The organism is Streptomyces sp. ICBB 8177 (genome assembly GCF_003144095.1).
Classification (GTDB): Bacteria; Actinomycetota; Actinomycetes; order Streptomycetales; family Streptomycetaceae; genus Streptantibioticus_D.
Genome location: NZ_NSKH01000018.1, coordinates 2,594,124 through 2,650,698 on the forward strand (window position 1 = coordinate 2,594,124; position 56,575 = coordinate 2,650,698).

Here is a 56,575-nt window from a genome sequence, read left to right on the forward strand (position 1 = left end):
CACCGTCGACCTGGTGCCGAAGATCCGGATAGAGGTGCTGGTGGAGGACGCGGACGCCGACGAGCTGATGGACGTGGTGGTCAAGGCCGCCAGGACCGGCAAGATCGGCGACGGGAAGGTGTGGAGCGTGCCCGTCGAGACGGCGGTACGGGTCCGCACCGGCGAACGAGGGCCGGACGCGCTGTGAGGCCGGGGTCTCCCGCGAGCCCGGACGCGCTGTGAGACGGGACGAATTCGAAGCGGCGCGGCGCGAGCGTGGCGGCATGGACCGCTACGCGGTCGCGCTCGCTCCGGGCCGCGCGCGACCCGCTCGCTCCGGACCGCGCGCGACCCGCGATCGCTCTGCGGCGCGCGTGGCCGCAAAGACCTGAAGTCCGCCGTAGGGGGCCGCGTTGGGAGACCGGATGACCGAGCACACCGAGACATCGGCCCCCTCCTGCCCGCCCCGCGGCGCGGCGGGCTCCGGCTACGCGGCGGACCGGCTGGCCCTCCTCGCCGAGGACGTGCGGCCCGGGCCGTCGCGCCGCCGCGAGCTGGCCGCCCTCACCGACGCATGGCTCGCCCGGCTCTTCACGCCCGCCGTCCCGGGCACCGCGCTGGTCGCGGTCGGCGGCTACGGGCGCGGGGAGCTGTCCCCGCGCAGCGACCTCGACCTGCTCCTGCTGCACGACGGCTCGGCCCTCGCGGCCGAGGTCTCCGCCCTCGCGGACCGCGTCTGGTACCCGGTGTGGGACCTCGGTCTCGACCTCGACCACTCGGTGCGCACCCCCGCCGAGGCCCGGGCGACCGCCCGCGACGACCTCAAGGCGCAGCTCGGCCTGCTCGACGCCCGGCACCTCGCGGGCGACGAGGAGCTGACCGCCTCGCTGCGCACCGCCGTGCTCGCCGACTGGCGCGACCAGGCGCCGCACAGGCTGCCCGAGCTGCACGAGATGGGTGCCGAACGGGCCGCGCGGCAGGGGGAGCTGGCGCACCTGCTGGAGCCCGACCTGAAGGAGGCGCACGGCGGCCTGCGGGACGCCACCGTGCTGCGCGCGGTCGCCGCCTCCTGGATCGCCGACGCGCCCCGCCAGGGACTGGACGCCGCCCGCACCCGGCTGCTCGACGCCCGCGACGCCCTCCACCTGGTCACCGGCCGTGGCACCGACCGCCTCGCGCTCCAGGAACACGACCAGGTCGCCGCCCGCCTCGGCCTGCTGGACGCGGACACCCTGCTGCGCGAGCTGTACGAGGCCGCCCGCACCATCGCCTACGCCAGCGACGTCACCTGGCGCACCGTGGAGCGGGTGCTGCGCTCGCGCACCCGCCGCCCGCGCCGCCTCGGGCTGCTGGGCCGGGGACGCGGTGAGGCGGCCGCCGTGGAGCGCGTGCCGCTGGCCGAAGGCGTCGTGGAGCACGACGGCGAGGCGGTGCTGGCCCGGGCCGCCCGTCCGGAACGCGACCCGGTCCTGCCGCTGCGAGCCGCTGCCGCCGCCGCGCAGGCCGGACTGCCGCTGTCGCCGCACGCGGTGCGCGCGCTGGCCGCGGCCCCGCCGCTGCCCGAACCCTGGCCCGCCGAGGCGCGCGAGGCACTGGTGACGCTGCTGGGCGCCGGACAGGCCACGGTGCCGGTGTGGGAGGCGCTGGAGGCGGAGGACCTGGTGACCCGGCTGCTGCCGGACTGGGAACGGGTGCGGTGCCGCCCGCAGCGCAACGCGGTGCACCGCTTCACCGTCGACCGCCACCTGGTCGAGACCGCGGTGCGGGCCAGCGAGCTGACCCGCCGCGTCGAGCGCCCCGACCTCCTTCTCATCGGCGCCCTGCTGCACGACATCGGCAAGGGATGGCCCGGCGACCACTCGGTGGCCGGCGAGGTGATCGCCCGCGACGTCGCCTCCCGCCTCGGCTTCGGGCGCGCGGACGCCGACACGCTCGCTGTGCTGGTCCGCCACCACCTGCTGCTCGTCGAGACCGCCACCCGCCGCGACCTGGACGACCCCGCCACCGTCGCCTCCGTCGCCGAGGCGGTCGGCTCGCGCGGGACGCTCGACCTGCTGCACGCCCTCACGGAGGCCGACGCGCTCGCCACCGGCCCCGCCGCCTGGAGCACCTGGCGGGCCCGGCTCGTCGCCGACCTGGCCGCGCGGGCCACGGACGCGCTGGACGGCCGCCCCGCGCCCGGCCCGGACCCGTCGGCGTCCGCACCGGACGCGCTCACCGCCGACCAGGAACGCCTCGCCGTGGAGGCCGCGCGCACCGGCGGCCCTGTGCTGACCCTGCGCTCCGAGACCGCCTCCAGGGCCCGGGAGGCCGACGGCGCCCCTGGCGGGCCCGACGACCCCGGCACCGAGCCGGTCGGCGCCGAACTGCTGCTCGCGGTGCCGGACCGCCCCGGCCTGCTGCCCGCCGCGGCCGGACTGCTGGCGATGCACCGGCTGACCGTGCGCGGCGCCGACCTGCGCACCTGCGACCCGATCGACGCGGGACCGGTGACGCTGCTGAGCTGGCGGGTGGCGGCGGAGTACGGGCCGCTGCCGCAGGCCGCCCGGCTGCGCGCCGACTTCGTCCGCGCCCTGGACGGCTCGCTGGACATCGCCTCCCGGCTGGCCGAACGAGAGGCGGCCTACCCCCGGCGGCGCGGGGTGCCGGCGCCCCCGCCCCGGGTCACGGTGGCGCCGGACACCTCGCGGCTGGCCACCGTGATCGAGGTCCGCGCCCACGACGCCCCCGGGCTGCTGTACCGCATCGGCCACGCCCTGGAGGCGGCGCGCGACGTCACCGTGCGCGCCGCCCGGGTCAGCACGCTCGGGGCGGACGCCGTGGACGTCTTCTACCTCGTCGGCCCGGACGGCGCCCCGCTGGACCGGGACCGCGCGGCCCAGGTGGCGCGCGCGGTCGAGAAGGCGCTGGCCTGAGCCCGTACGAATCCCCTCGCGTCCTCCGCGTCTCGCGCCGCCGCACTACGTACCGGAATTCACGACGCGGCACGGCGGCGAAAACGGGAACGCGAATTCACCGCCCGGCTGACAGGAATGCCGGACGGTGAATTCGTACAAGAGGCAGATCATGCGGTGCCGTGCGGCGGTCCCTGCGCCGTCACGGCCCCACGTCCCGCCGTCGCCCCGGACGGGCGGCGGTCAGCGCACCCGCAGCACGGCGGTGGTCGAGCGCACCACCTTGGTGCCCTTGACCACGAACAGCCCGGCGCCGCGCGCACCGGTGTGACGCACGTGCTTCCAGTGCCGGTTGCCGCAGTGCCGGTGGTGCCTGCCGTGGTCCCCGCGGTGGCTGACCGGCGCCGGGTGGTGGCCGGCCTCGGCGGCACTGGCCGTGGCGGCGGTGCCCGAGACCACCGCGAGCGAGGCGACCGCGGTGACCAGTCCGCGCTTGAGGGCGAGCTTCATCGTCGTCATTCCTTTCCGGGCCGGACTTTCCGGCACGAAGCGGATGTCTGTCCCGGAAAAGCCGTCCGATAACCACCCAGAGGACTCCCTGAAGTGAAATGCGGAGAAGTCGCGAAATGCGCTGTCCGGGTGGCCGCGGGGAGTCGTTAAGTGAATTCTCATCCCGTTCATCGGGAATCCTCATTCACGGTCATACGGAAGGCGGTCGGCGGCCGTCCCGGGCGGAGTACGCCCTTACGCCGCCCCTACCGGGCCGCCCGCCGCGGCCGATCGCCCGAGATCACCCGGTCGGCCCCCGCGCGGGCGCCCGTACCGCCGTGCAGACCGCACCCGGACCGGCCGGATACCCTGGGGGACGACCGATGCCCGCCCCCCGACACGAGGATCCGCGACCGCCGTGTTCGACACTCTTTCCGACCGCCTCGCAGCGACGTTCAAGAACCTGAGGGGCAAGGGCCGCCTGTCCGAGGCGGACATCGACGCCACGGCGCGTGAGATCCGCATCGCGCTGCTGGAGGCGGACGTCGCGCTGCCCGCGGTGCGGGCGTTCATCAAGCAGGTCAAGGAGCGGGCGCTCGGCGCCGAGGTCTCCCAGGCGCTCAACCCCGCCCAGCAGGTCATCAAGATCGTCAACGAGGAGCTGATCGGCATCCTCGGCGGCGAGACCCGCCGCCTGCGGTTCGCCAAGAACCCGCCGACCGTGATCATGCTCGCCGGTCTCCAGGGCGCGGGCAAGACCACGCTGGCCGGAAAGCTCGGCCGCTGGCTGAAAGGCCAGGGCCACGCGCCGCTGCTGGTCGCCTGCGACCTCCAGCGCCCGAACGCGGTCAACCAGCTGTCCGTCGTCGCCGAGCGCGCGGGCGTCGCGGTCTACGCCCCCGAGCCGGGCAACGGCGTGGGCGACCCGGTCAAGGTCGCCGAGGACTCCGTCGAGTACGCCCGCTCCAAGCAGTACGACGTGGTCATCGTCGACACCGCGGGCCGCCTGGGCATCGACCAGGAGCTGATGCGGCAGGCCGCCGACATCCGCGACGCGGTCCGCCCCGACGAGATCCTCTTCGTCGTCGACGCCATGATCGGCCAGGACGCGGTCAACACCGCGCAGGCCTTCCTCGACGGCGTCGGCTTCGACGGCGTGGTGCTGTCCAAGCTCGACGGCGACGCGCGCGGCGGCGCCGCGCTGTCGGTGGCGCACGTCACCGGCAAGCAGATCATGTTCGCCTCCAACGGCGAGAAGCTGGACGACTTCGACGCGTTCCACCCGGACCGCATGGCGTCCCGCATCCTCGGCATGGGCGACATGCTCACGCTGATCGAGAAGGCCGAACAGACCTTCTCGCAGGCCGAGGCCGAGAAGATGGCCTCCAAGCTGGCGTCGAGCAAGGGCAAGGACTTCACCCTCGACGACTTCCTGTCGCAGATGGAGCAGGTCCGCAAGATGGGCTCCATCTCCAAGCTGCTCGGCATGCTGCCCGGCATGGGCCAGATCAAGGACCAGATCAACAACCTCGACGAGCGGGACGTGGACCGCACCGCCGCGATCATCAAGTCGATGACCCCCGGTGAGCGCCAGGACCCGACGATCATCAACGGCTCGCGCCGGGCCCGTATCGCACGCGGCTCCGGTGTCGAGGTCAGCGCCGTCAAGAACCTCGTCGAGCGGTTCTTCGAGGCCCGCAAGATGATGTCGCGGATGGCGCAGGGCGGCGGGATGCCCGGCATGCCCGGCATCCCGGGCATGGCAGGCGGTGGCGCCCGCAAGAAGAAGCAGGTCAAGCAGGCCAAGGGCAAGCAGCGCAGCGGCAACCCGCAAAAGCGCCGCGCCGAGGAGGCCGCCGCGGCGGCCCGCCGCGAGCAGCAGTCCGGCGGCGCCTTCGACCTTCCCGCGGGCAGCGACGGCCAGAATTTCGAACTGCCCGACGAGTTCAAGAAGTTCATGGGCTGAGCCGGCCCGTGACCGACGGCAGCCCGAGAAGAAGCCCCGCCCGCGACGCGACCCCGACGGGACCTCGATGAGAGTCCACATCCGCCCGCCGCGGCCCTCCGACGTGCCCGCCTACGCCGAGGCCGTGCTGCGCTCCGCCGACCACATCGGCACGTGGAACCCCGTCGAGCCGGACGGCCTGCCGGACCTGCTGCGCCGGCAGGGCCCGGCGATGCGCAGCTTCCTGGTGATCGACGACGAGAGCGGCGGCATCGTCGGCAAGTGCAACGTCACCAACATCGTGCGCGCCCGGTTCGGCAACGGTGTCCTCGGCTACGACTCCTACCTGCCGTTCGCGGGCACCGGGCGGATGACCGAGGGGATGCGGCTGGTCGTGGACCGCTGCTTCCAGGACATGCCCGACGGGCTCGGGCTGCACCGGCTGGAGATCAACGTCCAGCCGGGCAACGACCGGTCCATCGCGCTGGCGAAACGCCTGGGCTTCCGCCACGAGGGCTTCTCCCCGCGCATGCTCTACCTGAAGGGCGCCTGGCGCGACCACGAGCGCTTCGCCCTGACCGCCGAGGAGTGGCCCGGCGCCTGAGGCGCGAGGCGGTCGGGGGGAGGCCGTACGGCCCCTGACGCCCCGCGCGGCCCGGGGCCTGCGGGCGTCCCGCGCGACTGTCGGTGTCATTACGTATGGTCGAGCCATGACCAACGCCGTACCGCCCCGCCAGGACCCGGAGCAGCCGTGGCGCTCCGAGGGCGCCCCGCCGCCCCGGCCGCCCCGGGGTCCGCGGCGCGGCATCGGCGTCTGGGGCGGCATGATCGTCGCCGCGATCGCCGTGTTCCTGATCACGGACCTGCTCCTGTCCGTCTTCGGCGGCAGCAGTACGCGATCGGTGCCGTACACGGAGTTCAGCAAGGAGCTGTCGGCGGGCAACGTCACCAAGATCTACGCCAAGGGCGACGCGATCCAGGGCGAGCTGCGCAAGCCCGCCCGGGTCCCCGGCGGCAGCGGCACCTACCGCGAGTTCAGCACGCTGCGGCCGTCGTTCGCGAACGACCCCGTCTGGTCCGAGCTGACCAAGCACGACGTCACCGTCACCGCGGAGCCGGTGGTCCAGCAGCGCAGCTTCCTCGCCAACCTGCTGATCTCGCTCGCCCCGATGCTGGTGCTGGTCGTCCTGTGGGTGCTGATCGCCCGCAGGATGGGCGGCGCGCTGTCCGGTGGGCTCGGCGGCCTCGGCCGCAAGGCGCCGCCCAAGCCGGTGGTGCCCGGTGAGGACAGCAGGCGCACCACGTTCGAGGACGTGGCCGGCATCGACGAGGTCGAGGCGGAGCTGAGCGAGGTCGTCGACTTCCTCAAGCGCCCCGACGCCTACCGCAGGCTCGGCGCCCGCATGCCGCGCGGCGTGCTGCTGTCGGGCCCGCCGGGCACCGGCAAGACGCTGCTGGCCAGGGCGGTGGCCGGCGAGGCGGACGTGCCGTTCTTCTCCGCCTCGGCGTCGGAGTTCATCGAGATGATCGTCGGCGTCGGCGCGGGCCGGGTGCGCGAGCTGTTCGCCGAGGCCCGCAAGGACGCGCCGTCGATCATCTTCATCGACGAGATCGACACCATCGGGCGGGCCCGCGGCAGCGGGGGCGGGCTCGGCGGCCACGACGAGCGCGAGCAGACCCTCAACCAGATCCTCACCGAGATGGACGGGTTCTCCGGCTCCGAGGGCGTCGTCGTGATCGCCGCCACCAACCGCGCCGACGTCCTGGACCCGGCGCTCACCCGCCCCGGCCGCTTCGACCGCACCGTCTCCGTCAGCCCGCCGGACCGCGGCGGCCGCGAGGCGATCCTGCGCATCCACACCCGCGAGGTGCCGCTCGCCCCCGACGTCGACCTCGCCCAGGTCGCCCGCACCACCCCCGGCATGACCGGCGCCGAGCTGGCCAACCTCACCAACGAGGCCGCCCTGCTCGCCGTCAAGCGGGACCGCGACGACGTGGGGCCCGGCGAGCTGTCCGACGCGCTGGAGAAGGTCCAGCTCGGCGCGGAACGCCCGCTGGTGATGCCGGAGGAGGAGCGCCGCCGCACCGCCTACCACGAGAGCGGCCACGCGCTGCTGGGCATGCTCCAGCCCGGTGCCGACCCGGTCCGCAAGGTCACCATCGTGCCGCGCGGCCGCGCCCTGGGCGTCACGCTCTCCACACCCGACGCCGACCGCTACGCGTACACCGAGCCGTACCTGCGCGGCCGGGTCATCGGCGCGCTGGGTGGAATGGCCGCGGAGCAGACCGTCTTCGGCGTCGTCACCACCGGCGCGGAGAGCGACCTGGAGCAGGTCACGAACATCGTGCGCGGCATGGTCGGCCGGTGGGGGATGAGCGAGCGCATAGGCCGGCTGACCGCGCTGCCGCAGGACGCGCAGCAGGCGTACGGCCTGTCGGCGGCGCCCGCGACGCTCGACGCGGTCGACGCCGAGATGCGCCGGATCGTCGACGAGTGCTACGAGGAGGCGCGCCGCCTGCTCACCGCCCACCGGCCCCAACTCGACGCCCTGGCCGCCGCGTTGCTGGAACGCGAGACGCTGGAGGAGGGCGAGGCGTACAGCACGGCGGGCATCCCCAGGCTGACGAAGCCGGAGGACTGACGGCCCGCCGGACCGGGCCGCGCCGCCGCGCCCGCCGGACCGGGCCGCGCCGCTCCGTACGTCAACGCCCTGCGCACGCCGTCACGTTCGGGCGATGACGTACCGAAGGACGTTCTCCATCCGTACCGTGCCGTCCCCGGCGCGGTACGGGTGAAGGGCCTCCGTCAGCTCCTTCTCCGTCTGCACGCGGTCCGCCGCAGCGATCGCGGCGTCGAACACGCCGGTGGCGATCAGGCCGCGCACCGCGCTGTCGAGATCGGCGTAGCCGAACGGGCAGCGCACCCGGCCCCCGCCGTCCGGCCGCAGACCCGCCGCCCGGCACAGCCCCTCCAGGTCGTCGCGCCCGGCGACCTCGGCCGCCGGACCCAGCACCCCGGCCGTGGCGCAGCGCTCCGGCGGACCCCACCCGGCGACCACCACCGCCGCGCCCCGCCGGGCCAGCCGCGCCGCCGCCGTCAGCTCCGCGCCCCTTCCGGCGGCCGGGGCGAACGGGTCGAAGGCGGTCACCACGGTGAACGCGGGCGCGGCCGGATCCGCCGCGGCGCCCGCCCCGCCCTGCGCCAGCCGCACCGCCGGGTGCGCCGGCAGCCGGTCACGCGCCAGCGCGAGCCGCCGCTCGTCGTGGTCCACCCCGGTCACCGCAGCGCCCCTGGCCGCCGCCAGCAGCAGCGCGAGCCCCGTGCCGCACCCCAGCGCCAGCAGCCGGGTATGCGTGCCCACGGCCAGCCGCTCGTACACCGCCTCGTACAGCGGCACCAGCATCCTCTCCTGGATCTCCGCCCAGTCCCTCGCGCGTCCGGCGTCCGCGTCGGCCTGCGCCGCGGGTCCGCCGACCCAACCGGGCCTGCCGGGTACCAGCGTGGGTGTCATCGAACCGCCTCACTCCGCTCCGTGCGGGTTGTGTGACCCCCCGCAACCAGACAACCCGGCAACCGACCGGTAGTCCAGAGTCCGTACGGGTGGGGTTCGGCGAGCCGCCGGTGACCTGGCGGGACCGGACGGATTCACACCCGGTGCCCGGTGCCCCGTACGATCGGCGCCATGGCAAAGGCTCCCGTGCTCACCCCCCAGGCGGACGACTTCCCGCGCTGGTACCAGGACCTGATCAACAAGGCCGAACTGGCCGACAACGGCCCGGTACGCGGCACGATGGTGATCCGCCCGTACGGCTACGGCCTGTGGGAGCGCATGCAGCAGGAGATGGACGCGCGCATCAAGGACGCGGGGGCCGCCAACGCCTACTTCCCGCTGTTCATCCCGCAGTCGTACCTGACCCGCGAGGCCGAGCACGTCGAGGGCTTCGCCCCGGAGCTTGCGGTCGTCACGCACGGCGGCGGCAAGGACCTCGAAGAGCCCGTGGTGGTCCGGCCCACCTCCGAGACCATCATCAACGAGTACTTCTCCAAGTGGGTGCAGAGCTACCGCGACCTGCCCCTGCTGATCAACCAGTGGGCCAACGTGGTCCGTTGGGAGATGCGCCCGCGCGTCTTCCTGCGCACCACCGAGTTCCTCTGGCAGGAGGGCCACACCGCGCACGCCACGTACGAGGACGCCCGCGACTACGCGGCCCGCATCCACCGCCACGTCTACGGCGACTTCATGACCAACGTGCTGGCCATCGACGCGGTACTCGGCCGCAAGACCGCCAAGGAGCGGTTCGCGGGCGCCATCAACACCCTCACCCTCGAATCGATGATGGGTGACGGCAAGGCCCTCCAGATGGGCACCAGCCACGAGTTGGGCCAGAACTTCGCCAAGGCCTTCCACACCCAGTACCTGTCCAAGGACGGCGAGCAGGAACTGGTCTGGCAGACCTCCTGGGGCACCTCGACCCGCATGGTGGGCGGTCTGATCATGTCGCACGGCGACGACAACGGCCTGCGGGTGCCGCCGCGGCTCGCGCCCGTCCAGGTCGTCGTGCTCGCCATCAAGGGCGACGACGCGGTGCTCGCCGCGGTCCGCGAGACCGGCAACCGGCTCAAGGCCGCCGGGCTGCGGGTCCAGGTCGACGACCGCACCGACACCCCGTTCGGCCGCCGCGCCGTCGACTGGGAGCTCAAGGGGGTCCCGGTCCGCGTGGAGATCGGCCCGCGCGACCTGGAGAACGGCACCGCGATGCTCGCCCGCCGCATCCCCGGCGGCAAGGAGCCGGTGGCGGTCGGCGAGTTGGCCGAGCTGCTGCCGAAGGTGCTGGAGGAGGACCAGGCGCTGCTGCTCGCCCAGTCCCGCGAGCGCCGCGAGTCGCGTACGGCGGACGTGCGCACCATCGCGGAGGCGGCCGAGGCGGCGGCGGCCGGCTGGGCCCGTATCCCGTGGTCCGACCTCGGCCCCGAGGGCGAGGCCGAGCTGGCGGAACAGGGCGTCACCGTGCGCTGCCTGGTCGCCGAGGACGGGTCGGTGCCGGAGGCGGACGACGCACCCGGTAACGTCGCGATCGTCGCGCGGGCGTACTGAGGCGCCAGGGTCGCGCCGGGCGGCCGGGCGGCGCGTCCTCGCGCCCGGGGCGCCGGTGCGTGAGGGAGCGCGGAGGGGGCGTGCGCGTCCGGCGGTACGCCCCGACTTGTTGACGCTTGCACAGCTTGTCCACAGACATCCGCACCCGCCCTCAGTCGGATGCATGAGCCCGAACTGACGAGTACGTGCAAATTATTTGGGATGCCCTGGAATCGGAACACCAGGGCACCTCCCCTCGTTGTCACGACGTGAGCACGACACCACCTGTCCTCGCCGCCGAGCTGGCAGCCGCGTGGGCCGACATTCAGCGGCACCACCCCGAACTGCCGGATCTGGCCGCCCCCGAGTCCCTGATCGGAGAGTCCTCGTCCGCCTGCGGCACCGAACTCTCCTTCGAACGGCTGCTGCACGAGGCCGTGCACGGCATCGCCGCCGCCCGCGGCGTCCGTGACACCTCGCGTGCCGGCCGCTATCACAACCGCCGCTTCCTGGCGATCGCCGACGAGCTGGGCCTCGACCACTCCGAGGAACCGCATCCGAGCAGTGGCTTCTCGCTCGTCGTCCTGCGCCCGGACACCAGAAGGAGGTACCGGCCGACCATCGAACGACTTCAGCGCGCGCTCAAGGCGCACGTCGTCGCCACCACCGCCGACACCGCCCGCACCTTCCGCGGACCAGCCGCCCGGCACGGCTCGTCCGGTGGAGGGGTGAGGGTCAAGGCGGTCTGCGACTGCGGGCGCAACGTCCGGGTCGTCCCCTCGGTGCTGGAACAGGCGCCGATCATGTGCGGCAAGTGCGGTCAGCCCTTCCGCATCCCGGAGGTGGTCGGCGCGGCGTGAACGCGTGAACGCGAGGCGGTCGGCTCGGCTTGACAGTCGTATCGGGGGCATGACAGTCGGGTGCGGGGCCGGCCGTCCCGTATGGCAGAATGGTCAGCTGAGCACTCGGCAGCCGTGCAGGACCCCTCTCTCCTTCGGCTGACGCGTCCGTCGGGCATCCGGCTCCCACAACCCCACGTGGCGGCCAGGCATGCCCAACCACGTCAACACCAGGAGAACCCACTCCCGTGGCAGTCAAGATCAAGCTGAAGCGTCTGGGCAAGATCCGTTCGCCTCACTACCGCATCGTCATCGCCGACTCCCGCACCCGCCGTGACGGCCGGGCCATCGAGGAGATCGGTCTGTACCACCCGGTGCAGAACCCGTCGCGCATCGAGGTCGACGCCGAGCGCGTCGCCTACTGGTTGGGCGTCGGCGCGCAGCCGACCGAGCCGGTGCTCGCCATCCTGAAGAAGACCGGCGACTGGCAGAAGTTCAAGGGCGAGCCCGCCCCGGCGCCGCTGCTGCAGCCGGAGCCGAAGGCCGACAAGCGCGCCCTGTTCGAGGCCGCCGCCAAGGAGTCCGCCGACGAGCCCAAGGGCGAGGCGATCACCCCCAAGGCGAAGAAGGCCGACAAGAAGGCTGACGACGCTGCCGAGGCCGCGGCCCCGGCCGAGTCCACCGAGGCCTGAGCATGCTCGACGAGGCTCTTGAGCACCTCGTGAAGGGCATTGTCGACAACCCCGACGACGTGCACGTCGCCGAGCGCACCTTGCGTCGCGGCCGCGTGCTGGAGGTCCGGGTCCACCCGGACGACCTCGGCAAGGTGATCGGCCGCAACGGCCGTACCGCCCGCGCCCTGCGCACCGTCGTCGGCGCCCTCGGCGGGCGCGGCATCCGCGTCGACCTCGTCGACGTGGACCAGGTCCGCTGAGCAGTACGACCGACCGGCGCGGGCCGGGAGCGGCTCCGGCCGCCCCCGGCCCGCGTTGGTTTGACCACCGCCGCCGTCCGCTCCGGCGGCCCGGCGGACGGGGGACCGCAGTCCGAAGCGGAAGCCAGACCGAAAGGCAGCGAGAAACGTGCAGCTGGTAGTCGGCCGGATCGGCCGCGCCCACGGGATCAAGGGCGAAGTCACGGTCGAGGTGCGCACCGACGAGCCCGAGCTGCGGCTCGGCCCGGGCGCCGTGCTGGCCACCGACCCGCCCGCGGCCGGACCGTTGACCGTCGAGACCGGCCGGGTGCACAGCGGACGCCTGCTGCTGCGCTTCGCGGGCGTACCCGACCGCACCGCGGCCGAGGCGCTGCGCAACACCCTGCTGATCGCCGAGGTGGACCCCGAGGAGACCCCCGAGGACCCCGAGGAGTTCTACGACCATCAGCTGATCGACCTGGACGTGGTGACGACCGACGGCACCGAGATCGGGCGGATCAGCGAGATCTCCCACCTGCCGTACCAGGACCTGCTGATCGTCCGGCGGCCGGACGGCGCCGAGATCATGGTCCCGTTCGTCTCCGACATCGTTCCGGAGATCGACCTGGAGGCCCAGCGCGCGGTCATCGACCCGCCCCCCGGCCTGATCGACGACTCCGCCGCCGAGATCGCCGCCCCGGGCGAGGCGAAAGGCGACACCGCGAAGAGCGACACCGCGAAGGACGACGGCGACGCCGACGACGCGGACGCGACCGCGCCCGGCGACGGCGCCTGACCGCAGCGGAACGGACCGCCTGACCCATGCGCATCGACGTCGTCACCATCTTCCCCGAGTACCTCGAACCGCTGAACGTCTCCCTCGTCGGCAAGGCCAGGGCCCGCGGCACGCTGGACGTACGCGTGCACGACCTGCGCGAGTGGACCCACGACCGGCACAACACCGTCGACGACACCCCGTACGGCGGCGGGCCCGGCATGGTCATGAAGCCCGACGTGTGGGGCGAGGCGCTGGACGCGGTCGCCGCCTCGGGCGAGGGCGCCCCGGCACTCGTGGTGCCCACCCCGAGCGGCCGCCCGTTCACCCAGGAACTCGCCGTGGAACTGGCGGCCAAGCCCTGGCTGGTCTTCGCGCCCGCACGCTACGAGGGCATCGACCGCCGCGTCATCGACGACTACGCCACGCGCTGGGAGGTCCACGAGGTCTCCATCGGCGACTACGTGCTGGCCGGCGGCGAGGCCGCGGTGCTGGTGATCACCGAGGCGGTCGCCCGGCTGCTGCCCGGCGTCCTGGGCAACGCCGAGTCCCACCGCGACGACTCCTTCGCCCCAGGCGCGATGGCCGACCTGCTGGAGGGCCCCGTCTACACCAAGCCGCCGGTCTGGCGGGAGCGCGGCATCCCCGAGGTGCTGCTCAGCGGCCACCACGGCAGGATCGCCCGCTGGCGGCGCGACGAGGCGTTCCGCCGCACCGCGGCCCACCGGCCCGACCTGATCGAGCGCTGCGACCCGGCCGCGCTCGACAAGCACGACCGCGCGCTGCTCGCGGAACTCGGCTGGGAGCCCGGCCCGGACGGGCGATTTGGGCGAGCGCCCGGGGCCGTGGAAGAATAGGCCGCTGCCGTACGCCCGCCGAGCGCCCCTGCCACAGGGGGAACGACGCCAGGCCGGCCGGACCGGCATCACCGAACCCGTACCAACGTACCGTCGATGACCTGTGGCATCGGCGAGGAAAGCAGACGAACATGTCTCACGTGCTCGACGTAGTCGACGCCGCCTCCAAGCGCGACGACGTCCCGGCCTTCCGCCCGGGCGACACCATCAACGTCCACGTCCGCGTCATCGAGGGCAACCGCTCCCGCGTCCAGCAGTTCAAGGGCGTCGTCATCCGCCGCCAGGGCTCCGGCGTCCGTGAGACCTTCACGGTCCGCAAGGTCAGCTTCAGCGTCGGCGTGGAGCGCACCTTCCCGGTCCACACCCCGATCGTCGAGAAGATCGAGGTCGTGACCCGCGGTGACGTCCGTCGCGCCAAGCTCTACTACCTGCGTGAGCTGCGCGGCAAGGCCGCCAAGATCAAGGAGAAGCGCGAGAACTGAGTCTCGCCCTTCCGGTCCGCGCCCGGCCCTCGCCGGCCTGATACGCGGACTCGTGCCAGGTGGCACAGGGTGTACGGATAGGCTCTGCGCCCGATGGACACCGAAGCACGCGACACAGCGGAGCGCGATCGCCCGCCGGCCGACGAAGGCCGGGCCGGGCGGTCGCGCTCCGCTGTTCGCGCCGTCGGCCGCGGACCCGGCGCCCGGTTCCGGCGGCGGGCCGGCCAGTGGTGGCGGGGCCTGAGCCTGTGGCAGGAGGTGGCCCTCCTGGCCGTGATCTGCTGCACGGTGCTCGCCCTGGTGAGCGCCTTCCTGGTGCAGCCCTTCCTGATCCCCAGCGGCTCCATGGAGAACACCCTGAAGGTCGGCGACCGCGTCCTGGTCGACAAACTGGCGTACCGCTTCGGCCACCAGCCGCAGCGCGGTGACGTGATCGTCTTCGACGGCGCCGGATCGTTCACCCAGGACGACGCGCCGGGCAACCCCGTCAGCCGGGCCGTGGGCGAGGCCGGCAGCCTGCTGGGGCTGGCCCAGCCGGACGGCTCGGTCTTCGTCAAGCGGGTCATCGGCGTCGGCGGCGACCGCGTGACCTGCTGCGACAAGCGGGGCCGCCTCATGGTCAACGGCCACCCGGTCGACGAGGACTACCTCTACCCCGGGGACGCGCCGTCCAAGGAGCGCTTCGACATCGTCGTGCCGCCCGGAAGGCTCTGGGTGATGGGCGACCACCGCGCCGACTCCAGCGACTCCCGCGACCACCTCGGCGACCCCGGGGGCGGCACCGTCCCGGTGGACGAGGTGATCGGCCGCGCCGAGTGGATCGCCTGGCCCCCCAGCAGGGCCCGGTCGCTCGGACGCCCCGCGGCGTTCGATTCCGTACCGCCCGCGCGGCCGGCCACGACCGCGGGGTCCGCCACGTCGCCCGCGAAGCCGCCCGCCGGACCGCCTGCCGCGGGGGGCGCGCATGGGTAGCCGCGGCAGACCCCGCTACGGCCAGCACCGCGGCCCCGAGCACGACCCGGGCCCCGGCGGCGGCGGACGTGCCCGCACGCGCCACGATTCCGTGGACGGGCACGGCACGGAGCACGCGGAGGCGGGCGGATCCGGGCGGCCGGGCGGGTATGCGGGATCGAGCGGGTATGGGGGATCGAGCGGGTACTCGGAATCGGGTGGGTACGCGGAGGCGGGCGGATCCGGCGGCCCCGAGGGCGCGCGCCCCAGGCCCGGACGCGCCGAGCGGCGCCGCACCGTGCGCCGGATCAAGCGGCGGCGGCGCAGGTCCGCCGCGCGCGAGGTGCCCATCCTGATCGGCGTGGCGCTGCTGATCGCGCTGGTGCTCAAGACCTTCCTGGTGCAGGCCTTCGTGATCCCGTCCGGCTCGATGGAGGACACCATCCGGGTCGGCGACCGCGTGCTGGTCGACAAGCTGACCCCGTGGTTCGGCGCCAAGCCGCAACGCGGTGACGTCGTGGTCTTCCAGGACCCGGGCCACTGGCTGGACGGCGAGCCCAAGCCCAAGCCCGCTCCGGAGGGCGTCCGGCAGATCAAGGACTTCTTCAGCTTCATCGGCCTGCTGCCGTCCTCCGACGAGCAGGACCTGATCAAGCGGGTCATCGCGGTCGGCGGCGACACCGTCAAGTGCTGCGACGTACAGGGCCGCATCACGGTCAACGGGCAGCCGCTCACCGAGCCGTACGTGGCCCCCGGCAACCCGCCGTCGATGATCAAGTTCGACGTGAAGGTCCCCGCCGGGCGACTGTGGGTGATGGGCGACCATCGCAGCAACTCCGCCGACTCGCGCTATCACATGAACGAGGACGGAGGGGGTACGGTCCCCGAGAGCCTCGTGGTGGGCCGTGCGGTGGTGATCGCCTGGCCGGTCTCGCACTGGCGCAGACTCGAGGTTCCGAGCACGTTCTCGTCGGTGCCGCCTCCCGGTGCGGACGGGGCCGCGGCTCTCGGCAAGGCCAATAATCGGCAAGATTTGATCCAACTCCCGACTCCTGCGGAACTCCCGCTCGTTATGGGATTGGTTGGCCTGTCACGTATGCGGGACAGGCTGTGGCGCGGAGTGAGGAGTGGAAGTGGGGGACCTGGTGGTCGGCGCACGGTCCGGACCCGGCGAGCCCGAAGGGCAGGGCCCATCGGTCGGCGCGGTCGAGGAAGAGGCGGCGGTGGATCTCGGCAAGTCCCCTGACGAGGGCGGCGTGCCCGGGCCCGGCGGCCCGGCGGACGACTCCGGATCCGACGGGCCCCGGCACGGTGGCGGCGGCTCCGGCGATGGCTCCGGCAAAGGCGCGCAGGCCAAGCCGCGCTCCTTCTGGAAGGAGCTGCCGATCCTGATCGTCATCGCCCTCGTGCTGGCGTTGATCATCAAGACGTTCCTGGTCCAGGCGTTCTCCATCCCGTCGGACTCCATGCAGAACACCCTCCAGCAGGGTGACCGCGTGCTGGTCGACAAGCTGACCCCGTGGTTCGGCGACAAGCCGTCGCGCGGCGAGGTCGTCGTCTTCCGCGACCCGGGCGGCTGGCTGGAGGGCACCCCCTCCACCGCCAGCAGCAACCCGGTGATCCGCGGCTTCCAGGACGCGCTGAGCTTCATCGGCCTGATGCCGTCCGCCAATGAGAAGGACCTGATCAAGCGGGTCATCGCGGTCGGCGGCGACACGGTCGAGTGCAAGGGCACCGGCCCGGTCTACGTCAACGGCAAGCCGCTCGACGAGCCGTACATCTACCCGGGCAACACCCCGTGCAGTGACAAGCCGTTCGGCCCGATCAAGATCCAGCCCAACCACATCTGGGTGATGGGCGACCACCGCCAGGACTCGCTGGACTCGCGCTACCACCAGGATCTGAAGGGCGGTGGCCAGGTGGACGACAAGCAGGTCGTCGGCCGCGCCATCGTGATCGCCTGGCCGATCAACCGCTGGACCACCCTGCCGATCCCGTCCACCTTCAACCAGCCCGGCATCAACTCCGCGATGAGCCTCGCGCCCAGCGCCGCCGGGCTCGCGGGCGCGGTGCCGCTGGTGCTGTGGCGGCGCAAGCGGCTGGTGGTGAAGGCGCGGAAGGCGTCGGAGACGTCGTCGGGGGCGTGAGCTGTGAGCTGCGAGCCGCAAGGCTTGAACGAGGAGCCTGAGCCGTCGCGTGGTGCACGAGGGCAGGTCTGAAGCGGCGTCCGGCGTCCGGCGTCTGAGGCGTCCGGCCCTGCGGGTGATCGTGGCGGTCCGCGGCCGGATCGTGGCGGTCCGCGGCTGAACGGAATCGTCCGCTTCTGCCGGGTCCGTCGCGATCGCCGCTGATCAAGGCCGCTCAAAAAGGCGGCAACGACTGCTGACGGTGTCGGTACCGCCGGGTAGGGTGCCGCCCATGAGCAGCAGCGCGACTCGCGGTAACAGCGGCCAGGGCCGTCTGGGCAACGTCCTGTCAGGCGTGGCGGTCGCCCTCGGGTGCGTGCTCTTCCTCGGGGGTTTCGCCTGGGCCGCGGTCGTCTACCGCCCGTACACCGTGCCGACCGACTCCATGCAGCCCACCGTGAACCCCGGCGACCGGGTGCTGGCCCAGCGGATCGACGGCGACCAGGCCCGCCGCGGCGACGTGGTCGTCTTCGAGGACCCCGCCTGGGGCGACGTGCCGATGGTCAAGCGGGTCGTGGGCGTCGGCGGCGACAAGGTGGCCTGCTGCGACAAGCAGGGCCGCCTGACGGTGGACGGCAAGCCGATCGCCGAGCCCTACCTGGAGAGCCCTGGCAAGCCCGCCTCGCCGGTCGGCTTCAGCGTGACGGTGCCGCGTGGGCAGCTGTTCATGCTCGGGGACAACCGCGCCGTCTCCGACGACTCCCGCGCCCACCTGGGCACCGACAGCGGATCGGTGCCGACCGGGTCGGTCATGGGCCGGGTCGACGGCACGATATGGCCGCTGGGCCGCCTGCGCGCCCTGGACCGCCCGTCGGGCTTCGCGGCGCTGCCCGGAGGCATCTCGCAGCGCGGGCCGATCACGCTCATCCTGTACGCGGTGATCGCCGGTGTGGTCCTGATCTTCGGCGGCGCGGCGTACGGACCGATAGCCCGCCTGCGCGGCAGGCGCCGTGCGGGCGCGCCGGTGGTGGCGGGGGCGTGAGCCAGGCTCCTTCCGGCGCGCGGGCCTCCGGGGGCCCGTCCGGCGGGGCATCGGTCTCCGGGGCGCGGGACTCCGGGGGCGTGCGGCGCCGGGCGGCCCGCGTCGTTCTGCTCGACCGCGAGGACCGCATCCTCCTGCTGCACGGCTTCGAGCCCGCCGACCCCGCGGTGACCTGGTGGTTCACCCCGGGCGGCGGGGTGGAGGCGGATGAGAGCCTGGAATCCGCCGCGCTGCGCGAGGTGGCGGAGGAGACTGGAATCACCGCGGTACGGCTCGGTCCCGTACTGTGGCAGCGGTCCTGCGCCTTCGACTTCGACGGCCGCCGGTGGGAGCAGGACGAGTGGTACTTCCTGGCCCGGACCGACGCCGTCGAGGTGGACACCGCGGGCCAGACCGACCTGGAACGGCGCAGCGTACGGGGACTGCGCTGGTGGACCTGCGGGGAACTGCTCGCCACGCGTGAGACGGTGTATCCGACCAGGCTCGCCGGGCTGCTGCGTAGGCTGCTCGACGAGGGCCCTCCGAGGTCGCCGCTGGTGCTGGGGACCGAGGTCGACCGACCCGCGACGACCGGCGGCGACGACCGCGGGGGAACGTACGGCTGAAGGGGATGCCATGAGCGCCGAGGACCTCGAGAAGTACGAGACCGAGATGGAGCTGAAGCTCTACCGGGAGTACCGCGATGTCGTCGGCTTGTTCAAATACGTGATCGAGACCGAGCGGCGCTTCTACCTCACCAACGACTACGAGATGCAGGTGCACTCGGTCCAGGGCGAGGTGTTCTTCGAGGTCTCGATGGCGGACGCCTGGGTGTGGGACATGTACCGGCCGGCCCGTTTCGTGAAGCAGGTCCGGGTCCTCACCTTCAAGGACGTGAACATCGAGGAGCTCAACAAGAGCGACCTCGACCTGCCGTCCGACGACTCCGGCTTCAACGGCTAGCAGCCGCCCGGCGGCGTCGGTGGTGAACGGCGAGATTCACCCGCCCGGGTGAGCGAGTTGTCCACAGCCGTACCGTCGTCCACGGATTCCGACCAAGATCATCCGTGCGCCTCCGCGACCGGCACAGTCGGTCGCGGAGGTGTTCCGCATGAACGCAAAGACCGCCCTGGGCCGCTACGGCGAAGACCTGGCCGCCCGGGAACTGACCGCCACCGGGCTGACCGTCCTGGCCCGCAACTGGCGCTGCCGCGACGGAGAGATCGACATCGTCGCGGCCGACGGCGACGCGCTGGTCGTCTGCGAGGTCAAGGCGCGCAGATCCGGCTACCAGCACCCCATGGCCGCCGTCACCCCGCGCAAGGCCGCCCGCCTGCGCCATCTCGCCGAGTGCTGGCTGGCCCGGCACGACAGCATGCCGCCGGGCGGAGTCCGCATCGACCTGGTCGGCGTCCTGCTGCCGGACCGCGGCGCCGCCCGCGTCGAGCACGTGCGGGGGGTGGCCTGAGATGGGATTCGCCCGCACCTGCTCGGTCGCCCTGATCGGCACCGAGGGCGTGGTCGTCGAGATCCAGGCCGACCTGGAGCCCGGAGTCGCCGCCTTCACCCTCGTCGGCCTGCCCGACAAGAGCCTGTCCGAGAGCCGCGACCGCGTCCGCGCCGCCGTCGTCAACAGCGGGGAGACCTGGCCGCAGAGGAAACTCACCGTGGGCCTGAGCCCGGCGGCCGTCCCGAAGTCCGGAAGCGGTTTCGATCTCGGCATCGCCCTGGCCACCCTCGGCGCCGCCGAACGCGTGGCACCCGACGCCATCGCCGACCTGATGGTCATCGGCGAACTCGGGCTGGACGGCCGGGTCCGCCCGGTCCGCGGCATCCTGCCCGCCGTCCTGGCCGCAGCCGATGCCGGGTACCGCCACGTCGTGGTCCCCGAGCGCACCGCGGCGGAGGCCGCCCTGGTCCCGGGGGTCGCCGTCCTCGGCATCCGCAGCCTGCGCCAGCTGATCGCCGTGCTCAACGACGAGCCGGTCCCCGACGAGGAACCGCTCGACGACGACCGGCCCGACCCGATGGTCGCGGGACTGGCCCCGCCCGGCACCCTCGGCCCGGCTCGCGGTGCCGTCCCCGACCTGGCCGACGTCGCGGGCCAGCGCCTCGCCCGCAAGGCCCTGGAGGTCGCCGCGGCGGGCGGCCACCACCTCCACCTGACCGGTCCGCCCGGCGCGGGCAAGACCATGCTCGCCGAACGCCTCACCGGCCTGCTCCCGCCGCTCACCCCGCAGGAGGCGCTGGAGGTCACGGCGGTCCACTCCGTCGCGGGCATCCTCCCGGCGGGCAAGCCGCTGATCAGCACGGCGCCCTACTGCGCCCCGCACCACTCCGCGACCATGCCCGCCATCATCGGCGGCGGCACCGGACTGCCCCGCCCCGGAGCGATCTCCCTCGCCCATCGCGGCGTGCTCTTCCTGGACGAGGCGCCGGAGTTCAGCACCCAGGTGCTCGAAGCCCTGCGCCAGCCCCTGGAGTCGGGCCACGTGGTCGTCGCCAGGGCGGCAGGCGTCATGCGGCTGCCCGCCCGGTTCCTGCTCGTCCTCGCCTCCAACCCGTGCCCGTGCGGTCGGCACGGCATGATCGGCGGCGTCTGCGAGTGCCCGGCCAGCGCGGTCCGCCGCTACCAGTCACGGCTGTCGGGACCGCTGCTGGACCGCGTGGACCTGCGCGTCACCGTGGATCCGGTCAGCCGCTGCGAACTGCTCGACGACGTCGGCGACCACGAGACCACGGCCGACGTCGGCGCCCGGGTGCGCGCCGCCCGTGTCCGGGCCGCCGCCCGCTACGAGGGCCTGCCATGGACCACCAACAGCGAGGTCCCCGGTCACGAGCTGCGCACCCGCTGGCAGACCGCCCGCGGAGCGATACGGGACGTGGAACGCGAGATGGAACGCGGCCGCCTCACCGCCCGGGGGCTCGACCGGGTGCTGCGGGTCGCCTGGACCGTCGCCGACCTCGCCGGCCACGAACGCCCCGAACTCGACGACGTCGGACAGGCGTTGGAACTGCGCACCGGTGTCTACCGAGGCGTCCCGGCGAGCGTGGGGAGCACGACATGACCTCCCCGACCGCGCCCGCGCACACCGCCACGTCTCCGGAAACCCCTCTGGACGTCGGCGACGACGAACGCCGGGCCCGCGCCGCGCTCACCAGGATCGCCGAACCCGGCGACGAGGCGGTCGGCCGCTGGCTGCGCCGGTACGGGCCGGTGGCGACCCTGGCCATGCTGACCGGGCAGGACGAACTGCCCGGCGTCTCCGACCGCAGGGCCGCCGGATACCGTGTGCGCCGCGCCCGGGTCCGGCCCGAGGCGGACCTCGGCGTCATCCGCGAACTCGGTGGCCGGTTCGTCTGCCCCGGTGACGAGGAGTGGCCCACGCAGCTCGACGACCTCGGCGACCAGCGGCCGATCGGCCTGTGGGTGCGCGGCCGGCCGAGCCTGCGGATGTGGGCGCTGCGCTCCGTCGCGCTCGTCGGGGCCAGGGCCTGCGGTGCCTACGGCAGCCATGTCGCCGCCACCCTCGCCGCCGACCTCGCCGAGGCGGGCTGGACGGTCGTGTCGGGCGCGGCCTACGGCATCGACGCCGCCGCGCACCGGGGCGCCCTGGCGGCGGGCGGGGCGACCGCGGCCGTGCTCGCCTGCGGCGTCGACGTGCCCTATCCGGCCGGCCACGCGGAACTGCTGCGGCGCGTCACCCAGCAGGGGCTGGTCATCGCCGAGTTGGCCCCGGGCGACCACCCCACCCGGAGCCGCTTCGTGCTGCGCAACCGGGTCATCGCAGCACTCACCCGCGGCACGCTCGTGGTGCAGGCCCAACTGCGCAGCGGCTCCCTGGTCACCGCCCGCTGGGCGCGCCAACTCGGCAGGGTGGTCATGGGTGTTCCCGGTCCGGTCACCTCGGCTCTCTCCGCAGGCGTGCACGAACTGTTGCGCGGGGAGGCCCAGTTGGTGACCGACGCGCCCGAGGTGATCGAGCTGGTCGGCGCCATCGGGGAGGACCTCGCACCGCCACGCCACGGACCCGTGCTGCCGAGGGACCTGCTCGGCCCGGCCGCCGCCGCGGTGCTCGAAGCGCTGCCCGGCCGCCGCCGCACCGCGACGGCCGAACAGATCGCCCGCGACGCCGGCATCGGACTCGACGAGACGACCGGCCGCCTGCACGAGCTGCACGCCCTCGGATTCGTCGAACGAGACGGCCCGAACTGGAGACTGACGCCGCCGCAGCCACGCCGACCGTCGGGTGACGGGGGTGACAACACGCGGATCCGGTGACCCGGTCAACACACCATCAGGTGACAGGACGGTTCTTGACCTGGAGCGATCCGGTCGCGAGGTTAGGAGGGTGCCCCCACAACGCTTTAATACGCAACAGCCGAGGGCGGGGACGGACGGAGCGGCCGTCCGTCCTGCCTGCCACACGGCGGAACGTATCTGCGGCGGACTCACCCGAACGTCGTAGCGCTGCGCGACCGAGGCGTCACGCTACGCTCGCGCATACCCCAGCCTCACCCCCCACCTACGTCACGGCAGAACGGCTCAAAGGCGACGCATGCCCCAGCACACCTCCGGGCCTGACCGCGCGACAGCGGCGACCGACGACCACGGAAGTCGCCTGCGCGTACGGACCGCCGCCCCCACGGCCCCCAGCGCCCTGGACGAACTGTGGCGCTCCTACAAGGACACCGGCGAAGCGCGGTTGCGCGAGCAGCTCATCCTCCACTACTCACCGCTGGTCAAGTACGTCGCGGGGCGCGTCAGCGTCGGGCTGCCGTCCAGCGTCGAGCAGGCCGACTTCGTCTCCTCCGGGGTCTTCGGCCTCATCGACGCCATCGAGAAGTTCGAACCGGAACGCTCCATCAAGTTCGAGACCTACGCCATCACGCGCATCCGCGGCGCCATGATCGACGAACTGCGGGCGCTGGACTGGATCCCCCGCTCGGTCCGTCAGAAGGCCCGCGCCGTCGAACGCGCCTACGCCACCCTCGAAGCCCGGTACCACCGCACCCCCACCGAGCCCGAGGTCGCCGCCGAGATGGACATCGGTGTCGAGGACCTGCACACCATCTTCGGGCAGCTCTCCCTGGCCAACGTCGTCGCGCTCGAAGAACTCCTGCACGTCAGCACCGAGGGCGGCGACCGGCTCAGCCTCATCGACACCCTGGAAGACCGGGCGGCAGACAACCCCGTCGAGATCGCCGAGGACCGCGAACTGCGCCGCCTGCTCGCCCGCGCCGTCAACACCCTGCCCGAACGCGAGAAGACGGTGGTCACCCTCTACTACTACGAAGGCCTCACCCTCGCCGAGATCGGCCAGGTCCTCGGTGTGACCGAGAGCCGGGTCAGCCAGATCCACACCAAGTCGGTACTGCAGCTGCGGGCGAAACTCGCGGACGTCGGACGCTGCTGACCCCCTGCACAGGCCAGGTCCGTACAGTGGAGGGGTGCCAAGGATTCGAGCGGCCTCCGTGGCCGAGCACCGGACCATGCAGCGCGCCGCCCTGCTGGACGCCGCGCGCACCCTGCTGACCGAGGGCGGCACGGACGCGCTGACCTTCCCGGCGCTCGCCGAACGCACCGGGCTCGCGCGGTCCTCCGTCTACGAGTACTTCCGCTCCCGCGCCGCGGTCGTCGAAGAGCTGTGCGCGGTCGACTTCCCCGTCTGGGCCGCCGAGGTGGAGGCCGCGATGGCCGCGGCGAGTACCGCCGCCGCCAAGATCGAGGCGTACGTGCGCACCCAGCTCGCGCTGGTCGGCGACCGCAGGCACCGCGCCGTTGTCGCCATCTCGGCCGGCGAGCTCGACTCCGGCGCCCGCGAGAAGATCCGCGCCGCCCACGGCGGGCTGGTCGCCATGGTCGTCGAAGCCCTCGCCGCCCTCGGCCACGCCGAGCCCCGGCTCACCGCGATGCTGCTGCAAGGCGTGGTCGACGCCGCCGTCCGCCGCATCGAACTCGGCGCCGCCGAGGACCCCGAGCGCATCACCGAGGCCGCCGTCTCCATGGCCCTGCACGGGGTGGACCCGAGGCGCTCCTGAACCGCGCGCCCGCCCACGCCAGCACGGCGAGAACCGCCGCGGCCGTCCCCACGGTCCAGCCGCCCGCACCTCCCGCCCACGCCGCCGGCTCACGTGAGGCCTGCGCGGCGACCGGCGCAGCGGCCGGCGGCGGGACGCCGTGGACGGGCAGCAGGCGGGACGGTCCCAGGCGGCGCAGGGCGGGCGGGATCAAGGAGAGCGGGTCGAGGTACTGATCGCCCCGCAGCAGTCCCCAGTGCAGACACCCGGACGGGCAGTGGAACGGCCCGGGGCCCAGCGTGCCGATGCTCTGACCCGCGCTGACGCGATCACCGGGTCGGACGGCCGGGCGCACCGGTTCGTAGGTGGCGCGCAGCGGGGGCTCGCCCGAGCCGGACAGCTGGACGGTGACCACGCCCTGGCCCGCGACCACCCCGGCGAACGTCACCGCACCGGAGGTGGCGGACCGTACGGTGGCGCCGGGCGGGGCGCCCAGGTCGACGCCGCGGTGGCCCGGGGCCCACGGCGCGGGCGGAGGGTCGAACCCGCGCAGCACGGGAGGCGGCTCGCGCTCCCCGTGCGGCCCGGTGACCGGCCAGGCGCGCGCCCCGTCGTCCCCGTGCGCCGTGTCCGCCACCGCGCGCCCCGGCGCGTAGACGTGGACGTACAGGAGGAGCACGCCCAGCATCAGCAGGACGCCCCGTGAGGGTGCCCGTCGTCGCGGGGGAGTCCGCCCCGGGGGAGTGTTCCTCGGGGGCCGTGCCCCGCCGTCCACTGCTCGTCGCTGCCACATGCGCCCACCGTCCCGCAGCGCCGGCACCCCAGATGATCATGGTCCCTTTCTGTGGACCCCCGGTCATTTGTGGACAACTCGCTCACCCGCACGCGCACCCTCCCTGTCCGGGAGGCCGCTCCCGCCAGGGGGCGAAACCCGTGTCGCCCGGCGCCTTCGAGGTCCCGTACACTTTCCCTGGCGACCCGGGCCACCGGGTCGACTTCGCACGCCCCGCCTCCGCCGTACCGCCGCCCTTCCCGGGAGGCGAGTTCGGAGGCCGCGTCCCTCGGTCCTCGGAAGACCCGCGTGAGCAGCGCCCGGCGCAGCCCGCGCGCGCTGAGCCCAAGCGCAGCGCCTTCCGCGGCACGGCGCGCCGGGGCGTCAGGCGCGGCCGCCGCCCGGCGTCCGCGGAACCGAGTATCCAAGGAGTACGGCCATGGCCGTCGTCACGATGCGGGAGCTGCTGGAGAGCGGCGTCCACTTCGGCCACCAGACCCGCCGCTGGAACCCGAAGATGAAGCGCTTCATCTTCACCGAGCGCAACGGCATCTACATCATCGACCTGCTCCAGTCGCTGTCGTACATCGACCGCGCCTACGAGTTCGTCAAGGAGACCGTCGCCCACGGCGGTTCCGTCCTCTTCGTCGGCACCAAGAAGCAGGCCCAGGAGGCCATCGCCGAGCAGGCGACCCGGGTCGGCATGCCGTACGTCAACCAGCGTTGGCTGGGCGGCATGCTCACCAACTTCTCGACCGTCTACAAGCGCCTGCAGCGCCTGAAGGAGCTCGAGGAGATCGACTTCACGGACGTGGCCGCCTCCGGCCTCACCAAGAAGGAACTCCTGGTCCTCGAGCGCGAGAAGAACAAGCTCGAGAAGACCCTCGGCGGTATCCGCGACATGCAGAAGGTGCCCAGCGCCGTCTGGATCGTGGACACCAAGAAGGAGCACATCGCCGTCGGCGAGGCGCGCAAGCTGCGCATCCCGGTCGTCGCGATCCTCGACACCAACTGCGACCCCGACGAGGTCGACTACAAGATCCCGGGCAACGACGACGCGATCCGCTCCGTCACCCTGCTCACCCGGGTCATCGCCGACGCCGCCGCCGAGGGCCTGATCGCCCGCTCCGGTGCCGCCACCGGTGACGCCAAGGCCGCCCCGGCCGAGCCGCTGGCCGAGTGGGAGCGCGACCTGCTCGAGGGCGAGAAGGCCAAGTCCGAGGAGGCCGCCACCGAGGCTCCGGCCGCCGCCGAGACCCCGGCCGCCACAGAGGCCCCGGCCGCGGAGGCCCCCGAGGCCACCGAGGCGGGCGAGAACGCCTGAGTCGCCGCGCCGTGCGGCCCCCTAGGGCCGCCGCGCGAGCGCGCCCGTCAGGGCCGCGGCCGGCCGCCAGGGCCGCACCCGGCTCACCAGGGCTGAACACGACGGGGGGCGGGCTCCACAAGAGCCCGGCCCCCGCCGTACACCGGTAGACCCCGACTTTTCGAGAAGAGATTCCAGGGACCATGGCGAACTTCACCGCCGCCGACGTCAAGAAGCTCCGCGAGCTGACCGGCGCCGGCATGATGGACTGCAAGAAGGCGCTGGACGAGGCCGAGGGCAACGTCGACAAGGCCGTCGAGATCCTCCGCGTCAAGGGCCAGAAGGGCGTCGCCAAGCGCGAGGGCCGCAACGCCTCCAACGGTGCCGTCGTCTCCCTCATCGCGGACGGCAACACCTCCGGCGTCCTGGTCGAGCTGAACTGCGAGACCGACTTCGTCGCCAAGGGCGAGAAGTTCGTCGCCGTCGCCGAGGCCATCGCCAAGCACGTCGCCGCCGTCAAGCCGGCCGACCTCGACGCCCTGCTCGCCTCCGAGATCGAGGCCGGCAAGACCGTCCAGGCGTACGTCGACGAGGCCAACGCCACCCTCGGCGAGAAGATCGTGCTGAGCCGCTTCGCGCAGTTCGCCGACGGCTACGTCTCCTCCTACCTGCACCGCACCAGCCCGGACCTGCCCCCGCAGGTCGGCGTGCTGGTCGCGCTCGACAAGGAGGACGCCCAGGTCGCCAAGGACGTGGCGCAGCACATCGCCGCGTTCGCGCCGAAGTTCCTCACCCGCGACGAGATCCCGGCCGAGACGGTGGAGAACGAGCGCCGCGTCGCCGAGGCCACCGCTCGCGAGGAGGGCAAGCCCGAGGCCGCCCTGCCGAAGATCGTCGAGGGCCGCGTCACCGGCTTCTTCAAGGAGAACGTCCTGCTGGACCAGGCGTTCGCCAAGGACAACAAGAAGACCGTCGCCAAGGTGCTGGAAGAGGCGGGCGTCACGCTGAAGAGCTTCGCGCGCTTCCGCGTCGGCGTCTGAGCCCGGCAGCGAATGACCGACGACCCGGCTAGGGTCGTACGCGGTCGGCCGCTCGCCGACCGGCCGCAGTTGTGACGAGGAGGCCATTGCCGTAGAGGGAACCGTCGAGTACCCCCGGCAATGGCCTCCTTCGTACGTGCACGAGGAGAGACCCATGGATCAGGACGCCCGCCCCGACGAGACGACCGCGGATGCGCACCGCAAGGGCGGCGACGGCGGCGCACCGCGCCGGTTCCTGCTCAAGCTGTCCGGCGAGGCGTTCGGCGGCGGCAGCCTCGGCGTCGACCCCGACGTCGTGCACAAGATCGCTCGGGAGATCGCGGCGGTGGTGCGCGGCGGCACCCAGATCGCCATCGTGATCGGCGGCGGCAACTTCTTCCGTGGGGCCGAACTCCAGCAGCGCGGCATGGACCGCGCCCGCTCCGACTACATGGGCATGCTCGGCATCGTCATGAACTGCCTCGCGCTCCAGGACTTCCTGGAGAAGGAGGGCATCGACACCCGGGTGCAGACCGCCATCACCATGGGCCAGGTCGCCGAGCCCTACATCCCGCTGCGCGCCGTGCGGCACCTGGAGAAGGGCCGCGTCGTGATCTTCGGCGCGGGCATGGGCATGCCGTACTTCTCCACCGACACCACCGCCGCGCAGCGGGCCCTGGAGATCCACGCCGAGATGATCCTCATGGGCAAGAACGGCGTGGACGGGGTCTACGACTCCGACCCCAAGCTCAACCCCGACGCGGTCAAGTTCGACGCCCTGGAGTACGACGAGGTGCTCGCCCGGGACCTGAAGGTCGCGGACGCCACCGCGATCACCCTGTGCCGTGACAACAGCCTGCCGATCCTCGTCTTCGAACTGCTCGCCGAGGGCAACATCGCCCGCGCCGTGAAGGGTGAGAAGATCGGCACGCTGGTGAGCGACCACGGCACCCGGGACTGAGCACGACCGCCCCTCGCGGACACGGCCGCCCCCCGCGGGCGTGACCGCCCCGGCACGGCGAACAGCCCGTTCCGGGGATGGACAACCCGCCGTCGGTCCGACACCGTGCGGTGAACAGGCAGCGACGGCGAGATTCCCGAAGCGCACGACGAAGACCCAGAAGACCAGGAGCAGATGGTGATCGAAGAGACCCTCCTCGAAGCCGAGGAGAAGATGGAGAAGGCCGTCGTGGTCGCCAAGGAGGACTTCGCCGCGATCCGCACCGGCCGTGCGCACCCGGCGATGTTCAACAAGATCGTGGCCGAGTACTACGGCACCATGACGCCGATCAACCAGATGGCGTCGTTCTCGGTGCCGGAGCCGCGGATGGCCGTGGTGACCCCGTTCGACAAGACCGCGCTGCGGGCCATCGAGACCGCGATCCGCGACTCCGACCTGGGCGTCAACCCGTCCAACGACGGCAGCATCATCCGGGTGGTGTTCCCCGAGCTGACCGAGGAGCGCCGCAAGCAGTTCATCAAGGTCGCCAAGGGCAAGGCGGAGGACGCCAGGGTCTCCATCCGCAGCGTGCGCCGCAAGGCCAAGGAGACGCTGGACAAGCTCGTCAAGGACGGCGAGGCCGGCGAGGACGAGGTGCGCCGCGCGGAGAAGGACCTGCAGGACACCACCGACAAGTACGTGGCTCAGGTCGACGAGCTGCTCAAGCACAAGGAAGCCGAGCTGCTCGAGGTCTGATGAACGACTCTTCACGGGGGGCGCCGCCGGGCGCCGGCTGGCAGGGAGCCCCCGAGCGGACGGCTGCCGCTTTCGAGGGCGCGCCGGTCCCGGCGGGTCCCTCGTACGACGGCGGTCCCGCGGCGCAGACTCGACCCATGCCACCAGTACCGGACGAGAGCCCAGGCCAGGACGCCGGCCGCGGTGAGACCGGCGAGGGGTCCGGACGGGGCCACCGCTCCGCCCGCAAGGACGGCGCCCGCAAGAGCGCGGGGCGCGACCTCGGCGCGGCCATAGGGGTCGGCGTCGGCCTGGGCGCGGTCATCGTCGCGGCGCTGTTCGTCGTCAAGGCGGTCTTCGTCGGCGTCGTGGTGGTCGCCGTCGTGGTCGGCCTGTGGGAGCTGACCAGCCGCCTGACCGAGCGCAAGGGCATCCACGCGCCGCTGGTCCCGCTGGCGGCGGGTGGCGCGGCCATGGTGATCGCGGGCTACCTGAGGGCTGCCGAGGGCGCCTGGATCGCGATGGCGCTCACGGTGCTGGCGGTGCTGGTCTGGCGGATGGCAAGGCCGCCGGAGGACTACCTCAAGGACGTCACCGCGGCCGTCTTCGCCGCGTTCTACGTGCCGTTCCTCGCGACGTTCGTGGTGATGATGCTCGCCGCGCACGACGGGCCGTGGCGGGTCTTCGTCTTCCTGCTGCTGACGGTGGTCAGCGACACCGGCGCGTACGCGGTCGGCTGGCGCTTCGGCAGGCAGAAGCTGGCGCCGCGCATCAGTCCCGGCAAGACCCGCGCGGGACTGGTCGGCGCGGCCGCCTTCGCGATGGTGGCGGGTGCGCTGTCGATGCGGTACCTGATCGACGGCGGGCAGTGGTGGCAGGGCCTGCTGCTGGGCCTCGCGGTGGCCGCCAGTGCCACGCTGGGCGACCTGGGCGAGTCGATGATCAAGCGGGACCTCGGCATCAAGGACATGGGCACGCTGCTGCCCGGCCACGGCGGCATCATGGACCGCCTGGACTCCCTGCTGCCCACGGCCCCGGTGGTCTGGCTGCTGCTGGTGATCTTCGTCGGGGGAAGCTGACCCGGACCGTTACCCTGGAAGGGCTGGCCGCCGACAGGTGCCCCGCCCTTGCGGGGGTGGTCCGGTGAGGTCTCCGGGCGCCGGCATGACCCGTCCCTGGTCCCCGCGCCCGCGGGGCTCGCAGTCACCGTGCCCTTGAGGAGTCCGCGTTTCATGGCGCCCGCCCCCGGAGAACTGACCTTCGCCGTACCCCGCGGTGCCAAGAAGCCCCCGCGGCACCTCGCCGACCTCACGCCCGCCGAGCGTCGCGAGGCCGTCGCCGCGCTCGGCGAGAAGCCGTTCCGCGCCAAGCAGCTGTCGCAGCACTACTTCGCGCGCTACGCGGACGACCCGGCGGCCTGGACCGACATCCCGGCCGCCGCCCGCGAGAAGCTCGCCTCAGACCTGCTGCCCGAGCTGATGAGCGTCGTGCGCAACGTCTCCTGCGACCACGACACCACCCGCAAGACGCTGTGGCGGCTGTTCGACGGGACGCTGGTCGAGTCGGTGCTGATGCGCTACCCGGACCGGGTCACGATGTGCATCAGCTCGCAGGCCGGCTGCGGCATGAACTGCCCGTTCTGCGCGACCGGCCAGGCCGGCCTCACCCGCAACCTGTCCACCGCGGAGATCGTCCACCAGATCGTCGCCGGGATGCGCTCGCTGCGCGACGGTGAGATCCCCGGCGGCCCGGCCCGGCTGAGCAACATCGTCTTCATGGGCATGGGCGAGCCGCTGGCCAACTACAACCGGGTGCTCGGCGCGATCCGCCGCCTCACCGACCCCGAGCCGGACGGCCTCGGCCTGTCGCAGCGCGGCATCACGGTCTCCACGGTCGGGCTGGTTCCGGCGATGCTGCGGTTCGCCGACGAGGGGCTCAAGTGCCGGCTGGCGGTCTCGCTGCACGCGCCGGACGATGAGCTGCGCGACACCCTGGTGCCGGTCAACACCCGCTGGAAGGTCCGCGAGGTGCTGGACGCCGCCTGGCACTACGCCGAGGTCTCCGGCCGCCGGATCTCCGTCGAGTACGCGCTGATCAAGGACATCAACGACCAGGCGTGGCGGGCCGACCTGCTGGGACGGCTGCTCAAGGGCCACCGCGTGCACGTCAACCTGATCCCGCTCAACCCCACGCCCGGCTCCAAGTGGACCGCGTCGCGGCCGGAGGACGAGAAGGCGTTCGTGCGCGCGCTGGAGGCGCATGGCGTCCCGGTGACGGTGCGCGACACCCGCGGCCAGGAGATCGACGGCGCCTGCGGCCAGCTCGCGGCGGCGGAGCGCTGACGGAACGGGTTCCGGCAGGCACGCCGGTCATCACGGCTGCTATATCGTAGGACTGTACGAACACATTGCTCGTACGACCATTCCGACAGGGGAGCGCGTACGCGCTGAGAGTGCGGTGCCGCCGGAGGACGGCGGCGGGCCGCAGACCCTCGAACCTGATCCGGGTCATGCCGGCGTAGGGAGTCATCGCACATGAGCACTGCCAACGCGCCCACGAACGCGGCCGGCAACCGCTGGCGGACGGTGGACATCGTCGTGGCCGCCGTCATCGGCGCCGCCTTCGGCGTCATCTTCTGGGCCTGGAACTCGCTGTGGGACGGCGTCGCGAGCGCCATCCCGCTGCCCGGCCGCGCCGTCATCTACGGTGTCTGGCTGATCCCCGCCGTCCTCGGACCGCTGGTGATCCGCAAGCCCGGCGCGGGCATCTTCTGCGAGGTCGTCGCCGCCTCCGTCGCCACCCTCTTCGGCTCGCCGTGGGGCCTGGTCACCCTGCTGTACGGGGTCGCCCAGGGCATGGCGGGCGAGTTCGGCTTCGCCTTCACCGCCTACCGGGTCTGGCGCTGGCCGACCGCGCTGGTCGGCGGCGCGCTCGCCGGGGTCGCCGCCTCGCTGCTGGACAACGCGCTGTACTACGCGTCCAACTCCACCGGCTGGCAGATCGCGTACGCGGCCATCGTCGTAGCCAGCTCCGCCGTCATCGCCGGGCTCGGTAGCCTCGCGCTGACCAGGTCGCTGGCGCAGACCGGCGCGCTCGACCCCTTCCCGTCCGGCCGCGAACGCGCCGCGGTCTGACCGGCCCGGGCGCCGCATGAGCACCGTCCGCCTGCGCGGCTTCGGCCACCGGCACGCCGGACGCCGCCGCTGGGCGGTGCGTGGCGTCGACCTCGACATCGGCCACGGCGAACGCGTCGCGCTGCTCGGCCCGTCCGGCGCGGGCAAGTCCACGCTGCTGGCCGCGCTCGCCGGGTTGCTGCCACCGGAGTCGGGCGAGCGCGAGGGCGTCATCGAGGTCGACGGCCGCGACCCGCGCGAGGCCCGCGACCACGTCGGCGTCGTCTTCCAGGACCCCCAGTCGCAGCTGGTGATGGAACGCGCCGGTGACGACGTCGCGTTCGGCCTGGAGAACCGCGGCACGCCGCCCGGGCGCATCCCCGGGCTGGTCGACGCCGCACTGCGCCGCGTCGGCTTCCCGTACGGGCCCGGCCGGGCCACCAGCGCGCTGTCCGGCGGCGAACAGCAGCGGCTCGCCATCGCGGGCGCCCTGGTCACCGGCCCCGGGCTGCTGTTGCTCGACGAGCCGACCGCCAACCTCGACCCGGTGGGCGCCGCGCTGGTACGCCAGGTGCTCGCGGGCATCGAGGAGACCACGCAGATCGTCGTGGAGCACCGCGTCGCCGAGCTGACCGGCATGCTGGACCGCGTCGTGGTCCTCGAACCCGGCGGCGGCATCCGCGCGGACGGCCCGCCGGAGCGGATCTTCGCACGGTACGGACGGGAGCTCGCGGAAGACGGCGTGTGGGTGCCGGGACTGCCGCCGGCCGCCCACCCCGCGCGCACGAACCCCGGTGAGGAACTGCTGCGCGCCGAGGCGCTGACGTACGCCCCGGTCCTCGACGGCCTTCAGGTGAGCGTGCGCGCCGCCGAGGCGCTGGCCGTGGTCGGGCCCAACGGCGCGGGCAAGTCCACCCTGGCCCTGCTGCTCGGCGGGCTGCTGGCCCCCGGCGGCGGACGCGTCGCCGCCACGCCCGCGCTGGCCGGCGCGGACGCGGGCAGGCCGCCGCACAAGTGGCGGGCGCGGACGCTTGCGCGCCGGATCGGCTCGGTCTTCCAGAACCCCGAGCACCAGTTCGTCACCCCGAAGGTGCGCGACGAACTCACCCTCGGCGCGGCCGACCCCGCCCGGGCCGACGAACTCCTGACGCGGCTGCGGCTGGACGCGCTCGCCGAGGCCAACCCGCACACCCTGTCCGGAGGCGAGCGGCGCAGGCTGTCGGTGGCCACCGCGCTCGCGGCGGCACCCCGGCTGCTGGTGCTGGACGAGCCGACCTTCGGCCAGGACCGCCGCACCTGGAGTGAACTCGTGGGCCTGCTGGCGTCGTTGCGCGACGACGGGCACGGGATCGTCGCCGTCACCCACGACACCGACTTCCGGGCCGCGCTGGGCGCCCGCGAACTGCGGCTCGCCGCTCGGGAGTCGGCGGTGCCCGCATGAGCTTCAGCCGTACCGCGCCGATCGCCGACCCGGCCGCGCCGCTGGCCCGCCGCAACCCGGTCGCCAAACTGGTGGCCGCGGCCGTCCTCGCGCTCGCCCTGGTCGTGAGCCTGGACCCGGTAGGACCGGCCGTGGCGCTCACCGCCGAACTGGCCGCCGTCCCGCTCTTCGGCATCCGCTACCGCGCGCTCGCGCGGCGCACCTGGCCGATGGCGGTGAGCGTGCTGGGCGCGGTCGTCACCCTGCTGCTGTTCGCCGCCGACCGCCAGCACATCGTCACCTCGGCGCTCGCCCTGGTGCTGCGGCTGTACGCGGTGGCGCTGCCCGGTGTCATCGTCTTCGCCACCACCGACCCCACCGACCTCGCGGACGCCCTCGTGCAGAACGCCCGTGTCTCGCCGCGCTTCGCCATCGGCACGCTGGCCGCCTGGCGCCTGGTGCCGCTGCTGGGCCAGGAGTGGCGGCTGATCGGCCTCGCGCGAAGGGCCCGGGGGATCGACGCGGGCCGCGATCCGCTGGCCCGGCTGCGGCTGCTGGCGTCGGCGTCGTTCACGCTGCTGGTCGGCGCGATCCGGCGCGGTACGCGGCTGGCGACGGCGATGGACGCGCGCGGCTTCGACTCCGGCATCCCGCGCACCTCGGCGCGCACGCAGCGGTTCGCGGGCGCGGACGCGGCGCTGATCGCGGCGGCGGCCGGGATCGCGGCGGCGGCGCTGACGGTGAGCGTGCTGACGGGGGCGTTCAGCCCGCTGTTCTCCTGAGGCGCCCCGCTCGAAGGCGTCGCGCCGCCTCAGCGCAGCCGCAGCAGCCCGTCCAGCAGCCACCCCACGGGCGCCGCCGTCAGCGCGGCCACCCCGACCACCACGAGCGCGCGCACGGCGGCCACCTTGACCAGCAGCGACCGCGAGGCGCCGAGCCCGGACAGGGTCCGCCGCGTCCCGGAGCCGCTCGTGCGGGCCTGCGCCGCCGACGCCACCGCCGCGCACCCGGCCGACCCCAGCACGACGGCCGCCCCCAGCAGCGTGAACGCTCCGGGACGGTGGCCCGCGTGCAGCCGGAACGCGGCCAGGGACAGCGCGAGGGCGGACGCGGGCCAGGCCACCGCGGCGGCCACCCGGCGCGCGTCGGTGCGCAGCGCGCGGCCCGCCAGCAGGCGCACCGGTCCCGGCCGCCAGGACGCGAGCACGCGTCCGGCCAGCGCCACCAGCCAGGGCGCGCACGCCACGACACCGGCGCAGGCCAGCGCCCAGCCGGCCAGGACCGCGGGCGCCGTGTCGCGCAAGCCTCCCGGCAGCGGCACCGACGCCTTCGCGTGGCGGCCCCACCAGGCGCACGCCAGGCCCGCGGCGGCCGGTACCAGACCCCACGGCAGCGGACGTGTCCGCGCCGGCGGCCGCGGCACCGTCAAGCAGGCCGCCGCCGCCACCAGCGGCACGACCAGCAGCAGCGTCACCACGCCGGCGACCGGCAGCGCCGCCGCACCGGCCAGCGTGTGACGCAGCCGCAGGAACGTGCCCAACGCCACCACGCTGCCCAGCAGACAGCTCCACATCACCTGCGCGGCGAGCACCCGCGGCAGCCGGGAGGGGCCCACGCCGATCGCGGCGAGGGCGTCGGCGGCCGGGGATCCGGCGCGGCCCCGCGCCGAGACGACCGCGAGCCAAGCCGTGGCGACCAGCGGCGGCGCACACCACGCCAGCCGATCGGCCCCGGCGGCCAGATGGTGCGGATGCCGCAGCGCCTGACCCAGCGAGGCCAGCAGAAGGAACGTCACGCCTGCCGCGGCCGTGGCCAGGACGCAGCGCATCAGCGCCCCGGCGACCCCGCCGCGCAGCGCCAGCCGCAACGCCACGCCGCTGGGCAGCAGCCCGCCGGGCACCGCGGTGGCGGGATCCGTTCCGGGACCGGTTCTCTCGCCGCTCTCCCCGGGCTCGGACGCGCCGGGCTCCTCCGGCTCCGCCTCGGGCGCGTGAGCCCGCGACTCCTTCAGCACAGCGCACCCTCCGGCGCCGTGCGCTGCCCGTCGACCAGCGCGACCGTGCGGTCGGCGAACTCCGCGACGCCGGTGTCGTGCGTCGCCAGCACCATCGTGATGCCGTGCGAACGGGCCGCCGTGGTGAGCGTCCGCAACACCTGCGCGCGCTCGGCGCGGTGCAGCGCCGCGGTCGGCTCGTCGGCGAAGACCACCTCGGGGACGGTGACCAGCGCCCGCGCGATCGCGATCCGCTGGCGCTGGGCCTGGGTCAGCCCGGCCGGGCGCCTGCGCGCGCACTCGCCGACGTCCAGCCGCTCCAGCCACTCCTGGGCGGCCCGCCGGGCGTCCCGGTGCGAGGCGCCGGTCAACAGCAGCGGCAGCGCGGCGTTCTCACGGGCCGTCAGTTCGGGAAGGAGCCGGGGGCTCGGGTCGATCCAGCCGAAGCGCTCCCGGCGCAGCCGCTCGCGGGCGGCCCGGCCCAGGGTGTGGACGGGCGCGCTGTTGAACCACACCTCGCCCTCGTCCGGCACCAACTGCCCGGACAGGCAGCGCAGCAGCGTGGTCTTGCCCGAGCCGCGCGGCCCGGTCACGGCGAGGATCTCCCCGCCGCGGACGCCGAGCGAGACGCCGAGCAGCGCGGGCGAGCCCTCGTGCGCGTGGCGCAGCGAGCGCCCCCACAACACGTCGTTGTCCGGCGGCGCCTGCATGCCGACCACCTCCGCTGCGTCGAATCGCACAAAACGAAATCCCCCTCGCCTCGTTGAACGAGGCGAGGGGGATTCTGTCACGCGACGGGACACCGGTGGATCACGACCGGTCACTCCGCGCCGGGAGTGTCCGGATCACCACCCGGATCACCGACGCGGGACCGGATCACAGCTTGGTCCAGGCCTCCGTGAGCACCCCGCGGACGATCTGCTCGATCTCGTCGAAGGTCGACTGGTCGGAGATCAGCGGCGGGGAGAGCTGGATGACCGGGTCGCCGCGGTCGTCCGCCCGGCAGTACAGGCCGTTCTCGAAGAGCTTCTTGGAGACGAAGCCGTACAGCAGGCGCTCGCACTCCTCGTCGGAGAAGGTCTCCTTGGTGGCCTTGTCCTTCACCAGCTCGATGCCGTAGAAGAAGCCGTTGCCGCGCACGTCGCCGACGATCGGCAGGTCGTGCAGCTTGCTCAGCGTGCCGAGGAACGCCGACTCGTTGTCCAGCACGTGCTTGTTGAGGCCCTCGCGCTCGAACAGGTCGAGGTTGGCCAGCGCCACCGCGGCGGAGACCGGGTGGCCGCCGAAGGTGTAGCCGTGCAGGAAGGTGTTGTCCTGCTTGTAGAACGGCTCGGCGATCCGGTCGGAGACGATGGCGGCGCCGATCGGCGAGTAACCGGACGTCATGCCCTTGGCGCAGGTGATGATGTCGGGCACGTAGCCGAACTTGTCGCACGCGAACATCGTGCCGAGGCGGCCGAAGGCGCAGATGACCTCGTCGGAGACGAGCAGCACGTCGTACTCGTCGCAGATCTCGCGGACCCGCTGGAAATAGCCGGGAGGCGGCGGGAAGCAGCCGCCGGCGTTCTGCACCGGCTCCAGGAAGACGGCGGCGACCGTCTCCGGGCCCTCGAAGAGGATCTGCTGCTCGATCTGGTCGGCTGCCCAGCGGCCGAACGCCTCCGGGTCGTCGCCGTGGATCGGCGCCCGGTAGATGTTGGTGTTGGGCACCTTGTGCGCGCCGGGGACCAGCGGCTCGAACGGGGCCTTGAGCGCGGGCAGACCGGTGATGGACAGCGCGCCCTGCGGGGTGCCGTGGTAGGCGACGGCGCGGGAGATCACCTTGTACTTGGTGTGGTTGCCCTTGAGCTTGTGGTACTGCTTGGCCAGCTTCCACGCGGTCTCGACGGCCTCGCCGCCGCCGGTGGTGAAGAAGACCTTGTTGAGGTCGCCCGGCGCGTACTCGGCCAGCCGCTCGGCCAGTTCGACGGCCTTGGGGTGGGCGTACGACCAGATGGGGAAGAAGGCCAGCTCCGCCGCCTGCTTGGCGGCGACCTCGGCCAACTCCTGGCGTCCGTGTCCGGCCTGGACCACGAACAGGCCGGCGAGGCCGTCGAGGTACTTCCTGCCGTTGCTGTCGTAGATGTAGGTGCCCTCACCGCGCACGATGGTCGGCACAGGGGCGTTCTCGTACGACGACATGCGGGTGAAGTGCATCCACAGGTGGTCGTACGCGCTCTTCGAGAGGTCCGCGCTCATGGCTATCTGGTTCCCCAGGTGTAGGTCTGCTTCCGGAGCTTGAGGTAGACGAAGCTCTCGGTGGACCGCACGCCGGGCAGCGTGCGGATCCGCTTGTTGATCATCTCCAGGAGGTGGTCGTCGTCCTCGCAGACGATCTCGATCAGCAGATCGAAGGAGCCCGCGGTGACGACGACGTACTCCACCTCGCCCATCTCGGCCAGCGCGTCCGAAACGGGCTCGATGTCACCTTCGACGGTAATGCCCACCATCGCCTGCCGCCGGAAGCCCACCGTCAGCGGGTCCGTTACGGCGACGATCTGCATCACGCCGTGGTCGAGCAGCTTCTGGACGCGCTGCCGGACGGCTGCCTCCGACAGGCCGACCGCCTTGCCGATGGCGGCGTAAGGACGGCGGCCGTCCTCCTGCAGCTGCTCGATGATCGCCTTGGAGACGGAGTCGATCACCGGTGTGCCGCCGCTGCGGTCTTTCGGTTCGGGTGTACGAGTGGCCACGGGGCCACTCTGCACGAGGACTCGTCACCTTGGCAAGCCCTTCGCGATGAAATCCGTCGTAAAGCGATCGTGAAAGTACCGATTCCATTGTTTGGCGGTGTCGGGTATGTCGAATACGGTGGTCCAGCGACTAGGGTGGGGAGTGTCTCGCGCACCGGACACCGGACGGCCGGTACCGCATTCCAGGACACCTCAGGACACAGGACAGGAGAAGGCAGTGAGCGAGCTCCGTACTCTGCGCAACTACATCGACGGAGAGTTCCGCGACGCCGCCGACGGGCGCACCACCGACGTCGTCAACCCCGCCACCGGCGAGGCGTACGCCACGGCCCCGCTGTCCGCAGCCGCCGACGTGGACGCCGCCATGGCGGCCGCCGCCGCGGCCTTCCCGGCCTGGCGCGACACCACCCCGGCCGAGCGGCAGAAGGCGCTGCTGAAGATCGCCGACGCGATCGAGGAGCGCGCCGAGGAACTGATCGCCGCCGAGAGCGAGAACACCGGCAAGCCGATCGGCCTGACGCGGACCGAGGAGATCCCGCCGATGGTCGACCAGATCCGCTTCTTCGCGGGCGCGGCCCGGCTGTTGGAGGGCAAGTCCGGCGGCGAGTACATGGAGGGCCTGACCTCCTTCGTGCGCCGTGAGCCGGTGGGCGTGTGCGCGCAGGTCGCGCCGTGGAACTACCCGATGATGATGGCGGTGTGGAAGTTCGCCCCGGCCCTCGCCGCGGGCAACACCGTCGTGCTCAAGCCGTCCGACACCACGCCCGCGTCCACCGTGCTGCTCGCGGAGATCATCGGCAACGTGGTGCCCAAGGGCGTCTTCAACGTCGTGTGCGGCGACCGCGACACCGGCCGCCTGATGGTCGAGCACCCCACCCCGGCGATGGCCTCCATCACCGGCTCGGTGCGGGCCGGCATGCAGGTCGCCGAGACCGCGTCGAAGGACCTCAAGCGGGTCCACCTGGAACTGGGCGGCAAGGCCCCGGTCGTGGTCTTCGAGGACGTCGACATCCCCAAGGCCGTCGAGGACATCTCGGTCGCGGGCTTCTTCAACGCCGGCCAGGACTGCACGGCGGCCACCCGGGTGCTGGTGCACGAGTCGATCCACGACGAGTTCGTCGCCGCCCTCACCAAGGCGGCGGCCGACACCAAGACCGGGCAGCCGGACGACGAGGACGTGCTGTACGGGCCGCTCAACAACGCCAACCAGCTCAAGCAGGTCACCGGCTTCATCGAGCGGCTGCCGTCGCACGCCAAGCTGCAGACCGGCGGCCACCGGGTGGGCGAGAAGGGCTACTTCTTCGCGCCCACCGTCGTGTCGGGCCTGAAGCAGGACGACGAGATCATCCAGAACGAGGTCTTCGGCCCGGTCATCACCGTGCAGTCCTTCTCCGACGAGGACCAGGCCGTCGAGTGGGCCAACGGCGTCGACTACGCGCTGGCGTCCTCGGTGTGGACCAAGAACCACGGCCGCGCCATGCGGATGTCGAAGAAGCTCGACTTCGGCTGCGTGTGGATCAACACCCACATCCCGCTGGTCGCCGAGATGCCGCACGGTGGCTTCAAGAAGTCCGGCTACGGCAAGGACCTGTCGGCCTACGGCTTCGAGGACTACACCCGCGTCAAGCACGTCATGACGTCGCTCGACGCGTGAGGTGACACCCACCCGGGCCCCGGACGCGCCGCGTCCGGGGCCCGGGCGTAGGGTGCGCGGACATGGGGGGAAGCGAGGCGCTGCGGCGCCGCATCCGGATCTGGCTGGCCGTCTTCGTGGTGTGCCTGGTGCTCAGCGGCGCCACGGCCTTCCCGCTGGTGCACGAGGTGCGCTGGCTGGACGGAATGCACCTGCCGCTGGTCGCGCACTGGATCCACATCTGCCGGGTCGGCCTGGTCGCCACCGACGCGCGCTATCCGTTCGTGCTGTACGGCACGGACTGGCTGGCCTTCGCGCACCTGGTCATCGCGGTCGCCTTCTACGGGCCCTACCGCGACCCGGTGCGCAACATCTGGGTGATCGAGTTCGGCGTGATCGCCTGCGCCGGCATCATCCCGCTCGCCCTCATCTGCGGCCCGATCCGTGGCATCCCATTCGGCTGGAGCCTGATCGACATGTCGTTCGGCGTCTTCGGCATCGTCCCGCTGCTGGTGGTCCGCCGCATGATCAAACAACTCGAACGCTTCGAACTGGCGGCGTGAGGCGCCCTGCCGGCCCCGGCCCGCGAACACCGTTGCGCGCCGGGCCGGGCGCTCAGCCGGACCAGGCTGCCGTGTACGCGTCGATCTCCTCGCGCAGGGCGGTCTTCGCCTCCGCGGTCTGGAAGGAGGCCTCGACCGCGTTCTTCGCCAGGGACGCCACGCCCGAGGCGTCGAGGCCCAGCAGGCGGGCGGCGACCGCGTACTCCGTGTTGAGGTCGGTGCCGAACATCGGCGGGTCGTCGCTGTTGACGGTCACCAGGACGCCCGCGTCGACCATCTGACGGATCGGGTGCTCCTCCAGCGAGGCCACCGCGCGGGTCGCCACGTTCGAGGTCGGGCAGACCTCCAGCGGGATCCGGTGCTCCGCGAGGTGGGCCAGCAGACGCGGGTCGCGCACCGAGCTGGTGCCGTGGCCGACGCGCTCGGCGCCCAGGTCGCGCAGCGCGTCCCAGACCGACTCCGGGCCCGTCGTCTCGCCCGAGTGCGGCACGCTGCGCAGGCCGAGGGCGCGGGCGCGGTCGAAGTACGGCTTGAACTGCGGGCGCGGCACACCGATCTCCGGGCCGCCCAGGCCGAAGGAGACCAGGCCCTCCGGGGCGTGGCGCTCCACCAGTTCCGTGGTGACCTCGGCCGACTCCAGGCCCGCCTCGCCGGGGATGTCGAAGCACCAGCGCAGCACCGTGCCGAACTCGGCCTCCGCGGCCTTGCGCGCGTCCTCGATCGCCTCCATGAACGCCGGCGCCGGGATGCCGCGCCGCACCGAGCTGTACGGGGTGATGGTCAGCTCGGCGTAGCGCACCTGCTGCCGGGCCATGTCGCGGGCGATCTCGAAGGTCAGCAGCCGCACGTCCTCCGCGTCCCTGATCAGGTCGACCACCGACAGGTAGACCTGGATGAAGTGCGCGAAGTCGCGGAAGGTGAAGTACTCGCGCAGCGCGTCCGGGTCGTTCGGCACCGCGGAGTCCGGGTGGCGGGCGGCCAGTTCGGCGACGATGCGCGCGGAAGCCGATCCCACGTGGTGCACGTGCAGCTCCGCCTTGGGCAGTCCGGCGATGAACCCACCCAGGTCCGGGCCGCCGTTCCGGGCGGTGCTGTCGGTCATGCGGGGCCTCCTGCGCTCGTGTCGTCCGGATCATCGTAGACGCACGGCCGAAGACCCTGTTGGCCATAGCATTGCCGGACCTACCGGACGTACCCCGGTGAGCCGGCGAGGAGTCGACGGGAGGCATTGATGCGCGACGCCTCGCACACCCCTGCTTCCGGCGCCCACGGGGCAGCCGCCGAAGCCTCCCGGTACGCCGCCTGGCTGCGGCCCGCGCCGCGCGACGGGGCCGGGGTGGCCGCGCTGGTGCTGGGCGCCGGGGCGACGCTCGCCGCGGTCACACTGCACGGAGTGGTCCTCGGCCTGCCGCTGGGGATACCGGCGATCGTCGCGGGTGTGGTCGGCCGACGGCGGGCGCGGCGCGGCGAGGCGGGCAACGGCCGTCAGGCGCTGGCGGGCGCCGCCCTGGGGGCGACGGCCGTCGCGCTGTCCCTGGTGGTGATCGCGACCGCCGACACCTCGGCCGGGGACCGGTGGTTCGGCGGCGCACAGGTGCCGCTGACCTCGGCGCGCGGTACGTACGACCGGCCGCTGGGGCCCGGCGGCACGGCGGCGTTCGGCGACGGGACACGGGTGGCGGTGAGCGCGCCGCGGCGGTTCACGCCGCCCGCGGGCGCTGACGGCTGGACCCCGGGCGACGCCGCGTACCGCTTCACGGTGACGGTGCGCGCGACCGGCAGCGCGGACCTGGACCTGGGCGACTACACCTACTTCGCCACCGCGGGCGACGGTTCGACGGACCTGGAGCTGATCTCCACCGACACCGGTGAGCTGGCCGGGGACTTCCCCGGGACGCTGCGGGCGGGACGGTCGGCGACCGTGGTGTTCGCCTTCGACGTGCCGAGGGGCGTGGCGGGTCTGGACTTCGACTTCGAGCCCACCGGCGAACACGACGACGCCTACTGGCGGTTGGCCTGACGGCGGCGGTACGGGGTGAGACGTACGGCGGGTCCGGGACGCCTTCGCCCCGGACCCGCCTCTGTGCGTGTGGTTCAACGTGCCGTTACGTCAGCCCTGTTCAGCTGGTCTGGAGCGACGTGTCGTCGATCAGGAAGCTGGTCGCGAGGCTGGAGTCCTCCTTGCCGGTGAACTTGATCGTCACCGACTGGCCCGCGTAGGAGGACAGGTCGACGGACTTCTGGACGTAGCCGCTGGTCGCGTCGGCGTTGGAGTAGGTCGCCACGGTGGTGCCGTTGGCGGTGACCGTCAGCTTGTCGTACGCCGTCTTGCCCGTCTCCTGGGTGGAGATGTACTGCCACCAGCTCAGCGTGGCCTTGCAGCCCGAGGGGACGGTGACGGTCTGGGAGAGGGTGTCGGTGTGGGTGGTGCCGTAGCCGTCCAGCCACGCCTTCCAGTTGCCCGAGTGCGCCGGGGCGTTGCTGCTGTCGTCGATCACGCCGGAGGACGCGGTCCACGGAGCGGCCGAGCCGGTCTCGAAGCCGGGGTTGCCGAGCAGCTGGGAGCCGGTGCAGCCGCCACCGGAGGTGGTGACGGTCCAGCCGAAGGTGGCCGAGCCGGAGGCGCCGGTGGTGTCGGTGGCGGTGACCGTCACGTTGGAGGTGCCCGCGGCGGTCGGGGTGCCGGAGATGACACCGGTGGAGGAGTTGATGGACAGGCCCGCGGGCAGGCCGGTGGCGCTGTAGGTGAGGGTCTGGCCGCTGGCCGAATCGCTCGCGTTGATCTGGAGCGAGACCGCGGTGCCCACCGCGGTGGACTGGCTGCCCGGGTTGGTGACCGTCACCGTGTTGCCGGTGGCGGCGGTGACCGTCCAGGTGAAGGTGGTCGTGCCCGAGGCGCCGGTGGAGTCCTTGACGGTGACCGTCACGTTGGACGAGCCGGTGGTGGTCGGGGTGCCGGTGATCAGGCCGCTGGAGGAGTTGATGGACAGGCCCGCCGGCAGGCCGGTGGCGCTGTAGGTGAGGGTCTGGCCGCCGGCCGAGTCGCTCGCGTTGATCTGGAGCGAGACCGCGGTGCCCGAGCGCGTCGACTGGTTGCCCGGGTTGGTGACCGTCACGGTGTTGCCGGTGCTGGTGCCGCTGGTGAAGGCGGCGGTGCCGTTCGGCGTGCCCAGGCCGGTCGGGCCGTCGTAGCCGGTGCCCGCGGTGCACAGGTAGCTGGGCGAGCAGGAGCCGTTGGAGCCCGAGGTCACGTCGTTGAGCGACGAGGTGTGGCTGTAGGGGTACGACGCCGGGGTGGTCCCGGACGCCGGGGTGCCGGCGAGCGCGTAGACCGAGGCGATGATCGGCGAGGAGGCGCTGGTGCCGCCGTACTCGTTCCAGCCGCCGTTGCCGTTGTAGGAGTCGTAGACCGCCACACCGGTGGCCGGGTCGGCGACCGCGGAGACGTCCGCGATGGTCCGCTTCGAGCAGCCGGTGTCCTTCTGCCAGGACGGCTTCGGGTCGTAGGCGGAGCAGCCGGAGCCGGTGCCCTCGGACGAGGAGGTGCTCCACACCGACTCGGACCAGCCACGGGAGTTGGACGCGGTCTTCAGCGACGTGCCGCCGACCGAGGTGACGTACTGCGAGGCGGCCGGGTACTCGGCGCCGTAGCCGCTGTCACCGGCCGAGGCGGTCACCGCGACACCGGGGTGGTCGTAGTACTGGGTGTCCTCGGAGGTCTGCGAGGAGTCCTCGGAGCCGCCGTAGGAGTTGGAGACGTACTTGGCGCCCATGCTGACCGCGGTGTTGACCGCGGTGCCCAGGTCGGAGTCGCTCGGCTGGTCGGCCTCGACCAGCAGGATGTGGCAGTTGGGGCAGATCGCGGAGACCATGTCGAAGTCCAGCGACTCCTCGCCCGTCCAGTCGTCCGAGGACGGCGCGGGGGAGGGCAGGGGGCTGGTCTGGCCGTTCTCGTTGACCTTGGTGAAGCAGCCGCTGCCACAGGCCGGCAGGCCGAACTGGCTGCGGTAGGTGGCCAGGTCGCTCGCGGCGTTGGGGTCGTCGTAGGCGTCGACGATGGCGACCGTCTGGCCCGAGCCGCCGGACGCCGCGGCCGAGGCGAGGTTGTAGGCGGACTGCAGCTGGCTCGGGCCGTAACCGGCCGGCGAGGCGTTGGGCGAGATGCCCATGTGGTGCATGACGTCGGTGCGCTTCTCCGCGAAGCACGACATGTATCCGGGCTTCTGCTGCTGGTCGCAGGCGTCCTTGACCTTCACCGTGCTGGTGCTGGTGCCCGCGGTGGTGGTCTGGTGGGCGGCCGCGGCGGCCGGGCCCGCGGCGATCAGCCCGCCGGTCACCAGGGCCCCGGCGGACAGGAGTGCGGTGGCGGCGGTTCTCGCCCAGCGCACGTCCGGTCTGCCGGAGTGTCTTTTCTTCGAGCGCATGAAGTGCCCTCCAGTGGGGGATGCGCAGGCAGGGTGGTCTGCGCATGACAAGTCGGCCCCGTGGGGCCGGATGGAGAGTGCGGGTGCCGAGTGCTTCGTGCGGTACGGGTGGAGCGGAAAGGTGCTTGCGTTACGGACGGTGCTGTGCGGTGTGGCGCGCACGGGGTGCGCCACGGTGGTGCCGGCCGTGCCCTGTCGTTCGGGGTGCGCTGATCTGTCACGGATCCCGTATGTGCCACCCCGGACAGTGGTGGCTACTGGCGATGAAAGTAGCGAAGACGCCATGATGTGACAACCAGGAAGCTGTAAATCCTTCTCGCCATCTTCATTGCCTGGCCGTATACGGTGTGCTGCCATGGAACCGGAGGAGCAGTCCGTCGGTCAGCTCGTCGCGCTCGGGCTGGCCCGGTACGAAGCGCGGGTGTACCTCGCGCTGATCAGGCGCGAGTCGTACACGGCCGCCGAGGCGGCGCGTGAGGCCGACGTCCCGCGCCAGCGCATCTACGACGTACTGGACGCCCTCGTGCGGCGCAGGCTGGCGGTGGCCCACCCGGGCCGGGTCGCCACGTTCTCCGCCATCGACCCCGAACTGGCGCTGACCCGGCTGATGTCGGACCAGCGCGAGGCGCTGGACCGGATGGAGCGGGTCTCCAGCGGACTGGTGGCCGCGTTGCTGCCGGTCTGGTCGGAGGGCCGCTCGCAGTCCGACCCGCTGGACTACATCGAGGTGCTGCGGGATCCGAAGGCGATCTCGGAACGCTTCGTCGACATCCAGGAGCAGGCCAGCCGCGAGCTGCTGAGCTTCAACAAGCCGCCGTTCGTGACCTCGACCGACAACCCGGCCGGGATGAAGGTGGTCAGACGACTGAGCCGGGCCGGGGGAGTGGTCCAGGCGATCTACACCTACGACGTGCTGGACGACCCGGGCATGACCGAGAACGTCGAGCAGTTCGGGCTGGCCGGGGAGGAGGCCCGCTTCTCCCGCGAACTGCCGCTGAAGCTGGTGATCGCGGACGCCTCGCTGGTGCTGTGCGACATGCCCGACCCGGTGGCGGGAACGGGCGCCACGACCGCGCTGTTCATCGAGCACCCGGCGCTGGCGGGCTGCCTGCGGCTGGCGTTCCAGACCGTCTGGGCGGGCAGTTCCACCATGGAGGCGGTGCGCGGCCTGCGCGAGACGCTCTAGGCGACCGGCTCCGTGCGGCGTGGCCGCCAGGCCGCCACCGCACGTTTGTCAGCCGCGGACCGCCTGCAACGCCAGCAGCGCCACGTGCAGCGACAGGCACGACTCGACCTGGTCCAGGTCGGTGCCGAGGATGCGCTCCACGCGGTGCAGCCGGTCGTAGAACGACGGCCGGGACATGTGGGCGGCGTCCGCCGCGGCCGACTTGTTGCGGCCCGAGGTCAGGTAGACGCTCAGGATGCGCACCAGGTCGGTGCCGTTCTCCGCGTCGTAGGCCAGCAGCGGCCCGAGTTCGCGTTCCACGTACGTCTGGAGCCGGGCGTCGTCGCGCAGCAGGTGCAGCAGGCCGCGCAGGCGCACGTCCGGCAGCCGGTAGTACGTGCCCGCCTTGCGCTCCCGGGCGTGCGAGGCGGCGTCCGCGACCTGGGCCGCCTCCAGCAGGGTGCGGCGCGCGTCGCGCAGCGAGCCCACCGAAGAGCCCGCCGCCATCAAGAACGCGGACTGCTCGCCGGCCGGTTCGGCCAGCCGGTCCAGCGCCGCCGCGAAGCCCTCCAGCGCGGCGTGCTCGTCGTCGCCCGGACCCAGCGAGACCAGCAGGCCGACGCCGCCGTCGTCCAGCGCTCCGATCAGCGCGGTCAGCGCCCGCTCACGGGCGGCGGCGGCGGCCGTCTCGGCGAAGTCCCGTAGCCGCGCCTGCGCCTCCAGCGCCGCCGACCCGGGGCCGCCGCGCAGCCGCAGCATCACCCCGACCAGCCGCCGCCCCTCCAGCTGCACGCCCAGCGCCCGGGCGCGCAGCGCGACCTCGGAGACGGTCAGCGCGTGGGTGAGGATGCCCGACAGCAGGGTGCGGTGGGTCTGGCGCTCCAGCGACTCGCGGTCGCGTTCCAGCAGCCGGTTGAGCGCGAGGGTCGCCGCGCCGCGTTCCACCAGCACCGTCCAGTGGCTGGACGGCTCACGGCCCGGGGTGCCCGCAACGACCAGCCGCCCCCAGTCCTGGCCGCGCGCGCCGACCGTGGTGACCAGCCAGCCGGAGCGGCCGTCGTGGCCGGTGCGGGCGGCCACCCGCACCCCGCGCGAGCGCCGCTCCCAGCCGTCCAGCAGCCCCTTCGGGTCCTGCCCCGCCGCGTCGAAGGCGAGGACCTGGTGCGAGAGGTTCTCCAGCACCACCGGCGCCCCGGCCAGCCGCGCGACCTCGCGGACCACCTCCTCCGGCTCCGCGCCCTCCACGGACAGCTCGTTGAAGATCTGGTGCACCGACTCCGACGCCCGCAGCTCGGCCAGCTGGGCGTTGACGACGTGCTCGTGGACCGCGCCGGTGACGGCGACGAACCGCACCTCGGTGCGCAGCTCCACCAGCGGCAGCCCGCGCCGCTCGGCCGCCTTGACCAGCGGCCTGGGCAGCTCGTCGGCGTAGCGGCGGCCCAGCTCGACCACGAGCCCGGCGGCGCCCACGTCGGCCAGGTCGTCGATGTAGCGGGCGAGCGACTCCTTGTCGGCGGGCAGCATCACGCCGGTGGACAGCACCAGCTCGCCGCCGTGCAGCATCCCGGCGATGTCGGCCAGCTCGCTGATGTGCACCCAGCGCACCGGGTGGCCCAGCCCCGCGGCGCCCGCGACGACCCTCGGGTTGCCGTGGCGCACCACGTCCAGTTCCAGGACCTGCTCGACGGTGGGGAACACGGGCTCAGGCCTCCGCAGGGATCCGGAAGGGTTGTCACAGTGTAAAGCGCGGTAGGGCGCCGGAGTCAGGGTGCCGGTTGCCGCGATCATGGGCGCTGCGGCATCGTCCCAAGAAGCCAGAAAGTGTCGAGAACAGATTCCGTCGCGTAACCAAAAGGCAACAACGGAATCCCTTGTTGGGTCGATTCCATTCTGCCAGGATCGGCCACCAACCCGGCGAAACGCTACACCTGAGGCCCTCGGCCCCCGGTGGGCGCCCGGGGAGCACATGAGGAGAAACGCCATCGTGATGCAGCACAGCCGAGCAGCCGCGCTCGAAGTGGCGGAACGGCTCGCCGAGGGATCGCAGTACATCGCGGGAAGCCTCAGGCCCGGCTCTTCGGGGCGCCGCCACAGTGTCGTCGACCCCGCCACCGGCGAGGCCGTCCACCCCTACGACCTCGCCTCGGCCGACGACGTGGACGCCGCCGTGGACGCCGCCCGCGAGGCGCTGCCCGGCTGGGCCGGAGCCACCCCCGGTGAGCGCTCCGACGCCCTGCACCGCTTCGCCGCCGCCCTCGGCGAGGCGGCCGACGACCTCGCGCTCGCCGAATCGCTCCAGTGCGGCAAGCCGATGAAGCTCTCCACCGGCTTCGACGTGCCCGGCACCGTCGACAACACCGCGTTCTTCGCCGGCGCCGCCCGCCACCTGCAGGGCCAGGCGGCGGGGGAGTACTCCGGCGACCACACCTCGTACGTGCGGCGCGAGCCGGTCGGCGTGGTCGGCTCCATCGCGCCGTGGAACTACCCCCTGCAGATGGCCGCCTGGAAGGTGCTGCCCGCCATCGCCGCGGGCAACACCATCGTGCTCAAGCCCGCCGAGCTGACCCCGCTGACCTCCCTGATGTTCGCGCGGGCCGCGACCGCGGCGGGCATCCCCGACGGCGTGGTCAACGTCGTCACCGGCACCGGCCGCGAGGCGGGCGAACACCTCGTCGCGCACCCCGGCGTCGCCATGACCTCCTTCACCGGCTCGACCGCGGTCGGCAAGCGGGTCGCCGAGGTCGCCACCGCCACCGTCAAGCGGCTCCACCTCGAACTCGGCGGCAAGGCGCCCTTCGTGGTCTTCGACGACGCGGACCTGGAGGCCGCCGCGCACGGCGCCGTCGCCGGGGCGCTGATCAACACCGGCCAGGACTGCACCGCCGCGACCCGCGCCTACGTCCAGCGGCCGCTGTACGACGCGTTCGTCGCCGCCGTCGCCGAACTCTTCGAGGGCGTGGTGGTCGGCGACCCGTTCGATCCCGCCACCGACATCGGCCCGCTGATCTCCCACACCCAGCGCGACCGCGTCGCCGGCTTCGTGGAGCGCGCCCGCTCCTACGCCACCGTCGTCACCGGTGGCGAGACCCCGGGCGGCGACCTCGCCAAGGGCGCGTACTACCGCCCCACCCTGATCACCGGCGCCCCGCAGGACAGCGAGGTCGTCCAGGGCGAGATCTTCGGCCCGGTCCTGGTCGTGCTGCCCTTCGACGGCGACGACGAGGGCCTGGCGCTCGCCAACGACACGCCCTACGGCCTGGCCGCCTCCGCCTGGACCCGGGACGTCTTCCGGGCCGGCCGCGCCACCCGCGAGATCGCCGCGGGCTGCGTGTGGGTCAACGACCACATCCCGATCATCAGCGAGATGCCGCACGGCGGATACAAGGCCAGCGGCTACGGCAAGGACATGTCGGCGTACTCCTTCGAGGAGTACACGCAGGTCAAGCACGTCATGTACGACAACACGGCGGTGGCGCGCAAGGACTGGCACCGCACGATCTTCGGAAGCCAGGTGACGCCGTGACCGGTCCCGACCCCCTCGACCTCGCGCGGTTCACCAACCGCACCCGGCTGCGCTCGACCGCCTCCCGCGTCAGCCGCCGCGCCCTGCTGCGCGGCGCCGGCGCGGGCGGCCTCGCGGTCGCCGGGGCGAGCGCGCTGTCGGCCTGCGGCGTGCAGGGCCACGTGGTGCCGCCCGGCGCCCAGGAGACCGGCCAGCCCGGGCACGACTACTCGGACACCGAGAAGAAGGTCGTCTTCGCCAACTGGCCCGCGTACATCGACGTCGACCCCAAGGACCCCAACAAGCGGCCCACCCTGGAACGCTTCGAGAAGGAGACCGGCATCCAGGTGCAGTACCTGGAGGTCATCAACGACAACAACGACTGGTACACCAAGGTGGACCCGTCGCTGGTCAAGGGCGTCGACACCGGCTACGACATCATGGTCGTCAGCGACTACATGGTGGCCAAGTACCGCGCCTACGACTACATCCAGGAACTGAACCTGGCCAACGTCCCCAACCACGCCCACATGCTGCCCTCGGTGCTGCACGACCCCACCGACGCCGGCCGCCGCTACACCGTCCCGTGGGCGTACGGGTACACCACCATCGCGTACAACAAGAAGCTGGTGAAGCAGCCGATCACCTCGATCGCGGAGATCTTCACCCGGCCCGACCTGCACGGCAAGGTCTCGCTGTTCAGCGAGATGGAGGACACGGTCGCCCTCGCGCTGCTCGCCCTCGGCCACGACCCGCAGCAGTTCACCGACGCGCAGTTCAACAAGTCGCTGGAGTACGTGCGCAGGGCCAAGGCCGCAGGACAGATCCGGGCCTTCACCGGCAACGACTACCTCAGCGACTTCCAGCAGGGCAACACCGCCGTGACGATGGCGTACTCCGGCGACGTCGCCCAGCTCGGCAAGCCCGACCTGGTCACCGTCGACCTGCCGAGGGAAGGCCTGCTGTCCTGGTCGGACAACTGCGTCATCCCCAACTTCGCCCGGCACAAGACCAACGCCGAGAAGCTGCTCAACTACTACCTGCGCCCCGACGTCGCCGCCGCGCTCGACGACTACATCGACTACATCCCGTCCGTCGACGGCGCCGACACCGCCCTGCGCGCCCTGGACCCGCAGGCGGCGGCCTCCCCGCTGATCGTCCCGACCAAGCGGATGGAAGCGAAGGCCCGCGGCTTCATGGCCCTGACCGTCGACCAGCTCAACGACTACACCGGCCGCTTCCAGCAGGTCACCGGCCAGTAGAACCGGTGCGCACCACCGCCCAAGGATGAGAGAAGAGTCCCGATGAGCTCCAACGATGTGCTCGGCCGCACCGAGGGCGGAGACCTCCGTCTGGCCGGACTGACCAAGCGCTACGGTTCGTTCACCGCCGTGGACGATCTCGACCTGACCGTGCCGCAGGGCTCGTTCTTCGCCCTGCTCGGCGCCTCCGGCTGCGGCAAGACCACCACCTTGCGGATGGTCTCGGGCCTGGAGGAGCCCACCGTCGGCCGCATCCTCCTCGGCGACCAGGACGTCACCGACCGCAAGCCGTACCGCCGCCCGGTCAACACCGTCTTCCAGAACTACGCGCTCTTCCCGCACCTCGACATCTACGAGAACGTCGCCTTCGGCCTGCGCAGGCGCGGCATCAAGGACGTCAGGAAGCCCGTCACCGACATGCTCGACCTGGTCGAACTCGGCCACCTCGCCAAGCGCAAGCCCGGCCAGCTCTCCGGCGGCCAGCAGCAGCGCATCGCCCTCGCCCGCGCCCTGATCAACCAGCCGCAGGTGCTGCTGCTCGACGAACCGCTCGGCGCCCTCGACCTCAAACTGCGCCGCCAGATGCAGATCGAGCTCAAGCGCATCCAGCTGGAGGTCGGCCTCACCTTCGTGCACGTCACCCACGACCAGGAGGAGGCCATGACCATGGCCGACACCATCGCGGTGATGAACGCCGGCCGCATCGAGCAGATGGGCTCGCCCGCCGAGCTGTACGAGAACCCGCGCACCACCTTCGTCGCCAACTTCCTCGGCCAGTCCAACCTGCTGCCCGGCACCGTCGAAGGCGTCGACGCAGACGTGGTCACCGTCACCGCGCACGGCCAGCGCCTGACCCTGGACGCCGCGCGATGTCCGGTGCGCTCCGGCGCCGTGATCCTCGGCGTGCGCCCCGAGAAGGTCCACCTCGCCCGCACCGGCGCCGAGATACCCGCCGGCCACAACCGGCTGACCGGCGGCACCGTCGTCGACACCTCGTTCATCGGCGTCTCCACGCAGTACCTGGTCACCCTCGCCACCGGCGAGGAGGTCTCGGTCTTCGAGCAGAACACCGGCCGGGAGATCCAGCGCCCCGGCACCGAGGTCGTCGTGCACTGGGACCCCAGCCAGGGCTTCGGCCTCGAAGGCGGCCAGGACATCGAGGCCGGCGCGGCCGACATCGAGGAGGACGCGGCATGACGGCCGTCGTTCCGAGCCCGGAACTCACCGAACCCGTCGAACCGCCGCCCTCGGCCCGCAAGCCCAGGCGCAACTGGACGCCCTGGGTCCTGCTGGCACCCGGACTGCTGTGGCTCGTCGTCTTCTTCCTCGTGCCGATCTTCACCTCGGTCTCCGCCTCCGTGCAGACCGGCGACTACGACGACGGCTTCAAGCTCACCTGGCACTGGGCCAACTACGGGAAGGCCCTCACCGACTACGGCGTCCAGTACCTGCACTCCGGCATCTACTCGGTGCTGTGCACGGTCTTCTGCCTCGCCCTGGGCTACCCCGTCGCCTACTTCATCGCCTTCAAGGGCGGCAAGTACAAGAGCCTGCTGATGGCCCTGGTGATCGTGCCGTCCTTCACCAGCTTCCTGATCCGCACCATCGCCTGGAAGACGATCCTCGCCGACAACGGCCCCGTCGTGCAGTTCCTCAACGACGCGCACGTCCTGAAGCTGACCAGCGCGCTGGGCTGGACCGTCGGCAACCACGTGCTGGCCAGCCCCGCCGCCGTGGTCTGCGGCATGGTCTACAACTTCCTGCCCTTCACCATCCTGCCGCTGTACACCTCGCTGGAGAAGATCGACCCCAGGTTGCACGAGGCCGGACAGGACCTGTACTGCAACGCGTTCACCACCTGGCGCCGCGTCACCCTGCCGCTGTCCATGCCCGGCGTCATCGGCGGCACCCTGCTGACCTTCATCCCCGCCATCGGCGACTACATCAACGCCCAACTGCTCGGCAACCCCAACACCGGTGTCGTCGGCCAGAAGATCGAGGACCTGTTCCTCCGCAACACCCAGGGCTATCCGGTCGGCTCCGCCATCTCCGTCGTGATGATGGTCGGCACGCTGGTCCTGGTCATGAGCTACATCCGCAAGGCCGGGACGGAGGACCTGATCTGATGACCACTGTGACCGCCCCGCCCGCCGCGCCCACCACCGCGGCCCGGCCACCGAAGGCGCGCCGCCGCTCCCCGCTCGCCTGGGCCAGGGAACACCTGCTGCTCGCCGCCACCGTGCTGATCTTCGTCTTCATGCTGCTGCCGAACGTCATCATCTTCTGGATGTCGTTCAACCAGCCGCAGGGCAAGTTCGACTACGTCTGGCACCGCTTCTCGCTCGCCGCCTGGCGGAACCCGTGCGCCAACGGCGAGATGTGCCACAGCATCGGCCTGTCGCTGCGCATCGGCGTGGTCGCCACCATCGTCGCCACCGTGCTCGGCACGATGATCGCGTTCGCCATGGTGCGCTACCGCTTCAAGGCCCGCTCCGGCATCAACGCCCTGCTCTTCCTGCCGATGGCCGCCCCCGAGGTGGTCATGGGCGCCACCCTCGCCGCGCTGTTCTTCAACACCATCGGCCCCGGCGGACTCGGCTTTTGGACCATCACCATCGCGCACGTGATGTTCTGTGTCTCCTACGTCGTCGTCACCGTCAAGTCGCGACTGGCCGGCATGGACCCGACCCTGGAACGCGCCGCGCAGGACCTGTACGCCACCCCCGCCCAGACCTTCCGCCACGTCACGCTGCCGCTGGTCGCCCCGGGCATCGCCGCCGCCGCGCTGCTGGCCTTCGCCCTGTCCATCGACGACTACATCGTCACCGTCTTCACCGCGGGCAACCTGGAGACCTTCCCCATGTACATCTGGGGCTCGGTCCAGCGTGCCTACCCCGCGCAGATCGACGTCATCGGTTCACTGATGCTCATCGTGACGATGGCGATCATCGCGCTGTCGCAGGTGCTGGGACGGGCGAGGAGCGCACGCCGATAAGACCCCACCATCCGCCGACACACCCGCACTTGTGAACTGTTCACGAAAGCAGTGATAAGAGATGGACCCAGCCCGCCCGTCGCCCTCCGCCACCCTCAGAGGACGTCGCTGCGCGCCGCGGCACTATCAAGCGCTCGCCGACGTGCAGCCGACGCCCTACTGGCTGGACGACCCCGGCAGGCCCGAGGCCAGGCCCGCGCTGGTCGGGGACGAGCACTGCGACCTGCTCGTCGTCGGCGGCGGCTACTCGGGCCTGTGGACCGCCCTGATCGCCAAGGAGCGCGACCCCTCGCGGGACGTCGTGCTCATCGAGGGCGAGCGGATCGGCTGGGCCGCCACCGGGCGCAACGGCGGCTTCTGCGCCGCGTCCATCACCCACGGCCTCGGCAACGGACTGGAACGCTGGCCCGGCGAGATCACCGAACTGGAGCGCCTCGGCAACCGCAACCTCGACGAGATCGAGGCCGCCGTCGCCCGCTACGGCATCGACTGCGACTTCGAGCGCACCGGCGAGATCGACGTCGCCACCGAGCCGTACCAGGTCGACGACCTGCACGCGCTCGCCGAGGAGGCCGCAGGCCACGGCATCCACCTCGACCTGCTGGACCGCGACGCGATGCGCGCCGAGGTCGACTCGCCGACCTTCCTCGGCGGCCTGTGGGACCGCGAGGGCGTCGCCATGCTCCACCCGGCCAAGCTCGCCTGGGGCCTCGCCGACGCCTGCGCCCGCCTCGGCGTGCGCATCCACGAGCACACCCGCGCCACAGAACTGGCCCGCAACGGCGCCGGCATGGCGGTGCGCACCGGCTACGGACGGGTCTTCGCCCGCCAGGTCGTCCTCGGCTCCGGCGTGTTCCCCTCGCTGGTCAAGCGGGTCCGGCCGTTCGTCGTACCGGTCTACGACTACGCGCTGGTGACCGAACCGCTCAGCGCCGAGCGGATGGCGTCCATCGGCTGGAAGAACCGGCAGGGCCTGGGCGACAGCGCCAACCAGTTCCACTACTTCCGGCTCACCGCCGACAACCGCATCCTGTGGGGCGGATACGACGCGATCTACCCGTACGGCGGCCGGGTCGCCGCCGAGTACGACCAGCGGCCGGAGACCTTCGCCAAGCTCGCGGGGCAGTTCTTCGAATGCTTCCCGCAGCTCGAAGGCGTCCGCTTCACGCACGCGTGGGGCGGCGCGATCGACACCTGCTCGCGGTTCTCCGCCTTCTACGGCACCGCGCACGGCGGCCGGGTCGGCTACGCGGCCGGGTTCACCGGGCTCGGCGTGGGCGCCACCCGCTTCGGCGCCGACGTCGTGCTCGACCTGCTGGCGGGGGAGCGCACCGAGCGCACCGAACTGGAGATGGTCCGCAGCAAGCCGCTGCCGTTCCCGCCGGAGCCGATCGCCTGGGCGGGCATCGAACTGACCCGCAGGTCCCTGGCGCGCGCCGACCGCAACGCCGGCCGCCGCAACCTGTGGCTGAAGACCCTGGACCGGCTGGGCCTGGGCTTCGACAGCTGAACCGTACGACTCGTGGGACCTGGCCGACCGCACGACAGGACTGACCGCGTGACCTGGTCGCGCGGCCCACGACATCGGACCGCCCGCGGGGTGGTGCGCCGGGAGCGAAGGCCCCCGGTCGCACCACCCCGCGTTCGCGCTGTGACCCCGTTCACCGGACCTCCGCACGATTCCCCCGCGAAACGGCGTAATACCCCGTCGGCCGCCCGCTCTCCCCCGTGACCGCGACACGACCGGCCCGCCCGGGCCGGGAAACGGAGGGACCAGATGAGCGGGACCGGTGCGAGGTCCGCGGTGGAGTGGCTGGCGTCGGTGGCGCCCGATCCGGAGGCCTGCCGCTGGGAGTGGGAGCGCAATCCGCTGGGCGTCACGCTGCTGCCCGCGGGCAAACGCTGGGACGTGCTGATCCTCGCCGGACGGCTGGGGTATCCGGCGCTGGACGTGCTGAGCCGGTTCATGGGCCGCCCGGGCCCCGTGCTCGCCGACTTCGGCGACACCCGCACCGGGTTCTTCGTCCCGCCGGGCACCGCCACCCGCTGGATCGGCACCGGGGTGCGCGGCGCGGGGGCGGGCACCTGGATCGTCGTGCCCTACCCGGGGCGGGCCGCCGGCGGGGTGCGGTGGCTGGTGCCACCGGACGGCTCCGGCGTGCTGACCGACCCGGCGCTGCTGGAACTCGCGCTGCACGAGGCCGCCGCCGCGCTGGCGGGCGACGGGGCCGCACCCCACGAGCCTCACCCGCGCGACGGTGGCGTTGACGACCTGTAAGGCGAACAGCCGTGACGCCGACACCCTGGTCCTTGTAGCGGCCGGTGCCGTCTCGCGAGACTGGGAACGAGGCTCTGAGAGGAAGGTCTGCCGTGACCGCTAAGCACATCACGCACTGGATCGCCGGGCAGGAATGGTCCGGGACCGCCGAACGGCGGGGCGACGTGTACGACCCGGCGACCGGTCGGGTGTCGGGGCACGTGGACTTCGCCTCGATCGCCGAGGTCGACCAGGCGGTCGGCGCGGCCGTCGAGGCGTTCGCCGGGTGGCGCGACGCGTCGGTGGCCAAGCGCACCCAGGTGCTGTTCGCCTTCCGCGAGCTGCTCAACGCGCACCGCGACGAGCTGGCCGCGATCATC

General features: G+C 72.4%; 54 protein-coding genes and 1 riboswitch (2 of these 55 only partly in view). Of the genes, 44 read left to right on the forward strand and 10 right to left on the reverse strand.

All coding sequences use genetic code 11. The features are described 5' to 3' along the window. Both CK485_RS20155 and CK485_RS20160 read left to right on the forward strand, forming a co-directional pair. Window positions 1–187 carry the 3' portion of a P-II family nitrogen regulator gene (locus CK485_RS20155; RefSeq protein WP_109452514.1) on the forward strand. Its footprint begins 152 nt before the window's first position, so the window shows 187 of its 339 coding nt (coding positions 153–339); its start codon lies beyond the left edge, outside the window; the stop codon is at window positions 185–187. A gap of 217 nt (window positions 188–404) precedes the next feature. After that, a complete protein-coding gene (locus CK485_RS20160; protein WP_109452516.1) occupies window positions 405–2,894 on the forward strand; it encodes a [protein-PII] uridylyltransferase in 2,490 nt (829 codons plus the stop codon). Window positions 2,895–3,116: 222 nt separating this feature from the next. Here the strand turns inward: CK485_RS20160 and CK485_RS20165 are convergent, their stop codons facing one another. Then, entirely contained in the window at window positions 3,117–3,383 is a 267-nt protein-coding gene (locus tag CK485_RS20165; protein WP_109452518.1) for a hypothetical protein, read from the reverse strand. Between the two features lie 397 nt (window positions 3,384–3,780). Between CK485_RS20165 and ffh the strand changes: the two genes are divergently transcribed. From ffh to ftsH, 3 genes are all read left to right on the forward strand, one after another. Further along, window positions 3,781–5,328, forward strand: coding sequence for a signal recognition particle protein (gene ffh / locus CK485_RS20170; protein ID WP_109452520.1), 1,548 nt, complete (start codon window positions 3,781–3,783; stop codon window positions 5,326–5,328). Window positions 5,329–5,395: 67 nt separating this feature from the next. After that, a complete protein-coding gene (locus CK485_RS20175; RefSeq protein WP_109452522.1) occupies window positions 5,396–5,911 on the forward strand; it encodes a GNAT family protein in 516 nt (171 codons plus the stop codon). 106 nt (window positions 5,912–6,017) lie between these two features. Further along, a complete protein-coding gene (ftsH, locus tag CK485_RS20180; RefSeq protein WP_109452524.1) occupies window positions 6,018–7,949 on the forward strand; it encodes an ATP-dependent zinc metalloprotease FtsH in 1,932 nt (643 codons plus the stop codon). An 81-nt stretch (window positions 7,950–8,030) separates the two neighbouring features. Here the strand turns inward: ftsH and CK485_RS20185 are convergent, their stop codons facing one another. Further along, window positions 8,031–8,819, reverse strand: coding sequence for a methyltransferase domain-containing protein (locus CK485_RS20185; protein ID WP_109452526.1), 789 nt, complete (start codon window positions 8,817–8,819; stop codon window positions 8,031–8,033). A 171-nt stretch (window positions 8,820–8,990) separates the two neighbouring features. Between CK485_RS20185 and proS the strand changes: the two genes are divergently transcribed. The 18 genes from proS to CK485_RS20275 all read left to right on the forward strand — a co-directional run bounded on the left by proS (window position 8,991) and on the right by CK485_RS20275 (window position 24,388). After that, window positions 8,991–10,403 carry a proline--tRNA ligase gene (proS, locus tag CK485_RS20190; RefSeq protein WP_109452527.1) on the forward strand — a complete coding sequence of 471 codons (1,413 nt, stop codon included), beginning with the start codon at window positions 8,991–8,993 and terminating at the stop codon, window positions 10,401–10,403. A 248-nt stretch (window positions 10,404–10,651) separates the two neighbouring features. Next, window positions 10,652–11,242 (forward strand): hypothetical protein, encoded by a 591-nt coding sequence (locus CK485_RS20195; RefSeq protein ID WP_109452529.1) that lies wholly within the window; start codon window positions 10,652–10,654, stop codon window positions 11,240–11,242. 227 nt (window positions 11,243–11,469) lie between these two features. Continuing rightward, window positions 11,470–11,913 (forward strand): 30S ribosomal protein S16, encoded by a 444-nt coding sequence (rpsP, locus tag CK485_RS20200; RefSeq protein WP_109452531.1) that lies wholly within the window; start codon window positions 11,470–11,472, stop codon window positions 11,911–11,913. A gap of 2 nt (window positions 11,914–11,915) precedes the next feature. Beyond that, window positions 11,916–12,155, forward strand: a complete 240-nt coding sequence (locus CK485_RS20205; RefSeq protein WP_109452533.1) for an RNA-binding protein — start codon at window positions 11,916–11,918, stop codon at window positions 12,153–12,155. A 148-nt stretch (window positions 12,156–12,303) separates the two neighbouring features. Further along, complete coding sequence (gene rimM, locus CK485_RS20210) at window positions 12,304–12,930, forward strand: ribosome maturation factor RimM (RefSeq protein WP_109452535.1); 627 nt, start codon at window positions 12,304–12,306, stop codon at window positions 12,928–12,930. A gap of 26 nt (window positions 12,931–12,956) precedes the next feature. Then, window positions 12,957–13,766 (forward strand): tRNA (guanosine(37)-N1)-methyltransferase TrmD, encoded by an 810-nt coding sequence (trmD, locus tag CK485_RS20215; protein WP_109452537.1) that lies wholly within the window; start codon window positions 12,957–12,959, stop codon window positions 13,764–13,766. A 131-nt stretch (window positions 13,767–13,897) separates the two neighbouring features. After that, the gene (rplS, locus tag CK485_RS20220) at window positions 13,898–14,248 is read left to right on the forward strand and encodes a 50S ribosomal protein L19 (protein ID WP_109452539.1); all 351 of its coding nucleotides are present in this window, start codon (window positions 13,898–13,900) and stop codon (window positions 14,246–14,248) included. A 93-nt stretch (window positions 14,249–14,341) separates the two neighbouring features. Then, window positions 14,342–15,220 (forward strand): signal peptidase I, encoded by an 879-nt coding sequence (gene lepB / locus CK485_RS20225; RefSeq protein ID WP_109452541.1) that lies wholly within the window; start codon window positions 14,342–14,344, stop codon window positions 15,218–15,220. Then, entirely contained in the window at window positions 15,213–16,445 is a 1,233-nt protein-coding gene (gene lepB, locus CK485_RS20230) for a signal peptidase I (protein ID WP_109452543.1), read from the forward strand. Before lepB (CK485_RS20225) ends, lepB (CK485_RS20230) begins: the two co-directional genes overlap by 8 nt. Beyond that, the gene (lepB, locus tag CK485_RS20235; protein WP_199239401.1) at window positions 16,333–17,346 is read left to right on the forward strand and encodes a signal peptidase I; all 1,014 of its coding nucleotides are present in this window, start codon (window positions 16,333–16,335) and stop codon (window positions 17,344–17,346) included. Before lepB (CK485_RS20230) ends, lepB (CK485_RS20235) begins: the two co-directional genes overlap by 113 nt. 271 nt (window positions 17,347–17,617) lie before the next feature. Next, on the forward strand, window positions 17,618–18,367 hold the full coding sequence (gene lepB / locus CK485_RS20240; protein ID WP_109452545.1) for a signal peptidase I: 750 nt from the start codon (window positions 17,618–17,620) through the stop codon (window positions 18,365–18,367). An 80-nt stretch (window positions 18,368–18,447) separates the two neighbouring features. Continuing rightward, entirely contained in the window at window positions 18,448–18,972 is a 525-nt protein-coding gene (locus tag CK485_RS20245; RefSeq protein ID WP_109452547.1) for an NUDIX hydrolase, read from the forward strand. Between the two features lie 10 nt (window positions 18,973–18,982). Further along, complete coding sequence (locus tag CK485_RS20250; RefSeq protein ID WP_109452549.1) at window positions 18,983–19,309, forward strand: DUF2469 domain-containing protein; 327 nt, start codon at window positions 18,983–18,985, stop codon at window positions 19,307–19,309. Window positions 19,310–19,457: 148 nt separating this feature from the next. After that, complete coding sequence (locus CK485_RS20255) at window positions 19,458–19,814, forward strand: YraN family protein (protein ID WP_109452551.1); 357 nt, start codon at window positions 19,458–19,460, stop codon at window positions 19,812–19,814. A gap of 1 nt (window position 19,815) precedes the next feature. Further along, window positions 19,816–21,414: a YifB family Mg chelatase-like AAA ATPase gene (locus tag CK485_RS20260; RefSeq protein WP_109452553.1), complete on the forward strand. Its 1,599-nt coding sequence runs from the start codon at window positions 19,816–19,818 to the stop codon at window positions 21,412–21,414. Beyond that, a complete protein-coding gene (dprA, locus tag CK485_RS20265; protein WP_109452555.1) occupies window positions 21,411–22,628 on the forward strand; it encodes a DNA-processing protein DprA in 1,218 nt (405 codons plus the stop codon). Before CK485_RS20260 ends, dprA begins: the two co-directional genes overlap by 4 nt. Window positions 22,629–22,905: 277 nt before the next feature. Further along, complete coding sequence (gene whiG / locus CK485_RS20270; protein ID WP_109452557.1) at window positions 22,906–23,763, forward strand: RNA polymerase sigma factor WhiG; 858 nt, start codon at window positions 22,906–22,908, stop codon at window positions 23,761–23,763. 58 nt (window positions 23,764–23,821) lie between these two features. After that, the gene (locus CK485_RS20275; RefSeq protein ID WP_109452559.1) at window positions 23,822–24,388 is read left to right on the forward strand and encodes a TetR/AcrR family transcriptional regulator; all 567 of its coding nucleotides are present in this window, start codon (window positions 23,822–23,824) and stop codon (window positions 24,386–24,388) included. On the opposite strand, the gene CK485_RS20280 is transcribed toward CK485_RS20275, so the two are convergent. Beyond that, on the reverse strand, window positions 24,333–25,055 hold the full coding sequence (locus CK485_RS20280) for a M23 family metallopeptidase (protein ID WP_109452561.1): 723 nt from the start codon (window positions 25,053–25,055) through the stop codon (window positions 24,333–24,335). The genes CK485_RS20275 and CK485_RS20280 overlap by 56 nt on opposite strands. A gap of 523 nt (window positions 25,056–25,578) precedes the next feature. Between CK485_RS20280 and rpsB the strand changes: the two genes are divergently transcribed. The 9 genes from rpsB (at window position 25,579) to CK485_RS20325 (ending at window position 34,451) form a co-directional block, all read left to right on the forward strand. Further along, window positions 25,579–26,463 (forward strand): 30S ribosomal protein S2, encoded by an 885-nt coding sequence (rpsB, locus tag CK485_RS20285; RefSeq protein WP_109452563.1) that lies wholly within the window; start codon window positions 25,579–25,581, stop codon window positions 26,461–26,463. Between the two features lie 182 nt (window positions 26,464–26,645). Next, window positions 26,646–27,482 carry a translation elongation factor Ts gene (gene tsf / locus CK485_RS20290; protein WP_109452565.1) on the forward strand — a complete coding sequence of 279 codons (837 nt, stop codon included), beginning with the start codon at window positions 26,646–26,648 and terminating at the stop codon, window positions 27,480–27,482. 154 nt (window positions 27,483–27,636) lie between these two features. Further along, window positions 27,637–28,422 carry a UMP kinase gene (gene pyrH / locus CK485_RS20295; RefSeq protein WP_109452567.1) on the forward strand — a complete coding sequence of 262 codons (786 nt, stop codon included), beginning with the start codon at window positions 27,637–27,639 and terminating at the stop codon, window positions 28,420–28,422. Window positions 28,423–28,599: 177 nt separating this feature from the next. Then, window positions 28,600–29,157 (forward strand): ribosome recycling factor, encoded by a 558-nt coding sequence (frr, locus tag CK485_RS20300; protein WP_109453307.1) that lies wholly within the window; start codon window positions 28,600–28,602, stop codon window positions 29,155–29,157. Beyond that, window positions 29,157–30,215 carry a phosphatidate cytidylyltransferase gene (locus tag CK485_RS20305; RefSeq protein ID WP_109452569.1) on the forward strand — a complete coding sequence of 353 codons (1,059 nt, stop codon included), beginning with the start codon at window positions 29,157–29,159 and terminating at the stop codon, window positions 30,213–30,215. The genes frr and CK485_RS20305 overlap by 1 nt, the downstream gene beginning before the upstream one ends. A gap of 153 nt (window positions 30,216–30,368) precedes the next feature. Then, window positions 30,369–31,478, forward strand: coding sequence for a 23S rRNA (adenine(2503)-C(2))-methyltransferase RlmN (rlmN, locus tag CK485_RS20310; RefSeq protein WP_109452571.1), 1,110 nt, complete (start codon window positions 30,369–30,371; stop codon window positions 31,476–31,478). A gap of 77 nt (window positions 31,479–31,555) precedes the next feature. After that, window positions 31,556–31,677, forward strand: a riboswitch (TPP riboswitch). Next, a complete protein-coding gene (locus CK485_RS20315; protein WP_109452573.1) occupies window positions 31,671–32,270 on the forward strand; it encodes an ECF transporter S component in 600 nt (199 codons plus the stop codon). Its footprint overlaps the riboswitch before it by 7 nt. Before the next feature lie 16 nt (window positions 32,271–32,286). Then, a complete protein-coding gene (locus CK485_RS20320; protein WP_109452575.1) occupies window positions 32,287–33,690 on the forward strand; it encodes an ATP-binding cassette domain-containing protein in 1,404 nt (467 codons plus the stop codon). Beyond that, on the forward strand, window positions 33,687–34,451 hold the full coding sequence (locus tag CK485_RS20325) for an energy-coupling factor transporter transmembrane component T (RefSeq protein ID WP_109452577.1): 765 nt from the start codon (window positions 33,687–33,689) through the stop codon (window positions 34,449–34,451). The genes CK485_RS20320 and CK485_RS20325 overlap by 4 nt, the downstream gene beginning before the upstream one ends. Window positions 34,452–34,480: 29 nt before the next feature. Here CK485_RS20325 and CK485_RS20330 read toward each other — a convergent pair whose 3' ends face one another. The 4 genes from CK485_RS20330 to CK485_RS20345 all read right to left on the reverse strand — a co-directional run bounded on the left by CK485_RS20330 (window position 34,481) and on the right by CK485_RS20345 (window position 38,409). Further along, window positions 34,481–35,683, reverse strand: coding sequence for a hypothetical protein (locus CK485_RS20330; protein WP_109452579.1), 1,203 nt, complete (start codon window positions 35,681–35,683; stop codon window positions 34,481–34,483). Then, on the reverse strand, window positions 35,677–36,372 hold the full coding sequence (locus CK485_RS20335; protein WP_109453309.1) for an ATP-binding cassette domain-containing protein: 696 nt from the start codon (window positions 36,370–36,372) through the stop codon (window positions 35,677–35,679). The genes CK485_RS20330 and CK485_RS20335 overlap by 7 nt, the downstream gene beginning before the upstream one ends. Window positions 36,373–36,538: 166 nt before the next feature. Then, complete coding sequence (locus CK485_RS20340) at window positions 36,539–37,900, reverse strand: aspartate aminotransferase family protein (RefSeq protein ID WP_109452581.1); 1,362 nt, start codon at window positions 37,898–37,900, stop codon at window positions 36,539–36,541. 2 nt (window positions 37,901–37,902) lie between these two features. Next, window positions 37,903–38,409 (reverse strand): Lrp/AsnC family transcriptional regulator, encoded by a 507-nt coding sequence (locus tag CK485_RS20345; RefSeq protein ID WP_109452583.1) that lies wholly within the window; start codon window positions 38,407–38,409, stop codon window positions 37,903–37,905. 202 nt (window positions 38,410–38,611) lie between these two features. On the opposite strand from CK485_RS20345, the gene CK485_RS20350 reads away from it, so the two are divergent. Both CK485_RS20350 and CK485_RS20355 read left to right on the forward strand, forming a co-directional pair. Further along, window positions 38,612–40,048, forward strand: coding sequence for a gamma-aminobutyraldehyde dehydrogenase (locus tag CK485_RS20350; RefSeq protein ID WP_109452585.1), 1,437 nt, complete (start codon window positions 38,612–38,614; stop codon window positions 40,046–40,048). A gap of 62 nt (window positions 40,049–40,110) precedes the next feature. Next, window positions 40,111–40,590: a hypothetical protein gene (locus CK485_RS20355; protein WP_109452586.1), complete on the forward strand. Its 480-nt coding sequence runs from the start codon at window positions 40,111–40,113 to the stop codon at window positions 40,588–40,590. A 52-nt stretch (window positions 40,591–40,642) separates the two neighbouring features. On the opposite strand, the gene CK485_RS20360 is transcribed toward CK485_RS20355, so the two are convergent. Next, window positions 40,643–41,692: an adenosine deaminase gene (locus CK485_RS20360; RefSeq protein ID WP_109452588.1), complete on the reverse strand. Its 1,050-nt coding sequence runs from the start codon at window positions 41,690–41,692 to the stop codon at window positions 40,643–40,645. A gap of 129 nt (window positions 41,693–41,821) precedes the next feature. Between CK485_RS20360 and CK485_RS20365 the strand changes: the two genes are divergently transcribed. Further along, window positions 41,822–42,610 carry a hypothetical protein gene (locus CK485_RS20365; RefSeq protein WP_109452590.1) on the forward strand — a complete coding sequence of 263 codons (789 nt, stop codon included), beginning with the start codon at window positions 41,822–41,824 and terminating at the stop codon, window positions 42,608–42,610. A 100-nt stretch (window positions 42,611–42,710) separates the two neighbouring features. Here the strand turns inward: CK485_RS20365 and CK485_RS20370 are convergent, their stop codons facing one another. After that, a complete protein-coding gene (locus CK485_RS20370; RefSeq protein WP_241968500.1) occupies window positions 42,711–44,801 on the reverse strand; it encodes a putative Ig domain-containing protein in 2,091 nt (696 codons plus the stop codon). 568 nt (window positions 44,802–45,369) lie between these two features. Here CK485_RS20370 and CK485_RS20375 point away from each other — a divergent pair. Beyond that, entirely contained in the window at window positions 45,370–46,200 is an 831-nt protein-coding gene (locus CK485_RS20375) for a helix-turn-helix domain-containing protein (protein WP_109452594.1), read from the forward strand. Between the two features lie 48 nt (window positions 46,201–46,248). Here the strand turns inward: CK485_RS20375 and CK485_RS20380 are convergent, their stop codons facing one another. Continuing rightward, window positions 46,249–47,877 carry a PucR family transcriptional regulator ligand-binding domain-containing protein gene (locus tag CK485_RS20380; RefSeq protein WP_109452596.1) on the reverse strand — a complete coding sequence of 543 codons (1,629 nt, stop codon included), beginning with the start codon at window positions 47,875–47,877 and terminating at the stop codon, window positions 46,249–46,251. A 289-nt stretch (window positions 47,878–48,166) separates the two neighbouring features. Here CK485_RS20380 and CK485_RS20385 point away from each other — a divergent pair, with 289 nt between their 5' ends. From CK485_RS20385 to CK485_RS20420, 8 genes are all read left to right on the forward strand, one after another. Continuing rightward, window positions 48,167–49,702, forward strand: a complete 1,536-nt coding sequence (locus CK485_RS20385) for a gamma-aminobutyraldehyde dehydrogenase (protein ID WP_199239450.1) — start codon at window positions 48,167–48,169, stop codon at window positions 49,700–49,702. Beyond that, entirely contained in the window at window positions 49,699–50,943 is a 1,245-nt protein-coding gene (locus CK485_RS20390; RefSeq protein ID WP_109452600.1) for a spermidine/putrescine ABC transporter substrate-binding protein, read from the forward strand. Before CK485_RS20385 ends, CK485_RS20390 begins: the two co-directional genes overlap by 4 nt. A gap of 42 nt (window positions 50,944–50,985) precedes the next feature. Then, window positions 50,986–52,140: an ABC transporter ATP-binding protein gene (locus CK485_RS20395; protein WP_109452602.1), complete on the forward strand. Its 1,155-nt coding sequence runs from the start codon at window positions 50,986–50,988 to the stop codon at window positions 52,138–52,140. Further along, on the forward strand, window positions 52,137–53,069 hold the full coding sequence (locus CK485_RS20400; protein ID WP_109452604.1) for an ABC transporter permease: 933 nt from the start codon (window positions 52,137–52,139) through the stop codon (window positions 53,067–53,069). Before CK485_RS20395 ends, CK485_RS20400 begins: the two co-directional genes overlap by 4 nt. Next, window positions 53,069–53,938, forward strand: coding sequence for an ABC transporter permease (locus CK485_RS20405; protein ID WP_109452606.1), 870 nt, complete (start codon window positions 53,069–53,071; stop codon window positions 53,936–53,938). The genes CK485_RS20400 and CK485_RS20405 overlap by 1 nt, the downstream gene beginning before the upstream one ends. 142 nt (window positions 53,939–54,080) lie before the next feature. Beyond that, the gene (locus tag CK485_RS20410) at window positions 54,081–55,448 is read left to right on the forward strand and encodes an FAD-dependent oxidoreductase (RefSeq protein WP_241968417.1); all 1,368 of its coding nucleotides are present in this window, start codon (window positions 54,081–54,083) and stop codon (window positions 55,446–55,448) included. Between the two features lie 267 nt (window positions 55,449–55,715). Then, on the forward strand, window positions 55,716–56,216 hold the full coding sequence (locus tag CK485_RS20415) for a hypothetical protein (protein ID WP_109452610.1): 501 nt from the start codon (window positions 55,716–55,718) through the stop codon (window positions 56,214–56,216). Between the two features lie 92 nt (window positions 56,217–56,308). Then, window positions 56,309–56,575: the start of a CoA-acylating methylmalonate-semialdehyde dehydrogenase gene (locus CK485_RS20420; protein WP_109452612.1), read on the forward strand. Its footprint extends 1,239 nt past the window's final position; the window shows 267 of its 1,506 coding nt (coding positions 1–267); its start codon is at window positions 56,309–56,311; its stop codon lies off the right edge, out of view.

What these genes read in the sequence shown, in the direction of transcription:
- ftsH (WP_109452524.1), top strand. Translation starts at nt 6,018, where the DNA reads ATGACCAACGCCGTACCGCCCCGCCAGGACCCGGAGCAGCCGTGGCGC.
- CK485_RS20175 (WP_109452522.1), top strand. Translation starts at nt 5,396, where the DNA reads ATGAGAGTCCACATCCGCCCGCCGCGGCCCTCCGACGTGCCCGCCTAC.
- CK485_RS20415 (WP_109452610.1), top strand. Translation starts at nt 55,716, where the DNA reads ATGAGCGGGACCGGTGCGAGGTCCGCGGTGGAGTGGCTGGCGTCGGTG.
- CK485_RS20280 (WP_109452561.1), bottom strand. Translation starts at nt 25,055, where the DNA reads ATGCTGGGCGTGCTCCTCCTGTACGTCCACGTCTACGCGCCGGGGCGC.
- rplS (WP_109452539.1), top strand. Translation starts at nt 13,898, where the DNA reads ATGTCTCACGTGCTCGACGTAGTCGACGCCGCCTCCAAGCGCGACGAC.
- trmD (WP_109452537.1), top strand. Translation starts at nt 12,957, where the DNA reads ATGCGCATCGACGTCGTCACCATCTTCCCCGAGTACCTCGAACCGCTG.
- CK485_RS20400 (WP_109452604.1), top strand. Translation starts at nt 52,137, where the DNA reads ATGACGGCCGTCGTTCCGAGCCCGGAACTCACCGAACCCGTCGAACCG.
- CK485_RS20360 (WP_109452588.1), bottom strand. Translation starts at nt 41,692, where the DNA reads ATGACCGACAGCACCGCCCGGAACGGCGGCCCGGACCTGGGTGGGTTC.
- CK485_RS20205 (WP_109452533.1), top strand. Translation starts at nt 11,916, where the DNA reads ATGCTCGACGAGGCTCTTGAGCACCTCGTGAAGGGCATTGTCGACAAC.
- tsf (WP_109452565.1), top strand. Translation starts at nt 26,646, where the DNA reads ATGGCGAACTTCACCGCCGCCGACGTCAAGAAGCTCCGCGAGCTGACC.
- whiG (WP_109452557.1), top strand. Translation starts at nt 22,906, where the DNA reads ATGCCCCAGCACACCTCCGGGCCTGACCGCGCGACAGCGGCGACCGAC.
- CK485_RS20340 (WP_109452581.1), bottom strand. Translation starts at nt 37,900, where the DNA reads ATGAGCGCGGACCTCTCGAAGAGCGCGTACGACCACCTGTGGATGCAC.
- dprA (WP_109452555.1), top strand. Translation starts at nt 21,411, where the DNA reads ATGACCTCCCCGACCGCGCCCGCGCACACCGCCACGTCTCCGGAAACC.
- CK485_RS20405 (WP_109452606.1), top strand. Translation starts at nt 53,069, where the DNA reads ATGACCACTGTGACCGCCCCGCCCGCCGCGCCCACCACCGCGGCCCGG.
- CK485_RS20385 (WP_199239450.1), top strand. Translation starts at nt 48,167, where the DNA reads ATGCAGCACAGCCGAGCAGCCGCGCTCGAAGTGGCGGAACGGCTCGCC.
- CK485_RS20255 (WP_109452551.1), top strand. Translation starts at nt 19,458, where the DNA reads ATGAACGCAAAGACCGCCCTGGGCCGCTACGGCGAAGACCTGGCCGCC.
- CK485_RS20250 (WP_109452549.1), top strand. Translation starts at nt 18,983, where the DNA reads ATGAGCGCCGAGGACCTCGAGAAGTACGAGACCGAGATGGAGCTGAAG.
- CK485_RS20335 (WP_109453309.1), bottom strand. Translation starts at nt 36,372, where the DNA reads ATGCAGGCGCCGCCGGACAACGACGTGTTGTGGGGGCGCTCGCTGCGC.
- pyrH (WP_109452567.1), top strand. Translation starts at nt 27,637, where the DNA reads ATGGATCAGGACGCCCGCCCCGACGAGACGACCGCGGATGCGCACCGC.
- lepB (WP_109452543.1), top strand. Translation starts at nt 15,213, where the DNA reads ATGGGTAGCCGCGGCAGACCCCGCTACGGCCAGCACCGCGGCCCCGAG.
- CK485_RS20370 (WP_241968500.1), bottom strand. Translation starts at nt 44,801, where the DNA reads ATGTCGTGCTTCGCGGAGAAGCGCACCGACGTCATGCACCACATGGGC.
- lepB (WP_109452545.1), top strand. Translation starts at nt 17,618, where the DNA reads ATGAGCAGCAGCGCGACTCGCGGTAACAGCGGCCAGGGCCGTCTGGGC.
- CK485_RS20160 (WP_109452516.1), top strand. Translation starts at nt 405, where the DNA reads ATGACCGAGCACACCGAGACATCGGCCCCCTCCTGCCCGCCCCGCGGC.
- CK485_RS20375 (WP_109452594.1), top strand. Translation starts at nt 45,370, where the DNA reads ATGGAACCGGAGGAGCAGTCCGTCGGTCAGCTCGTCGCGCTCGGGCTG.
- CK485_RS20320 (WP_109452575.1), top strand. Translation starts at nt 32,287, where the DNA reads ATGAGCACCGTCCGCCTGCGCGGCTTCGGCCACCGGCACGCCGGACGC.
- CK485_RS20355 (WP_109452586.1), top strand. Translation starts at nt 40,111, where the DNA reads ATGGGGGGAAGCGAGGCGCTGCGGCGCCGCATCCGGATCTGGCTGGCC.
- rpsB (WP_109452563.1), top strand. Translation starts at nt 25,579, where the DNA reads ATGGCCGTCGTCACGATGCGGGAGCTGCTGGAGAGCGGCGTCCACTTC.
- CK485_RS20305 (WP_109452569.1), top strand. Translation starts at nt 29,157, where the DNA reads ATGAACGACTCTTCACGGGGGGCGCCGCCGGGCGCCGGCTGGCAGGGA.
- proS (WP_109452527.1), top strand. Translation starts at nt 8,991, where the DNA reads ATGGCAAAGGCTCCCGTGCTCACCCCCCAGGCGGACGACTTCCCGCGC.
- CK485_RS20165 (WP_109452518.1), bottom strand. Translation starts at nt 3,383, where the DNA reads ATGAAGCTCGCCCTCAAGCGCGGACTGGTCACCGCGGTCGCCTCGCTC.
- CK485_RS20325 (WP_109452577.1), top strand. Translation starts at nt 33,687, where the DNA reads ATGAGCTTCAGCCGTACCGCGCCGATCGCCGACCCGGCCGCGCCGCTG.
- CK485_RS20365 (WP_109452590.1), top strand. Translation starts at nt 41,822, where the DNA reads ATGCGCGACGCCTCGCACACCCCTGCTTCCGGCGCCCACGGGGCAGCC.
- rlmN (WP_109452571.1), top strand. Translation starts at nt 30,369, where the DNA reads ATGGCGCCCGCCCCCGGAGAACTGACCTTCGCCGTACCCCGCGGTGCC.
- CK485_RS20315 (WP_109452573.1), top strand. Translation starts at nt 31,671, where the DNA reads ATGAGCACTGCCAACGCGCCCACGAACGCGGCCGGCAACCGCTGGCGG.
- CK485_RS20260 (WP_109452553.1), top strand. Translation starts at nt 19,816, where the DNA reads ATGGGATTCGCCCGCACCTGCTCGGTCGCCCTGATCGGCACCGAGGGC.
- CK485_RS20185 (WP_109452526.1), bottom strand. Translation starts at nt 8,819, where the DNA reads ATGACACCCACGCTGGTACCCGGCAGGCCCGGTTGGGTCGGCGGACCC.
- CK485_RS20395 (WP_109452602.1), top strand. Translation starts at nt 50,986, where the DNA reads ATGAGCTCCAACGATGTGCTCGGCCGCACCGAGGGCGGAGACCTCCGT.
- lepB (WP_109452541.1), top strand. Translation starts at nt 14,342, where the DNA reads ATGGACACCGAAGCACGCGACACAGCGGAGCGCGATCGCCCGCCGGCC.